The sequence below is a fragment of the Nitrosomonas communis genome (assembly GCF_024102715.1).
Classification (GTDB): domain Bacteria; phylum Pseudomonadota; class Gammaproteobacteria; order Burkholderiales; family Nitrosomonadaceae; genus Nitrosomonas; species Nitrosomonas communis_B.
In genome coordinates this window covers 1-46,805 of sequence record NZ_JAGFJM010000141.1, presented here as the reverse complement: position 1 = coordinate 46,805, position 46,805 = coordinate 1, and the positions used below count along the sequence as shown (strand labels likewise).

Below are 46,805 nucleotides of genomic sequence, written 5' to 3'. Positions count from 1 at the left end.
TCGGGGACGGCGTCAGAAACCAACAACTCGACGTCCAGGGTCTTTATACATTCGGTCAGCCACGTACTGGCAACAGAAGTTTTGTGACGGCTTTCGACCAGCAATTCAAAGAACGATCTTTCAGGTTCGTGAATAACAACGATATCGTGGCAGAAGTACCACCGATGGGTCTTCCACTGAGATATTGGCATATCGACCGCTTGATTTATATCGATGCGGACGAGAAACTGCAGGCAGGGTTTTCTTTATTTAGCCGCATACTTGACGGACTAAAGGGTCTACGCGGCAGTTCTGGAAAACTTGGCGTTGATACCTTGCAAGACCCCCTGAAGGATCACAATATGAATAAGTATGTGCAGGCTGTAAGGAAATATGTGGAAGACTTAAAGACAGGACAGCAAATACCTATTACTTGATTGTGGCAATACCGCCATTGCGGTTTGATATGGGCATTTCACGAAGAGGAAGCTAATGGATCATGCGCCAGTCATCGCTAACATAATGTTTCAGCAAAACATTGACCAAGACGCTGTTCGGCCTGAGTCTGTCGAAGGCCAATTTTGGGTCATTATTTTGACTAAACAGCTTCGTTTTTTGATTGTCTATTCCACCAGGAAAACCTAAATCATGAAAAGCCTTCCTTTGAACAAACTCGGTCCCAGGGAATCGGCTGCCGGCGTAGTCGATTTTGGCGTGTTGTTACCATGGGTTTCGGCACATGATGGCAACCGGCTGTTCGTAAAAATTATCCATGAACGCGATCAATTCATCCAGTCGATCCAACCACTGGCTTTCGAGTTGCAACACGGCATCGATGCCGACTATGGCGATTACTGGTCAGTGAGAGTCGATTTCAACGTTGTGCATGATTTGCAGCCAGGCTCGCATTTTAGCTCATCAGGCCGGCATGTCTATCGTTACGAACTGCATAACCCGAATGCTGGCATGCTGGACTGGATCATCGATCCTTTTGCGCGTGAGTATGCAGTCGGCAAGCTTTCTGCCTTTACGCTCGGCTATACTCCTTATCGTTGGAGTCCTGCGGAAGCGGTCTGGCAAACACCTGCGCTGCGCGACCTGATCCTGTATGAACTGAATCTCGCCGAATTCGGCGCCAGCTTGCAAGGTGCGATCGAGCGGCTCGATTACCTTGCCGACCTCGGCGTAAACGCGCTGTCGTTAATGCCAGTCAGTAATGTCGCGCTCGAAGTCGATTGGGGCTATCTGCCACTGGGCTATTTTGGAGTTGATGAACGTTTTGGCCGGCGCGACGACTTCCAGCGTTTTGTCGATGAGGCTCATCAACGCGGGCTAGCGGTGATCGTTGACGCAGTTTATGGCCATACTGCGGAGGATTTTCCTTACCACGATCTCTACCGCCGTCTTCGCTATCATGAAAATCCGTTTATGGGAACGTTCGCCAAGGACTACTTCGGTGTCAGTACCGACTTCAAACGTGCCCTTACCCGCGATTTTTTCTTTAGTGTCAACAAGCACTGGCTGGAGACCTATCATATCGACGGCTTCCGCTACGACTGCGTGCCGAATTACTGGGATGGCGCAATGGGCGATGGTTATGCCAATCTGGTCTTTCATACCTATCAGTATGTCAAAGGTGCGATTGCTCAGTTGACTCGCTTTGCTGCGCCGGAAGGTCCTCGCTTGATTCAAATCGCTGAACAACTGGAGGCACCGGAGCAGATTCTGGAACAAAGCTACAGCAATGCCACTTGGCAGAATGCCACCTTCGCAGCAGCCGGCGCCTGTGCTCACGGCGCAGCGGGAGCGATAGAGAATTTGGGGATGCGGCTTGGTGCGCTGGGTTATATTGATCAAGCCATCCAGCACGGTGAGGTATTCGCCAAGGCCCCGCTGCAATATATCGAGAATCACGATCACAGCCGTTTTCTCTGCAAATTTGGACTGCGGCAGCGCGACTGGAACCTGCTATTCGCAGAAGGTGATCGTGCACGCTGGTATAGACTGCAACCCTACCTGATCGCTTTGCTTGCATCAAAAGGTATTCCCATGCTCTGGCAGGGTCAGGAGTTCGGTGAAAACTATTTCCTGCCCGATGAAGGGCTTGGGCGAGTCATGCTCCTTCGGCCATTGCGGTGGGATTATTTCTATGACGAAATCGGCAAAAATCTTGTTCGCTTGACGCGCAAGTTGGTTAGCCTGCGCAAGCGCTGCGCAGAGTTTCGCCGTGGAGAGCATTATTTTTTCAACGATGACGCGCGTTATCTATCACGGGGGCTGCTGCTGTTCGTGCGCAAGACTGACGCGGCAACCAGCTTGATTGCGGTAAATTTTACCGATGCCGCGCAGAACGTGCCATTCACATTCGAGCGTGGCGGCAATTATCATGAACAGCTACATGAAATGGATAATTTTGTCATCGGGGACGGGCATGAGCGATTGCTGACTATTCCGTCTAATTACGGACGTATTTGGCGTAGTGCTTGACCGGTTATTCTGGTAAATAGAGTTCTACATTAAACCGCGTCACTGCGCGATTGCCTGTCGCCTCAGTAAAAACAACCCGCATTCACCTGCTGCAGATTAGGTGCGATATGATCAAATATTTTGCGTATGGGAAATAAGTATGCATGACGAGAGTAAGCACAATTTACCTGTTTTAGCCTGTTGCGCGGCTGATATCGCCAATGCTGTGTTATCGCACAAGCGGCGCATACTGTTGCATGGTCCGCCTGGCGCTGGCAAATCGACATTGGCGGTACAGTTGGCGCATGAATTGGATAAAGCCGGTCAGAGCTGTTACTGCCTGTGCGCCGATCCTGGCTCACCTCCCTTTGGCTTGCCAGGCACTGTTTCGCTTGGTAAATGGCAAGCGGATGGCTGGCAAATGAGCTCTTATGAAGCTATCTGTAGTCTCGATGCAGGCCGCTTCCGCCTGCCGCTGGTGCTAGCGGTTCAGCGTCTCATGCGATTACTGGATCACGAGGTGCTATTAATCGATAGCCCGGGGGTGACACGGGGTGTGGCTGGCAGTGAATTATTGCAGGGTTTATTCGAAGCGGTAGCGGCGGAGGCAGTGCTCGTCTTGACTGCGGCTGATCGCCCCCCGGCACTGCTTGCTGAACTGTGTGCCTTAACAACTGAGCGCTATGTGGTGCACACCAGTGCGGCGGCCAGACGGCCGGGCAAGCGCAGCCGTGCCCGCCAGCGCACTCAGCTGTGGAATAACTATCTTAAACATGGCATTGAGCACACGCTCGATCTCAATCAGCTGAATATCATCGGCACGCCGCCGCCATTGGGTGAAGCGAGTAGCTGGGTAGGAAGACAAGTCGCGCTACTGCATCGCAATCAGACACAAGTCATGGCCGAAGTGAAGCGCCTGCAAGGAAATCGGTTAACCGTCAGATTACCATCTCTACCGCAAACTTTTGATAGCTTATTGATCAGGGATGCGCAGCGCACACTCAATGGCTGGATGGAAACGGCTGTTCCGTTTGCGGCAGAACCGCTCGAATACCACTCACCCCCTGCTATGGCAGGGCCAGCCCAGCAAAATGGTGGCGTGCGTGTCATGGGTCAGATCGGCCAAATCGATTTCTGCCTGGTCAACGGCATTTTGGGTGATCCGCTACTACACGTGCGCTTGCGGCAGCAAAGGCGTAGCTTGTTGTTTGATCTGGGACAAGGCATACGTCTGCCTGCCCGCATTGCCCATCAAGTAACGGATGTCTTTATCAGTCATGCTCACATCGATCATATTGGTGGCTTCCTCATGTTATTGCGTTCCAGAATTGGCCAGTTTCCGCCCTGCCGCCTGTATGGTCCGCCAGGATTGGCCCAGCACATCGAAGGATTCCTGCAAGGGATACTGTGGGATCGGGTGGCTGAACGCGCACCTTGCTTTGAGGTAGCAGAGCTCCACACCGATCATCTGCTGCGTTTTCGCCTGCAGGCAGGCCAGAAAGCGCGTGTGCAGCTCGATGCAGTCAAATTGACAGCAGGCGTTATTCTGCAAGATGCGGCTTTCCGTATTCGCGCACAACTGCTGGATCATCACACGCCGGTGCTGGCGTATGCCTTCGAACCGGTCAAGGAGATCAATATCCGCAAGGATTACTTGCAAAGCCATGGCCTGAAGCCAGGACCCTGGCTGGCCATGCTGAAAAAGCACCTGCTGGCTGAAAATGACACCGCAGTCATCACCCTGCCTAATGGAACGGTGACGCAGGTAGCCGAGATCGCAGCCGAGTTGGCCCTGATCAAACCCGGCAAGAAACTGATTTATGCGACCGATCTTGCCGATACCCCGGACAATCGCCAGCATTTGCAGGCTTTGGCCCAATATGCCCACACCCTGTTCTGTGAAGCGCGTTTTATCGAAGCCGATGTGGAACAAGCTGTGCAGACTGGACATTTAACCGCACGCGCCTGCGGCGAGATTGCTATGGCTGCTGAAGTTGCCAGACTGATACCCTTCCATTTTTCGCAGCGCTATGCTGACAAGCTCCCGCAGGTATATGACGAAGTGCACGCCGCCTGCTCGCGAGTGGTCATGCCTCCATCCTGGCAACACGTTACAATTACAAGTACATACTGATTTTGGACAATTAACCTGTTCAACTATTCACGAATATAAATCGGCAGCCGTTGCCGCCATTGGCGCCAGCCGTTGCTCCCTTCAGGCAAGCGCTCATGTGCACCCAGTACCAGCACACCTCCTGCTGACAGCAGGTATTGCAATTTATACAGAAATTGCAGTTGTCTCTCCAGACTGAAATAGGTGAACACCAGATTGCGGCACAACACCAATTGATAAGATTGCTGCGTGCTTACCGCTTGCTCTACGTCACCGAGTAAGAAAGTGACCGGGCGCTGATAATCAGGATGCAGGCAATAGTGACTATTGCTTTGCGTAAATGCCATTTGCCGCCATTCAGCCGGCAAATTCTTCACACTGCTAAAGGGATAGCACGCCTTGCGGGCCTGCTGGATCATGATCGGCTCGATCTCCGTTGCCGTAATCGAGAGGGCAATTTGCGGATAGTGCTGTTGCAAGACAAAATACCACAACAATACCAGGCTATAGGCCTCTTCACCTCTGGCGCAACCTGCGCTCCAGCAATGCAGGCATTGTTCACCTTGCCGCTGACGCTCTTCACATAACCGTGGAATAAGTTCACTTACGAGTTGATTAAACACGATTTTATCGCGATAAAAACGCGAGATGGTGACATGGCACAATGCCGCCAGCGTTTGCCATTCAGGGGCTTGGCTACGCAGATAATCACGGTAAGCCGCTTCATCCGCCAAACCTAGCTGACTGATGCGCTGGCCAATGCGCTTACATACCTGTTTCCTGACCCGGCGAAAACCCTGCCAGCGTAACTGCATCTGTGGCAAGGCCCACTGCAAGAAATGAATACAGATTTCGTCTTTCATGGTTGTAATTCCATTTCCAAATCAAAAATGACGCGAAGGCGAGCCGCAGACAGTATAAATAATACGGCAAGGTGAAGCCGACAATGTCAGTTTTGATTTAGAAATGGAATAACATCTCCAGCCAGTTATCCACTTTCCAGCAGCGATGATCTCAAGCAAGCCACGTGCAGAGTACCTGAAAACTTTGCATGCGCTGATTGTATTACGGCCAGCTGGTCATTGAAGACTATGCAGCGTTCTTAAGTTTTATTTCAGAAAAATTACTTGTCCACAATTTCTGTGGATAAATATGTGGGTAATTTGTAAATACTAGCGCTAAGATGGCTATTTGTAATCATATTTATTGATTCGATTAAATTTTGAACACAAAAATTTACTTTTTTAATCAATTAGTTGAAATTTTGTGACACGCTGACGCCAACTTAGTCAAGTAGAATGGTTTTTTAACTAGGAAATGTGGACTATTTCATGATGTCAAGAAATTTTTAACTCCAATGAATGCGTTTCTATTTAACACACTGAGATTAAATGATTAGCGCGTATTCTCTAAATGAAAATATTTTTCATCTGGCAGAATATCCTTAGTCAAGTTATCATCTTGAAGCTTTAGGGATTCAAAATTCTTTGATAGAAGCACATCATATTTATTCTGCGTTAGGTTAGAGAGTATGTTTGAATCTCAAATGCCTGATTGAATGCTCGAACAGATCAGGCTTGCCGTCAATAAAGCATGGATGCTAGCTAATGAAAGATTTCAGCAACAGATTGAAGATTGATCACCAAGACCGGCCAAATCAAACCTGTATGGAAGCAAGAGACAATCTGAAGAAACCAAGGAAAGAAGGAGTAAAGTTTGCTCCGTTTGACTTGCTGCGTTATGGCCTGGTATGCGGCTTGCTCAGCACTGTTCTTCTTCTGGGTGGTTGTCAGTCGTTTTTGACCGAACCATCGGTGCTCCCCCCTCCAAGGGCCAAGCCGTTACCCATTCCAGTGGCCAGCCATGAGTTCAGCTATGACCCTGCCCGTGAGGATGTAATCGGCACACTGCAGGTTATCACCGCCAACAAAGAGGATACACTCTCCGATATCGCCCGACGCTTCAACCTAGGTTACGAAGAGATTGTGAGCGCCAACCCAGGCGTCGATCCCTGGCTGCCGGGGGCAGGCACCCAAATCGTGATTCCCACTCAGTTCGTGCTACCGGACGCACCGCGTAACGGCATTGTGGTCAATCTTGCAGCAATGCGACTGTTTTATTTTCCGAAGAGCAAGGCAGGCAAGCCAAAACAGGTCATCACCCATCCGCTCGGTATCGGCCGTGTAGAATGGAAAACACCGGAAGGCACTACCAAAATCGCCTCCAAAAAGGAAAACCCCGCTTGGATACCGACACCTTCCATCCGCAAAGAGCATGCGCAAAACGGTGATCCGCTGCCTGCCGTGGTACCTCCAGGGCCAGACAATCCAATGGGGACGCATGTACTGAAACTCGCTTGGCCAAACTATGCCATCCATGGCACCGACAAACCGCCGAGCATCGGCCTGCGCGGCAGTCATGGTTGTCTGCGCATGTATCCTGAGGACATTGTGCGCATTTACAGCGAGGTGCCGGTTGGCACGCCAGTGCGAGTAGTCAATCAGCCTCACCTGTTCGGCTGGCGCGGCCGTGAGCTGTATCTGCAGGCCTATCCTGTCCTGGAAGACGACAAACGCAATCATGGCAAACTGCTCAAGAAATCGTTGAGTACCGCCCGCTCAACGCCTAAGGCGAAGCTCAATGCGCGGTCTCAGGCCAAGATCAATCAGGCCCTGCTCAATGAAGTGATCCGTAACTCACGCGCCTTCGCCATCCCGGTCACGCGCCCGCATATGACCATGCAGACCTATCTCAAGCAGGCCACGCGCGTGCAGAACACCCTGCCATTCAACTCAACCTGGGATGGCGACATGAGCAGACAACTAACAGCGAACGAAGTACTGGAGATGGCGGATAATGAACCGTAGCTGCTTGACCAGATCAATTCAGCCGCATTGGATAATGGTGCGACAGGCCCGTCAAAACAGGCAAGCTCGAAACTATAGATGCGTAAAATGAAGCTGACCCCGCCCCTGCATACTGACAGCAACCAATAAAACCTCTGGCTGTCAGCTATCGCACAGGCTGCACTAACTCACACCGTTCACCTATCCATCTGCCGGTGGTATCAGCATGCGCGTAGAGTGGTGTCCCCTGGACGATGCTGTCGAACTGCGTTCGTCCCGAAAAGCTTTCCGGGGTCATAAATACACCCTCCGCATGGCCGTTTCCTTTGAATTGCCGGTTGTCACACATCAATTCCATTTGATAACGATTACCTGTGCGAGTGGCATTTGTGACCGTACAGCCCGACTGATTCTCGTAAAAATAAGCAGGCACATCCTGCCTGGCCATTTCCGGAGTAATGCAGACCTGGGAGGTAGCCGCGCCGTTGCGAACTTGTGGCATTTCTAACCCATACTGCTTTGCCAGTCTGGTAAGCTGCTGCATTTGTTCCGCTGGAATATGGGGTACCAGTGCCAGCAAGTCAGATTTGGTCGTCACCTCCCATAAGCCAGGACGAATAATGCTCTCGGCCCAACTCGATGGCAGCAAAGCTCCTGTCAGTAAGATGAATAAAGCGATCTTGCGCATCGTGATTCTCAAAACGATGAATACTACATGATTCACACCCTGAAATACCAGTGCTTGCAGCGCTTAATACTCATTGACGTATTTCTCTCTTCGATGAGTCACCAGTGATCACCATCATCACGAAATAATACTGGATCAATCGTAACCAGCAGATAATGTGTAATAAATGATTACGCAATAACATGCGATCGGAGAATTCACGATGTGGACCAGGCAGCACAGCCACTTTCAGTCCATGTTCACCAGCCTGCTAATCCAGCAGGCTGCTAAAACTTTAAAGTAGCCATAGTATAGCCATAATTGGTGCCAGCAGTACCAGGACTGTTCGGCACTTTTTCAAAGTAATCACCTTTGAATATATGGCTAAACCCTATATCAAAGCTCACGCGTTTTAAAAAGCTCCATTGAGGATCCCATCCTAAGCTGATATCCAGCATATTTCCGAGAAAGCTGCCCGATCTGCCAGTTGGGTCTTGCAGGCCGCTGCCTACATAGGGACCACGTTTATTGGCCAGCCAATATGCACGGTGCGACATCATGAGCCTGACATTAGGAACGGGTAAAAGTACCGCACGAAAGCCTACAGGCGAGAACAGATTAGAAGGGAAAAATGGTCCAAACATTCCGGTAGGACCATACTCCACGCGGCGTTTTGCATACAGAATATCAAAATTCTTCCTTGGATCCTGATCACCTGAGGCATAATCAAACAGGTAGACCAATCTGAAAGGCATTGCCGTTTCAAAGCTATAGCCTATTTCTCCGTGATGACGATGCGCGAAAATATCGATATCTTGTGTATCCCCAAACTGATATATGGATTCAATTTCATAATCGAAATTGCCTTTGACGGGTTTGGCAAACAACCTGAAACCGGGGGTAGATAAATTACGTTGCCTGAGCTTATTACCTTCATTTAGTTGAAACCAATAGACGTCTGTGTTAGCCCAGCGCAAATCACGGTTAGTAATCTGTGCGCCAGAAAAATAGCTTTCGGGAGTATTCCAGTCCAGCTCTGATACTTCTCGATTGACAGGCCGGGTGCCAAATACATGCAGGCCCCATTTCTCTTTATCGTTGCCCATTGAAAATCGTATCCCATCAAAAGTGGGTGTGAAGGTTCCCCACCGATGCCCTCCGACCAGGCGTGATTCTCCATATTCCAGTATCAGGCGTCCCACTTCAAATTTTGCACCATATCCGGTTCCCAAAAAGTCCCTGGATATCAAATCGAGGTGAAGTTGAGTGAAATCAAAATGATTGGCAAAGATCGGTGAATGCTCTTGTCCATGTTCCGCCAGAGGAGCACGGAAATCGGTCAGCTCAAGCGTAAAGCGGAAAGGATCGATAATATTTTGGATCTCGAACAAGAACCGTGTCCGTTGATGAATCTGCTCATTACCATCCGGGATAGCTCTGGTAAAGCCATGATCATACACGTCATAGCGCGTCCGGTGTTCAATGGCCAAGTTAAGCCAATCTGGCGCCATGGCAGCAAGTGGGGTTTTATCTGCCTCCATAAGTTTGGTTAATCTGTCAAAGTCAAACCGGAAACGTCCTGGAGTTTCCTCCACGCTGAATGGAGCGCCATTGGGGGCAGTATCGTTTCTGACAATAATTGATGATTTTTCCGCTTTCACCGCCTCCGTATTTTTCGCTTCCGCAGCAAGTGTGACGCTGCTGCCCATAAAACATCCCATCATAAATACAATCTGCTTACAGATTATTTGCATATTTTTTTGCATCATTGTCTTACACTCTCCTTCAAAATCGAGAAATCCAAAAAATATTTGTCACGGATTTCGGTACTTCTGAAATTGCAAGCAATAGTTAACGCATCCAGCCTAACCAATAAATGCCGGCTTATAAAAATTTGGCAAGATAGCGATGAGAAATGCTGATCTCTCATGAATATGGGTTCTACGCCTGCATACCATTATGTATTGCTGGAAACAGTGTAACTATGGGAGAGTGAAAAACTTGTGATGTTTTTACGAAAAGTACTGATGAATTCTTTCGTGGATTACGGTTAACCGAATATTGCGCACGATCCGTCTTGACATGAGATATCGTCATGCCATATTGCATTTGCATACATTGATTGAAATTGAGCATGCGTTCTCTACAAATAGCTTGACCGTGCCATGATTACTCGGTACGGTAGTAATAAGAAATATTTATGTTAATCATTCTTTCCAGCGTTTTATTTTCCTCATGGCTATCCTGAGCCGCAGGAAGGAAAATTCCTGGAAATTGAGCAATCACAACTTTCAGCGCTTGACGCAGTCAAACTCTGACAAAAAAGCTTTCCAATGAGCCACATTGTAGGCGTTGAAATGAATAAATCTCATTAATTGCTCAGACTGGTGTCAAGATGGTAACAAGCTGGGTAAAAGACCGCTATCTTGGCAAACTTTACTGCATCATAGCCATTCATTAGAGCGCTAGCGTTCTAATGCGTCAATTAACTGGTAAAAGGAAGGATCTATGAGTATTGCAGAGGATGTTCTCTGGTACAAAGATGCCATCATTTATCAATTACATGTGCGTGCTTACTGTGACAGCAATGGGGATGGCGTTGGCGATTTCGCCGGATTGACTACCAAGCTGGATTACTTGAAAGAGTTAGGAGTCAATACGCTTTGGTTACTGCCGTTTTACCCCTCACCTTTGCGCGATGACGGTTACGATATCTCGGATTACCGCGGTATTCATCCCAATTACGGCACCCTGGCTGACTTTCGTACTTTCCTGCATGAAGCGCACAAGCGTGATCTCAGAGTCATTACTGAACTGGTCATCAACCATACCTCGGACCAGCATCCGTGGTTCCAGGCTGCACGCGTGGCGCCGCCCGGTTCAGCCAAGCGTAATTATTATGTGTGGAGCAATACTGTCAAGAAATACGAAGAAACACGCATCATCTTTACTGACACTGAAAAATCCAACTGGGCTTGGGATGAAACAGCACAAGCATATTACTGGCATCGCTTCTTTTCGCATCAACCCGATCTCAATTTTGCCAACCCGCATGTCGTCAAGGCGGTGCTGCGTGCCATGCACTTCTGGTTTGATATGGGGGTCGATGGCATGCGGCTGGATGCCATTCCCTATCTGTGTGAACGCGATGGTACCAATAACGAGAATCTTCCCGAAACACACGCCATTATCAAACATTTGCGCGCAGAGCTGAATCAGCGCTATGTTGACCGCATCTTCCTCGCCGAAGCTAATCAATGGCCGGAGGATGTGCGCGAGTATTTCGGCGATGGCGATGAATGTCATATGGCTTTTCATTTTCCACTGATGCCGCGCATATTCATGGCGGTGGCCCAGGAAGATCGTCATCCCATCATCGAAATCCTGGCGCAAACCCCAGAGATTCCAGAAAATTGCCAATGGGCTGTGTTCTTGCGCAATCACGATGAATTGACGCTGGAAATGGTCACTGATCGCGAGCGTGATTACATGTACAACACTTACGCATCCGACCCGCGTGCACGGCTCAATTTGGGTATCCGCCGCCGGCTGGCACCACTGATGGAAGGCAGTCGTGCCAAGATTGAGCTGATGTATAGCCTATTACTATCCATGCCGGGCTCCCCCATTATTTATTATGGCGACGAAATCGGTATGGGTGACAACATTTACCTCGGTGACCGTAACGGAGTACGCACACCCATGCAATGGAGCCCCGACCGCAATGCAGGTTTTTCCCGGGCCGATCCACAACGACTATATCTGCCGCCCATCATGGATCCGCTTTATGGTTATGAAACAGTCAATGTCGAAGCGCAAAGCCGCACTGCCAGTTCGTTACTCAACTGGATGCAGCGCCTAATCATCACGCGCAAAGCTCGCAAGGCTTTTGGTCGTGGCACCATTACATTTTTGCGTCCGGGCAATCGCAAGATACTCGCCTATTTACGCGAATATCAGGAAGAAAGCATTTTATGCGTAGCCAATCTTGCCAACAGCGCTCAGCCAGTCGAATTGAATCTGGCCGCATACAAAGGCCGCGTTCCAGTAGAATTGCTCGGACATACCGCCTTCCCCGCCATCGGGGAACTACCTTATCTGCTGAGTTTACCGAGCTATAGTTTTTACTGGTTCCGGCTAGCTACCGATGTGGAAGCGCCTGTCTGGCACGTAGACAAACTTCCGCGCGAGTTATTGCCTGTATTAGTCTTGCCGGAAGGACTGCTGAGCGCATTGATGTCTAAGCCGGCAGGTGAAATCAGCGATGTGCTGGCACGTAAGACCCGCACGCAACTGCAAGCCGAAGTGCTGCCGCCGTTTCTTGCGTCGCAGCGCTGGTATGCAGGAGCTGGTCAAAACATCGCTCAGCTGGAATTAAACTTAAGCCAGACATGGAAAACTGCCGAAGGCAAGGGATGGCTGCCGCTGCTGGTCAGGCTCCAATTCGAGACCGGAATAACGCAGAGCTATTTTCTACCGTTGGGATTACTACTCGGAGAGGCCGCAGATCAGCACTATCACGCTTTGTCACCATGGATGCTGGCCAAGGCCAGACAACGTGCGCGTGAAGGCATACTCTATGATGCCCTGGGTGAAGATACTTTTTGCCGCTTCATGCTGGATGCCATCATGGCGCAAATGCGCCTTCCCTTTGCCGCGGGCGAAATGGTGTTTTCCAGAACAGCAGCATTCCCGGGACTACCAGAAACAATCGATATCAACCGGCCAGGAGTGGAGCAGAGCAATACCTCCATTGTTTATGGCGGCCAAGCCATACTCAAAGTCTACCGGCGCGTGCAGGAAGGCATCAATCCGGAGCTGGAAATGGGACGATTCCTGACCGAAATTTCGCCATGCGCGAGCGTGCCCCCTTTGGCTGGCAGCCTGGAATATCACGCCCATGGTACGGTTACCGCGATTGGGGTGCTGCACCGGTATGTGTCCAATCAAGGCAGCTTCTGGGACTGCACGCTGGATTATTTAGGCCGCTATTTCAAACTGTGCGTGGATGAACCCGATCGCGCTTCTGACGCCGGCGTGCATGCAGTGTATTTAACCCAGATGGAGACGCTGGGACGGCGTACGGCAGAATTGCATCAAGCATTGGCTAAGAGCACAGGCAACGCCGCATTTGATCCTGAGCTGCAGCCGGTCAGCGAAATCGCAGATCAGATGGCACAGTTACGGACGAAGTTAGTCACCGTTTTCGACAAACTGGAACAAGTGTTATTCCAGCTGCCCGAACAATCACGCGGGATTTGTCAGCGCCTACTCAGCCAGCGACTGCATCTGCTGGATCGCCTCACCTATTCACTGCTAGACGAACCCGCTTTATACAAAATCCGCATCCATGGCAATTATCACCTTGCCCAGATATTACTTACGCATAACGATTTCACTATCACCGACTTTGAAGGTGACCCTAGCCTATCTTTGGAAGTACGACGCGCCAAGCAATCACCCCTCAAAGACATTGCAGGCATGCGCTACTCACTCAGTAGCGCAGCGCTCCAAGCACTCAGTCGACATCTGATTGAACGCGCGGATCACCGTGACTTGCTGGAAAGCCGCGCGTGCGAGTGGGAACGTGCGGCTGTCAATGCTTTTCTAATTGGTTATCAAACAGCCATCACTGACTGTTGCGCCTACCCCACTGACGCGGCACAGCAACAAAAACTGCTCGAATCATTCCTAATGGAAAAAATACTGGATGAGCTGGGCAAAGCGTTAGCTGAGCGGTTCGCTGGGCTGGAACCTGTGATGTTGATTCTGCTCGACCTGATCGAGCAAACAGCACCATCTTGTGGAGGTGATGAACATGCCTAATCCGAAAATTCTAGCAATGGTGATGGCGGGAGGCGAAGGTAAACGCCTTTATCCGCTTACCTGCGAACGCTCCAAACCCTCGGTACCCTTTGGAGGGCGCTACCGTATTGTAGACTTCGTCTTATCCAACCTGGTGAACTCGCATATTTTTGCGATCTATCTACTGGTGCAGTACAAATCGCAGTCGCTGATCGAACATATCCGCCGCTCCTGGGGTCTGGCGCCGATTTTCCCCGAACAGTTTGTCACCATCGTGCCGCCGCAAATGCGCGAGGGGCCTGAGTGGTTTCAGGGGACAGCGGATGCAGTGTACCAGAATCTCAGTCTGATCCGGCAGCATGCACCAGATCTGGTGGCGGTGTTCGGGGCCGATCACATCTATCGCATGGATGTGCAACAGATGGCGCACTTTCATCTGGAAAACGATGCTGACGTCACTGTGGCAGCGCTGCCAGTGCCGCTGGCGCAGGCTAGCGCTTTCGGTGTAATCGAGAGTGCTGATGATGGACGTATCCGCCAGTTCTATGAGAAGCCGCAATACCCGCCTTCGATGCCGGGAGAACCTACCCGCGCTTATGCATCAATGGGCAATTATCTGTTCAGTACCGACACTTTGTATACCGCATTGGAGGAAGGTAAACGTCGCGGTGAAAAGGATTTCGGCAGCCATCTGCTACCTCGTTTATGCCAGAGCCACCGCGTGTTTGCTTATAACTTTGCAAATAATCTCATACCAGGCATTCGAGACTACGAAGAACAATCCTATTGGCGCGATGTCGGCACGATTAACGCCTATTTCCTGGCACATCAAGACCTGCTGGGACTTGAACCAAAATTCAATCTGTTTAATCCACGCTGGCGCTTCGCTTCCAGTGAATATCAGGGACCCTCGGCAAAATTTATCCATGCTGAGATCGAGAACAGCATTATCGGTGACGGTAGCTTCATAAAAGGTGCCAGGATTCACAACTCCGTTATTCGTCGAGAGGTGTTAATCGAAGAAGACGTTGAAATCGATGAATCCATCATCATGGATTACGCTATCATACGCCGGGGCTCACGGCTCAAACGTGCTATCGTAGACCGGTATAACCTGATCTGTGCCGACAGCCGCATCGGTTATGACCGGCAAACCGACGCTGAGCGTTATACCGTTACTGATTCAGGAATCGTGGTCGTACCAAAAGGAAAATATAGATATGATGGCACTATCGGCCATTATTGGTAAAGAGATAGCGGCATGAAACGACAACACTGCATGCCCTTTGGCGCTGAGTTTACCCAACAGGGCAAGGTGCGTTTCCGTCTATGGGCACCAGCCGCCCATCAGGTCACCCTGCTTGTCGATAAGGAAAATCCCGTACCAATGCAAGCGATCGGTGCAGGCTGGTATGAAGGGATAAGTGAACAGGCGCGCGCGGGTAGCCGGTATCGCTACCAGATTGACAATGGACTATGCGTGCCTGATCCTGCTTCGCGCTATAACCCGGATGATGTGCATGGCGCAAGCCAGGTAGTCAACCCTGCTGCATTTGACTGGCAAGATGATGATTGGCATGGCCGCCCCTGGGAAGAAGCGGTGATCTATGAAATCCACGTTGGCACTTTCACGCCTGCAGGCACCTTTGCAGCAATCGAGCAAAAGCTGGATTATCTGATTGACTTGGGCGTGACCGCTATCGAACTCATGCCGGTGGCCGATTTTCCTGGCAGGTGCAACTGGGGCTACGACGGTACTTTACTGTTTGCGCCGGATAGTGTTTACGGCACACCAGATGATCTCAAGCGGCTGGTACAGAGTGCGCATCGCCGCGGACTGATAATGCTGCTCGATGTCGTCTACAATCACTTCGGGCCGGAGGGCAATTATCTGCATGTGTATGCCCCGCAATTTTTCACTGAACGGCATCATACCCCATGGGGAGCGGCGATCAATTTCGATGGTGAAAATTCGCGGATCGTGCGCGATTTCTACCTGCATAACGCGCTCTATTGGCTGGAAGAGTATCACTTCGATGGTCTGCGGCTGGATGCTGTGCATGCGATTCTCGATGACAGCCAACCCGATATCCTCGAGGAACTGGCGCAAACAGTGCGCGCCACATTGGGCACAGAACGTGCTGTTCACCTCATTTTGGAAAATGATCATAATGCAGCGCGTTATCTGACGCGCGCTCCGAACAGCCAGTCTCTCGATTACAATGCGCAGTGGAACGACGATGCGCATCATGCCTACCATGTACTGTTGACGGATGAGTGCGATGGCTATTATGCAGATTATGCTATTGATCCTATCCGCCATTTGGGACGCTGCCTGACCGAAGGGTTTGCCTATCAGGGTGAGACTTCCACTTACCGCCAGGGCATGGCACGCGGTGAGCCGAGCACCCATTTGCCACCTACAGCTTTTGTCGACTTTCTGCAAAATCATGATCAGATCGGCAACCGTGCATTCGGTGAGCGCCTAACGGTATTGGCCGCACCCGAAGCGTTGCGTGTTGCCACCATTCTGCTCCTGTTGTCGCCCTCGATACCCCTGTTGTTTATGGGCGAAGAGTGGAGCGCACGCGAGCCGTTTCCTTTTTTTTGCGCCTTCAGCGGCGAACTGGCTGAGGTGGTAACGGCAGGGCGGCGCAAAGAATTTGCCCGTTTTGAGCGTTTCCGTGACCCGGCTGCGCGCGCAGTCATTCCCGATCCGTGCGCAGCCCATACCTTTGAGCTGGCCAAGCTGGACTGGCGGGCACTCACCCGTTCCCCTCACCAGGAATGGCTCAGGCTATACCAAGAACTATTGGCTGTGCGGCAGCAGATAATCGTGCCGCGTTTATCTGCCATCCAAGACAGCCATTTTGAGGCGCTGACAACGCATGCGCTGCATGCCCGTTGGCTTTGCGCTGATGCTGGACAACTGGCCGTCTACGCCAATTTAGGCGCAACGTCCGCCAACTTGCCCGCTACGCCGCAAGGTAAAATATTCTATCGCAGTAGCATGGATACTGATCCGCAGCTTGCAGCGGGTATCCTGCCTGCTTTCACCGTCGTTTGGTATCTGGCAGAAACCTAAGCACGTAAACCCGATGGATAGATGTTTAGTCCTGCGGCGTGCCGGGCAAGGTAATCATCAGCCGGAATGGAAATAAATCCTCCCGGCTGCTTAGCGGGGCAGCAGTATTCTCGATCGGTTGAGATACGATCGTAGCAATGTCTGCGGCCATGAACCTGGTGGCGAGCGCTTCCGCGCTGAGCGCTATCTCCTCCAATCCTGTAACAAAGACTGGCTTCTCCTGCTCTTCCATAGCGGCTTCTTCTCTTGCTATTTCTTCTGCTATATTGCCAGGAAGCGCCGCAGGGGAGTAACCGCGGACGATTTCGCCCAAGTCTTGGTGGCCTGCCAAAAAGAATTCTTTCTGCGTTCCCTTCTTATCGTCTTCCTTCTCCTCTTCACCTTCTGGAACAGCGCTGGGGGGAATTGGTACAGCAGGAATGGGTATTGGACAACACGGCGAATAGCGGCTAACTGTTTGTGTATACAATCTCCTGGTGTTCTCGATTCCAAGTAAGGAAAACTCGATTGTCAGGCTCCATTTAATGATAAAGTCCTGCTGCACTTGTTTGCCGGATTTGGAACGCTCTTTCGGAGGTTTAGGAAATTCAGGGCGGGCGGGCAATTCAACCTTCTCCCCCTTTGCTTTCTTACCCACAGCCTCTTGAAATTCCTGCATGGCTTCAAGGGCTTCTTTTGATTTACGCCGGAAATCCAATTCCTCTTCGGTGATACAGGAGTTAATCACTTTCACCGGCGCTGTAGTCACGACTGCATCTAATCTCAAGAAAAGGGAAACATCGATAACAGGAATTGTCGTTCCTCCCCTTTTCGATCCATGGAGCTCTTGTGATTGCTGCCCAATCTGGATCGAATCAAAATACTCGCAACTGCCGGTACAGGTAAAATCTATCACGACTTTAGGGCTGACTGTGTCAACGGCAGCCTGGACCTGTTCCTTTGTAATTTTTGCCTCTCCAAGTGGAAGTTTTAAAAATTTGGGAAGTTTTGGAAGTTGCGGGTTGATGTTTTCTTCGACAAAATTAAAAATCGTATCGACGAGGCCTGCCTTGGCGAAGCCAAACGTGGCATCCATCTCCAACTCGCCAAACGCCATGATCTTCTCGTCCGGACTACGTTTTAGCTCTTCATCCGGACTGTTTTTTTTCAGCAAAAGGGTCTGCCTTATTTGCCGTAACACGGGAAGATTAAAGGCAAGCAAAGATAGATTAGAAAAAGCGGGCTCGCGAAATCCCGGCGTCATGTGCGCGACGCCAGTCATATCAAGTGTCAGGTCGGGCAGGTAAAACACATTAACGCCGTCGGGCGGCGCTGGCACTTCAGGCCCGGACAAAAAAGCTGATGGTGCCGGCATCTCGAGCGGCGGAACGAAAATTCGCGACTGCTCAATCGAGACTTCATTTGTGCTAAAGGAGTTTGGAGATTCTTCCACCAGAGCGGGAAAGCTTAGCATTTCCAAATTCGGCATTTCTTCTCGCACTACTGCTGTGAATTCGGCCGGAAACGGCACATTCTTCAGGAATGGGAAGCGAAGTCCCGGCGTTAGATGCACAACTCTGCTCAGATCAAGCAGCAAGTCAGTCAGATAAAATGGCGTTCGCATTTCCTGTTTCTCGTCGCATCCCTCAACGCAGCTCACGTATCCAGCCGCCAAGATGGTCAGATACTCGAGCACCGTAAAGACGTGATTCTGGTTGTACTGGTACGGCTGGAAAGCCGTAAATCGATCGATGAATAGCATGGCGCGCTCCTGGTTAACGCCACTGGGGCAATGATCATCCCAGAATCGCGGTGCTAACTTCTTGACCTGATTGGTCTTGATGAACTTGTCGACGCACTTCGTATTGTACGGAATGACAAACTTCGGAGGCACTCCCGGTTCACCGACTTGCTCGAAAACTTTATCGAGAATCTTCACTCCTTTTTTTGGGGGATTGACGACCCGCCTCAAGCCATGGGCCAACTCGTGCACCAACAGCAAGGAGCTTGCTCGGTCGTATCGATCTAACCCAATCAGCGGAAAGTTCCGGTGGTTGGCGCTGATACGATCGCTGCGAATACCTTCGCCAGGAAGAGGCGGATACCATTCGTCCAGGAACAGCACCACGAGCGGGCTTTTCTCCCCCTTGGCCTTTTTCTTCTGCTGCTCGATCTTTGTCTTTTCACGCTCTATTATGAGGCTATGAATATCCTCGACCGTTTCCTGGATTGCTTTAAGCTGGTCCTCAATACCGGATTGGGTCTTTCCCTTTGGGATCTGGCTAGCCTGGATTTCGTACTTCTTAAAAAGATCATCGAGCTCCTTTTTCTTTTCATCATGCTTTGGAAGGGTGGGATCGAGCGCGAATTCCTTGAACGCCAGGTCAATACAATACTTCTTGAACCATGTCTTCGCAGCCGTGATCTGCTGATTCACCTCGGCCTCAGTCCATTCTTTTGGCAAGCGCAACCAAATTATCTCTGCAGAACAGGCGCACTCCACTACGAAATCTTTGATATTCCGGTTGTTGTCGATGGCGTCATCTATAAAAGGTGATCTCATAGCGTACGTTTCCTACTTCATTGTGCCCTGCTGCGTCTCCTCTTGAAAACGCACCTGCTCTAATGGGAACCGCTGGAAGTGGATGGTTACATCCCTTAACTGCGGTTATCTCGCTGAAGAAACTGGCATTGGTTCTGCCACAGAACTTCTGATTCCACGCCGCCATTCAGCGTACCAACATTCTTCTGTCTACTACCCCCGCGGAATAGTCGCATTCTTAATAACTGAAAGGGCGCATGCGCTGCCCAGCGCAATTCCTACCGGCATCATCATGTGGTATACCAGCGTGGAAGCATCTGCCAGAATGGTAGAGCGGGTAATAATGCTTTGTGCTTTTTCCGGCATGATGCCATGCAGATTTCCCTGACCCAACACAAAAAACCAGATGTTGGTTGCAACCGGCAAGTCAAATCCATCCAGATTGAGGGCTTTGGGCGGTGGAATTAGTTTCCCCGGCTTACTGCCGTCACATGCATAGATCTGGTTAAGGTCGTTGATATAAACAGGCGCACCATCAAACTTGAGCACTTGCTGCATTTTGCTGCTGCCATCGGGGCTGGGAAAGGCCATTTCTTCATACTCTGGCGCCACTCCCCGGTTCCAGTAAGCTGCATGAATCGCACGCTTGCCAATAGTGCTGGTAAAAATCACGATGCACCGTCCATCGTTCGTCCGTACCATTTCCTTGGCTCTGTCCATATCTTCCAACGTCAGCTCACGCCCTTCCAGATCAACTACTTTCGAGGGGTCCACTAGCTTCAGCAGTCCATCGAATTCATCCGGGTTGGTCGCAGAATCACCACCCTCAAAGAGCATCCAGAACTTGTACAGCAATTCCCGCACCGCCAGCGCCATCTGCACGGCAGCCTGGTCATTTACATTTGAGGAAAAGATGTCTTGCGCCTTGTAGCAAACGCGGAACTGCGTGGCGATTTCTGCGAAGCGGTAAATCCGGTTGGTGTCATGAGGTTGCTTGGTGTCCGCGGCGATGGAGTCGCACTGATTGATGGTCACGCCTGGCGTCAGTGGGCCGGTCGTCGCGTACCGCAGCGCGTCACCTGCGATCGGAAGAAAGGGGAAAGCCGTTGAAAGCTGGATACGAAATGGAAAATCTTCCAGCAACCACTTTGCCAGAACGTCATTTGAAAGCAAGCGAGCGTTATTACCTATGGGTTGCATCATTTTTTCTCCCCCATCATCCATTTAACTGACATTCAAATAAATTCTTCTCTCTTATCGCTAATAAGTTAATCCTCAACAAGAAGCAAGTAAATACGTGCAAACACGTAAAGGTTAATCCTCATAGTACACATTGTTAATTTCTTGTTCTCATCCACTCCTGTTACACCAGAATTTAGAGTTTGAAGGCCGTAGACTGCATGAACAATATGGCAAAGGGGAAACCGGCGAAGTAAGTTTTGATTTAAAATTAAAATAAGATAGTAATTGCCGCCTTCACATCATTTATTTGGTTAGCGCTTATAGCTTTTACTGGAAGGTTATGAACGGCTCGGCTACCTATTTAGTGTGAAAGGGTTACAGAGCGTGCAACATCTGCAGTTTAGTGAGCACTGAAAAGGCGAGCACAGTGCAACCAAGCAACATACCACAACGATCACATAGTCAGACCTTCTCTCAAGGAGAACCATGAGCGAATTCAAGTTATTAGCACGTCTAAGCGAACTGGCAGGCATTTTGCCAACCTACAGTGATAACTGGCAGCAACAGCACATCACCTCACCTGCAACACAACGTCTGCTCCTGACTGCCATGGGGTTCGATGTCTCCACCCCAGAAAAAATCGCAACCGTCATTGAGGAGCGGGAACTACGCCCTTGGCGGAGAATACTTGAGCCGGTATCGGTAGTGCGAACACGTACACCTTGGGTACGTTTCGTTGTGCAGGATGCCGTTGCTGCCGAGGAATGGGAATGGCGCCTGGACCTGGAGGATGGTAGCAGTCAGCACGGTCAATTCCGCCCGCAAGCGCTACCGAAAATTGAAAGCAAGAAAATCGAAGGGGTGGCGCACACTGCCTGGCGATTGGCGTTACCGGAACAGCCGGTACCGGGTTATCATCGCCTGACACTGCTACGGGCAGGCGAATCATTTGCAGTGCAGGCATTCATTGTTGCCCCTGCTAGCTGCTATCAGCCTGAGGCCGTTGCCCATTCTGGCCGCATCTGGGGGCCAGCCGTACAACTATACTCAGTCAGATCTGAGCGTAATTGGGGGATAGGCGATTTTACCGATCTGCGGTTACTGCTGGAGCAATGGGCGGCACAAGGCGCAGATGTCATCGGCATCAATCCGCTCCATGCCCTGTTTCCGCACAATCCGGAGCATGCGAGCCCCTACAGCCCTTCCAGCCGCCTGTTTTTCAATATCCTTTATCTCGATGTAGAAGCCATTACTGATTTTCACGAATGCGAAGCCGCGCGTGCACTATTACGCACACCAGAATTCCAGATGCGGCTGGAAGGATTGCGCGCAACCGACCTGGTCGATTACGCAGGCGTCGCTGCGCTCAAATTACCCATGCTGGAAATGCTGTACCGCTTTTTTTGTGAGCGGCATCTTGCAGCAGGTAGTGAACGTGCCACTGCATTTCGTGCCTTCCAAGCACGTGAGGGTGAGCGATTATATCGCCATACCCTGTTCGAGGCCTTGCAAGAACACTTCCATAACCAGGACCCTAATATATGGGGCTGGCCTGCCTGGCCGGAACCCTACCGTCATCCCGAATCGACTGAAGTACGTGAGTTTGAAACGCAATATCGGGATCGCATCGAGTTTTTTGCTTACTTGCAATGGCAAGCCGATTTACAGCTAGCCGCTGCCGGCTGGCGCTCGCTGGAACTTGGACTCGGTGTAGGGCTGTATCTCGATCTGGCGATCTCGGTAGATGGCGGTGGCGCTGAAGCATGGGCCAATCAGGCGCTTTATGCCATTGGCGTGGGAGTAGGTGCGCCGCCGGAGCTCAACAATCAGCTTGGCCAAGATTGGGGGTTACCACCATTTGTACCAGATCGCCTGCGCGAGACAGCCTACGCACCTTTCATTGCCACCTTGCGACATAACATGCGGCACGCCGGCGCATTGCGCCTTGATCATGTCATGGGACTGATGCGTCAATACTGGGTGCCTGCTGGCATGTCTCCCACCGATGGGGCCTACGTACGTTATCCTTTTGACGATCTGCTCGGTATTCTGGCGCTGGAAAGTCAGCGTAATCGGTGCCTGGTAATTGGCGAAGATCTGGGAACCGTACCGGAAGAAGTGCGGACTGCTTTACCGCCATTGGGCATCCTTTCGTATCGATTGTTAATCACAGAAAAAGAAGCAACAGGTAGCTTCATAGCGCCAACGAACTATCCTGCACAAGCGCTGGCGGCAGTTACCACACACGACTTACCGACGCTGCCAGGCTACTGGCAAGGACGTGATATCGTGCAGCGCACGGAATTGCAATTATTCAGCTCTGACGAAGCACGCTGGACCCAGGTTGTTACGCGCGCGCAAGAGCGTGCTTATCTGTTACTGATGCTGGAGCAGGCCGGATTGTTACCGGAAGGCATGACAGTCAACCCAGTATCTTTGCCTGCCGCTCTACCAGAATTTATCCTGGCAGTCTATACTTATCTGGCCCGCAGTCCGACCAAGATACTGATGGTACAACTCGAGGACATCCTGGGCGTGCCAGATCAAGTCAATATCCCTTCCACCACCACGCAGCATCCCAATTGGCGGCGGAAGCTCCCGATCCATCTCGAAGCCTGTACAGCTGACCGTCGAATACTTGCGCTGGCTGCAGCCATGCGGCAGGAACGTCCGCATATTCATGCTGCTCCCATGCTGAAGCAGCGTTTACGCATTCCCCTTGCCACCTACCGCCTGCAGCTTAACCGTAGCTTCACCTTTGCCCAGGCGGCACAAGTGGTACCTTATCTAGCAAGGCTGGGCATCAGTCATGTCTATTGTTCACCCTACCTCAAAGCACGTCCCGGCAGCAGTCATGGCTACGACATCGTCGATCACAACGCATTAAACCCGGAAATTGGCACAAAAGAAGAATTCGAAGCTTTTTGTACCGTATTGCATGCGCATGGCATGGGACAAATCCTTGATCTGGTGCCCAATCACATGGGCGTGATGGGCGCAGACAATCAATGGTGGCTGGATGTGCTGGAAAGCGGCCACACTTCAGTCTACGCTTCTTTCTTTGATATCGACTGGCAGCCTCTCAAAGAAGAACTGCGCGGCAAGGTGCTGCTACCCATTCTGGGGCGATCCTATGGCGATACGCTGGAAGACGGTGAATTAAAGCTCAGCTTTGACGAAGAATGTGGCAGCTTCAGTGTGTGGTATTATCACCACCGCTTACCCATCGCTCCACGCGAGTATCCACGGTTATTGCGACATCGTTTGTCCTTGCTGGAAGCGCAGCTGCGGCCAGATAGCCAGGATTTGCAGGAGCTCACCAGTCTCATTACCGCATTCGACCATTTGCCGCCACAAGAGGATACTTCAACAGATAAAATTCTGGAACGGCACCGCGATCAGGAACTCCTCAAGCGACGCCTGGCAGCATTAACCGGTATCTCCTTGCCTGTCAAGCAGATGGTGCTGGATACTGTCAACGATTATAACGGCAATCAAGGCGATCCCAACTCTTTTACCTTATTGCATGAGCTGCTCGAAACCCAGTCATGGCGCATCGCCAACTGGCGCGTGGCTTCTGATGAAATCAACTACCGCCGCTTTTTTGATATCAATGATCTCGCCGGCTTACGCATGGAAGATAATCATGTGTTCGAAGCCACCCATCAACTAGCATTGGAACTGGTTGCCGAAGGTAAGGTGGATGGCTTGCGCATTGATCATCCTGATGGCTTATATGATCCACTGCAGTATTTTCAGCGACTGCAGGATCGCGCGGCCCTGCGCTCGCCGCCGACGGAAGGAGAAAAAGCCGTTTATATCGTGGCAGAAAAAATTCTCGCCAGCCATGAATCATTGCGCGAGGATTGGGCGATCCATGGCACCACCGGTTATGACTTTTGCAATCTGGTCAATGGTCTGTTCGTTGATCCTCGCGCAAGAACAACGCTGGAGCGTACTTACCGTTCGTTTACTCATATTCGGCCCGACTTTGAAGAATTGGTTTATCGCAGCAAGCATCAGATCATGAAACATGCCATGGCCAGTGAATTGAATGTCATGGCGGGACAATTGAGCCGTATTTGTGAATTGCGACCGCATACGCGTGACTTTACCACCAATAATCTGCGCCTCGCGCTTGCCGAGGTCATTGCGCGCCTGCCTGTCTACCGTACCTATGTGCGCGACAACCAGGTTTCGGTACTGGATCGCCGCTATGTGGAATGGGCCATCGCCCAAGCCAAGAAATTCACGCAGGTACTGGATGTCAGCATCTTTGATTTTCTCAGCTCCGTACTGCTGCTGGATGCTGCGAGCGACAAAGATTCACCCTATGCAGCAGCTATTACTGCATTTGCCATGAAATTCCAGCAGCTTTCCAGTCCAGTGATGGCCAAAGGCTACGAAGATACCGCATTCTATCTGTATCACCGGTTGATTTCCCTGAATGAGGTCGGCGGTGACCCACGCCTTGTCGGCATCTCGGTGAAAGCCTTTCATGCCGAGAATACCAAGCGGCTGGAACGCTGGCCTTATTCCATGCTCAATACCTCAACACATGACAACAAGCGCAGCGAGGATACGCGCATGCGCATCAACGTCTTGTCCGAGATGCCCAGTCATTGGCATAAACAAGCACTTCGGTGGCGGCGACTTAACCGAAGCAAAAAACTGCTGGTCGACCGCGAGGAAATTCCAAGCGCTAACGACGAATACCTGATTTACCAAACACTGATCGGCATCTGGCCATTTACAGAGCTTACTACGACTGAGCATGAAACCTTGCTCGCACGTATCGAGGCCTATATGCTCAAGGCAGTGCGTGAAGCAAAACATCACACCAGCTGGATCAATCCCAGCATCTCCTATGAAGATGGCTTGACACTTTTTATCAGGAAGATATTAAACCCTTCTGACAAAAATGCCTTCTTGGCAGATTTTCTTTCCTTCCAGCAACGGGTAGCTTACAGCGGCATGTTTAACTCACTCGCGCAAACTCTGCTCAAATTAACCGCACCTGGCGTGCCGGATATCTACCAGGGCAATGAGCTATGGGACTTCAGCCTGGTAGATCCAGACAACCGCCGCCCTGTGAATTATGCCCTGCGCCAGCAGCAGTTGAATGAAATTGAAGCGCTTGTTGCCGTTCCGCAAGAAGCGCTGGCCCAGCAAGTGCGACAGCTGCTCGATTACATGCCAGACGGCCGCGCCAAGTTGTATCTGACATGGCGCCTGCTGCACAGCCGCAAGCAATGGCCGCACGTTTTCCAGCAGGGCGCTTATCTGCCGCTCACAACCACGGGTCCACGTAAGGATCATCTGTGCGCCTTTGCCCGCCAGGCGGATGACATTGCCTTGATTATCATCGCGCCGCGCTGGTTTTCCCGGTTGATACCCGCAGCATCAGGGCAATTGCCTTTGGGTGATACCGTATGGGTTGATACAACCATCGAAGTGCCCAGCCTCGCTGCGGGAATGCGGGGAGTGAATATCTTGACAGGAGAAATCGTGGCAGTTACTCAGACGAATGATGTTCCTGAACTCACTGCTTCAGCGTTATTCGCTTCATTTCCGGTGGCGCTATTACAATTTCGGCTTCCAGAAAATTGAATTCCGGGGTGACCTATCGCAAAGCTTTCAGGTGGCAACCTCCACAAATTGTAAAGCCCAAGCAATTAGGAACTTTCACTTTTTATCAGATATCTATTAATAAAGTATTCCCGATAGCGAAATGCACGCATAGCGTACAAAGCAATCACACATGGCCGGCCTCAATGGAACATAATTCGTGGATAAAGTCACTATGATCATACGCCCTTATAAGCAGATCGAGACGGAAACAGTGGCAGGACGAGCTGGAAGGAGTTTCTGGATGCGCTTCAATCGCACAACAAGGCCATTGTCATTATGCCAAACGTTCTAATCACTGGCAGTAACCGCGGTCTCGGCCTGGAGTGGTGCCGGCAATACGCACAGGCAGGATGGCGTGTTTTTGCTACCTGCCGATTTCCTGCGCAAGCAGACGAACTGCAGCAACTGGAAAGTGATAGCAGCGCCTTAACCAGACATCGTCTCGACGTGACCGATCCCGCTCAGATCGATGCCTTGGCAGCAGAGCTTGCGAATACCCCCATCGATCTCTTGATCAATAACGCGGGAGTCTATTTCGAAAAATATGTTCGACCGGATCAAGCCACCGATTATGAAGTCTGGGCCCACACTTTCCGCGTTAATACGATCGGTGCATTGCGTGTAAGCCGCGCGTTCCTTGCCCATTTACGGCGCAGCCAAAAGCGTTTGATCGTCGCCATCACCAGTCACATGGGTTCCATTGCCGAGATCGAAAGCCCTGGCAGCTATTATTATCGCTCCAGCAAAGCAGCATTGAATGCCGCCATGAAAGGATTCTCACTGGAATTAAAACCGCAGCAAATTGGGATATTACTGTTGCATCCGGGGTGGGTGCGAACGCGCATGGGCGGCCCGGACGGACCGCTGTCGCCCCAACAGAGTGTCGAAGGTATGCGCACCTTAGTCGACGCTTTTACCCTGGCGGATAGTGGCCGTTTCTTACGCTATGATGGCAGCGAAATTCCCTGGTGATAAAACCAAGCCATAAATTAGGGCATACCTGTATTCTTAGCTTGCTAGAAATCATCCTTTGTTGATCATCTGATAGAATCTAAAAACTTATTGTATGCTTTGTGAATTCATTATAAATAAAAAAGTTTTTTATACATGAGGTGACAGTGATGGGCAGAGTGCTGGAGCTGTTTGATTCACGCCTGAGCACCCTTCGCTTCCAGAATGAAACAGCGGAGCTACATTTTTCCTACACCTGTATTTATTTGGAGCATAAGCCGGATGTCGTCTGGAGTCAGGAGGTAATAGTGCTTATGGCGCATGTCCGGTTTGAGAAACCATTACCCACACTGCCAAATACTGTGGTCGAGGGTTATTTGGAGCTGGACGGAAAACGTTATGAGCCGATCCCGCTACCACTGCCACAGAAGCGGCATGGCCGATTATATTTACAGTTTGCCAATGAAAGCGTGCTGGCATTACATGGTGAACAGCCGGAAATCAGATTGGTGGGAGAAAAGATATTTTTGAGCAACCGATCATCGAATCATCGTTAGCAATTATTGAAATTACCCATTAAGAGTAAGCAAGCACTCTTTTTTCTTGACGCATTAATACGACCGGTCATATTATAAGCACATGCCTAAAGTGACAAAAAAAGAACTCAAACGAGAAAGTCTGTTGAATCAGGGGGTAACCATGCTCATGGGGCAAGGCTATCATGGCACGGGACTACAGGAAATCCTCAATGCAGCAAATATTCCAAAAGGTTCTTTTTATAATTACTTTGGCAGTAAAGAGAATTTTGGTGCAGAAGTCATCCAGCACTATATTGATCCTTTTATCACGCAATTAGCGGCACATCTGCAACAATCCGAGACCGATGCACTGAGCGCGATACGGCGTTATTTCGGCGAACTGATCGTAGAACTTGAAAAAAATGAGTTTAAAGGCGGTTGCCTGCTGGGCAATCTGATGGGGGAAATAGGCGATAGCAGTGAAATTTGCCGGAAATCTCTTCAATTCGCTGTTGGACGTTATCGGGATTTATTGCAATCTGGGCTGGCTAAGGCGCAGCAGCAGGGCACGGTAAGATCGGATAAAACGACTGAAGAGATGGCGGATTTACTTATAAATACCTGGCAGGGGGCTTTACTGCGAATGAAAATAGAAAAATCATCTGTCCCGGCTAAGCAATGCTGCAAGAATCTGCTGGAAGATTTTTTTAAGCCTTAATTTTTTACATTAATATAAGACGACCGGTCATATATTTAACCTTAACCCTGGAGGAGATAAAAAATGCCGAAATATATCATTGAACGTAGCATTCCTGGCGCTGGCACTCTTACGCCACAGGATCTTCAGGCTATCTCACAGAAATCCTGCAGTATTCTGAACAAGATGGGCCCACAAATTCAATGGCTGGAAAGCTATGTAACGGACGATAAGGTCTATTGCATCTACATCGCACCCGACGAAGCTACCATCAGAGCACATGCTGACCAGGGCGAGTTTCCGGCCAATCGCATCTCTCGAATCAAAGCTGTGATTGATCCGACCACTGCTGACAATTAATTCCAAAGAGCACCGAAAAAAATACTCATTAAGGAGATCACGTTCATGCAACTCCATCTCATCAATCTAATAATTGTTAGTGTGACCTTAGCCGCTGCCGGTGTCTCTGGCGCATGCGCAGAAACTGGCGAAGCAGCTTTGGCCAGAAATCGCGCCGCTGCCGCAGAATCTGGCGCTGCTCACAAGCATGATATGCAATCCGGCATGATGGCTAAGTCAGGCCCGGAAGGTCAGCCTGCACCAAGCTTGCTGAACCTGGGTTCTCACACATTCCTGGTCAGCACCCGCAACAAATTAGCGCAACGCTACATCGATCAGGGACTCAATCTCGCCTATGGATTCAACCATGCAGAAGCACGCCGTGCATTCCAGGAAGCAGCACGGCTTGATCCCATGCTTGCCATGGCTTATTGGGGTCAGGCGCTGGTGCTGGGCCCCAATATCAATGCGCCGATGGATCCGAAAGATGAAGTACCAGCGTTGGAACTTGTCCAAAAAGCTGTAGCAAGCAAGGCAACAGCATCAGCGCGGGAGCAGGCGCTCATCGATGCGCTTGAGAAGCGTTATACCGGAAAGTCTGAACAACGGGCGGCAAATGACAAAGCCTATGCGGATGCGATGCGGGAAGTGCACCAGCGTTTTCCGGACGATGATGATATTGCCACGCTTTACATCGAATCGATGATGAACATCCATCCTTGGGATTATTGGATGCGTGATGGCTATTCACAAAAAGGAACGACTGAAATCGTCGCACTTACTGAGGAAGTGATACGGCGCAATCCGCAGCATCCGGGCGCGCTGCATATGTATATCCACCTCGTCGAGCCGACCAGTACGCCGGAACGGGCAGAAAAGGCGGCCGATACGCTGCTGACGCTGATGCCTGCCGCGGGGCACATGATACATATGTCTTCGCACATCTACCTGCGTGTGGGCCGCTATGCCGATGCGATGAAAAGCAATCAACTTGCCATTGCTGCGGATGAGAATTACATCGCGCAGAGCCGCGCGCAGGGAATTTATCCGATGGTCTATTATCCGCATAACATCCATTTCCTGTCGTTTGCTGCAACGATGGATGGGCAAAGCAGAATTGCGATTGAATCGGCCCGGGAGGCAGCCAGCAGAATAGACGATGCCATGCTAAAAGATTTGCCGCTGACTGCACTCTTCCGGATGCAGCCATACTGGGCATTGGCAAGATTCGGGCGCTGGCAGGAGATCCTAGCCGAGCCTGCGCCGCCACCCACCAACGCATTTTTGCGAGGAAGCTGGCATTATGTACGCGGTCTCGCATGTGTCGCCACAGGGCAATTGCAACAAGCTGGGCAAGAGCTGGAGACGCTGCGCGAGATCATGCATGATCCATCACTGGACCACCCACTGCTATCGAAAAATACCCCGCGTACCGTCTTGCGCGCTGCACCCGAAGTGCTTGCGGGTGAAATCGCTGCTGCGCACGGTCAATTCGATCAAGCCATTGCACACCTTGAACGGGCAGTTCGCCTTGAAGATGCCCTGGTGTACACGGAACCATTGGAATTTCACTTTCCGCCACGGCTAGCGCTGGGTGCTATTCTGCTGGAATCAGGACGTCCGGACGAAGCAGAAACAGTGTATTGGGATGACCTGAGGAAAAATCGCAACAATGGCTGGGCGCTTTACGGGTTGATGCAGGCACTGCGCGCCCAGAAAAAAGACGAGCAGGCGGCGCTTATTGAAGCACGCTTCCAAAAGGCTTGGGCACGTGCCGATGTGGAGCTCGGCGCATCCCGCTTCGGACGTCAGGCAGTAACAAGATAAAACTTATGCATATTTTCTATGCTTTTACTGAGTAACATCCCTTTCTGGGCAGCTAGCTAATTTTGCCTTCATCAGACCTGGCCAGATCATCTCTAAGACTGATGTTGAGCGCTACGTTTCGCTACTGCCACAGCAAACTCGTCACCCTTTTGCCCATAACCTCCTGGTTAAATACCACTTGGGCAATTGGGGTGTCAGCACAGGCGATGCCGTAGCAAACGTGTAACGGCAATAGATGTTCTTCTCTTGGGTGACAGAAGCGGGCCGATGGCACTTTTTCCCATTCAATTAATCGCCGCTCACGCTCTTCAGGTGAAATGGCCGGGCTGGTACACACTTCGATCAACCAGTCGTCAAATTCAGCATTCTCTTTATTACCGTCAATATCTCGCGAGAAGAAGGTCTTTAGGTTATGAAACGACATACCTGACCCGATAATCAGTACCGCTTTTTTTCGGAGAGAGGCAATCGCTTTTCCCAGCGCGATATGTTTACCGGGATCTAAATTGTTGAGTAACGATAATTGAATGCAGGGAATCCGTGCCTGCGGATACATCAATTTGAGTGGCACAAACATGCCGTGATCAAAATCCCGCCGTTCGTCAAGTCTTGCCGGCATGCCGCTGGCCACGATCAGCTCATGCACTTCTGTTGCAAGCTGTGGATGACCGGGCGCAGCATACTTAATTTGATAAGCTTCGGCCGGGAATCCATAATAATCGTAGAGCATGCCAGGATGACTGCCACTCGTAATTGTCGCCTGGTCTTCTTCCCAGTGAGCACTGATGACTAAAATCGCTGATGGCTCGCCCAGTTTGCTCACGATTTCTTTCAGGAAAGCAACCATTTTCTCATGTCTGTTATCGCCCAGAATGGGCAATGGTCCGCCACCATGAGGTAGATATAACACAGGTGAAAGCGTTTCAGATATTTGTCTGATCATCTACAACCCCTACTGTAGGAAGCGTTTATATTCTGTTAAGAGGAATACATCCATGGTTATATTCCTCTCACTCATCAGATAATTAGCTTGATAATTTTTTGGCTATTTTTGCGACATGTACGCCCTGAAAGCGTGCGATTGTTATTTCATTATCTGATGGTTGGCGACTGCCATCGCTACCTGCCAACGTGCTCGCTCCATAAGGCGAACCACCGGTGATCTCATTCATGTTCATGATTTCCTGGCAGGAATAGGGCACTCCCACGATAATCATGCCATGATGCAGCAGGGTGGTATGAAACGAAGTAATGGTGGTTTCCTGCCCACCGTGCTGCGTTCCTGTCGACGTGAATACGCTGCCTACCTTGCCGATCAAACCGCCGCTCAACCATAATCGTCCAGTCTGATCAAGGAAATTACGCATCTGGGCGCACATGTTGCCGAAACGCGTAGGTGTGCCAAAAATGATGGCATCATAGTTCGGCAACTCATCCACCGTTGCAATCGGCGCTACCTGATCGAGCTTGGCGCCAACCTTCCGGGCCATATCTTCCGGCATAAGCTCGGGCACGCGTTTAATGATGACCTCGACGCCATCGACACTGCGCACACCTTCAGCCACTGCGCTTGCCATTGTTTCAATATGGCCATACATACTGTAATAAAGTACAAGAATTTTTGCCATGCTTACCTCCTGATGTCGTGTAATCGTAGAACAGGCTTAACTTAAACCAAACCTTTGCAATGACGTAATTTACTACATCAAAAGAAAAGGCCTCTTACAGCAATACTCACGATATCTCTTTTGCCTTAAGGCAATTAGTCAACTTGATTTTCATCATATCAGGCTCCGTCAGATTTACAAATAGGATGAATAACTCGTAATTTCTGACCAAACCAGAATTATCCCCAAGCTCACCATGGTTATGTCATTTAATTATGCATATTAACAGGATTAATAACTCTAAATTTCCTAACAAATCATTATTATCCATGATATCACTATGGTTATATGATTTAATTTTATGCAAATAAATTATGCCGTTGGTTTCATTTTATACGTGTTTATACGTATTCAATTTTCTTCTATTTCTAATTAAATTATTAATGAATGTGGCCATTAGTATCATGTAGCAAGACCACATTTTTTGTTCGCCTAATAATAATCGAGTTGTTTTGCTAAAAAGGAGGCAAAGATGGAACCTATAAAACCACTTAGCAGCAGTTGCAGAAAAAAAATATGGGTTATAGGCAGTAGATCTAATAACGGGTACAAGGAGCAATCTTGCTCCTCTCCTACTGCTGCTTCAATTTATTGCAAAAGTGGCAGAGAAACAATGGGTATTCTTTCAATCGTATTCGTCCTGATAATGGCTTTCGTCATTCCAGGATCCATCCCGGCAAGCTGGGCAACGCAGGACACTGGAATCTCTGATGATGCTGCACAGAAACATCGCGAGGGACAAGAGATTTTTCGCTTCGACACTTTCGGTGACGAGCAGTTGTGGAGCGGTGTGTTGCGGATGCACGAAGCTATTGCAACGGTCAATCCGGCAACTGCGTTAGCCGTTGGTCTCAAGGTTGATGTTGAAGCCTTGCCGCAGGAAGTCATCACAGCGCTTCAGGCCGGTCAGGTTGATCTGACGAACCCCGCGGTAACGCTGGAACTGCTGCGCCTAAATGCAGTGGTCGGCGTGAAGGGCAGCTTCGACGAAGCAGGCCAACTCGCCAAAATTGGCGTGACATGTGCGCTGTGTCATTCATCTGTGGACAATTCATTTGCACCAAGTATTGGCAAGCGACTCGACGGATGGGCCAATACCGACTTGAACGTAGGCGCTATCGTGGCGCTATCACCGGTACTGGATGATGCCACCAAGAAGGAATTCAGTAATTGGGGGCCGGGTAAGTATGCTCCACGGCACCACTTCTTTGACGGAGCCAACATCACTCCGCTCAACAGCCCGTCTCAACCGATCGTTATTCCACCAATCTATGGGTTAAAGGGTGCCGGCTTCGAAACATACACCGCAGATGGACCCATCTCCTATTGGAACAGCTATGTTGGCGTGGGACAAATGGGCGGCCATGGAAACTTCAGCGATCCGCGTATTGGCATCACCATCGAACAGACGCCAGACCTGGTCACTTCGAAGCTGCCGGCCCTGCTTGACTACCAATTGAGCTTGCAGGCGCCAAAAGCGCCTAAAGGGAGCTTCGATCGAGCAGCTGCTCAGCGAGGCAAGCGTCTGTTCCGTAATGAAGCTGGCTGCGCTACTTGCCATCGACCGCCACACTTCACTGACGTACTGCGCGGCCCGGATCGGAGCGTGCCATTCCTGCATGACCCTTCGGAAATTGGCAGAGAGTCGGTGTACGTCGCGAGATCTGCCACAAAAAAATACCGAACGACGCCGCTGCGAGGGCTTCTGCAGCATCCGCCATATTTTCATGATGGAAGCGCACCAGACCTCCCTGCCGTGGTCAACCACTATGACAACCACTTCAGGCTGAATCTGACAGCAGCACAAAAAGCGGATCTGGTCGAATACCTCAAGTCGCTCTGATAGCGCACCGGATCACACAAAAGCGCTCGAAGGACGCTCGAATCAAGCAGCTATTCAGCGAGTAGAAGCCACAATGAAGCCAGAGACGGTTTTCTTAATGAATGAGTTAGCTATCACGTTTGAGTACCTTCGCAACCCGGGCGCGAAGGACTGGAATAAGCTCCACCTCAAACCACGGATTGCGCTTGAGCCACAGGTTGTTGCGCGGACTCGGATGCGGAAGGGGGACAGTGTGTGGCCAGTGCTTCTGCCATGCTTGCACGGCGCCAGTCACTGAGACACCTTTCCCTTTATCTTCTTGGGGAAGGTGATAGGCCTGTGCGTACTGTCCTAATAGCAGGGTAAGCCTGAGATTCGGCAAGTGTGACAACAATGCTTCCCGCCATGCTGGCGCGCATTCAGGTCGCGGCGGTAGATCGCCGGACTTGCCTGCTCCGGGAAAGCAGAACCCCATAGGCAGAATGGCTATTTGCTCTGCGTCATAGAATATTTCGCGCGAGATGCCTAGCCACGCGCGCAACCTGTCACCACTTGGGTCATTAAAGGGAATGCCCGTTTCGTGAACCGTCCTGCCAGGCGCTTGTCCTGCAATCAGAATGCAGGCCGACTCATGTATCTGGAAGACCGGACGCGGCTCAAGCGGCAAGTGCATAGCGCAGCGGCTGCAAGCACGTACCTCATTGATCAGCGATGCGAGGGAAGCCATATCATTTATGTAAATACTTTCACTGTTAATGCCAGCGATAGCACTGGCGTGTTTAGTAACTGCGGCGGTCTTTGCGTCCAGTTACTGGCATTCCAAGATTTTTGCACTAAATCACCTCGTTTCCGTCAATCCCGATAACCCCATTGTCATTAAATATACAAGCATAACGCATCTATTTACTGATGGCTTTGCCTGCCACCTCCAGATTACTGTCGTTATGGCTGATGGTAAGGCCGAAAAGTTTCCACTTACAAAGGCGATCTACTTTTGATTAGACTTTGTCAATTCCCAATGCGGCAGCTGCTGCCATCAGAATAGGCTCCTTTAGTCCGGTTTTCTGCCGCCAGAACCTTGTTTAATCGAAGAAACGTCAGATGGCATAGAAGTTGGCAAATTATGCTCAAGGTGTTCTAACAATTCCTTCAAGAATGGCCGCTGGCCTGGTAAGAGCTTCTGCATTGCTGACCGGATATTAAACCATTCGTCCTTATCGATCTCCGGGAACTGCCGTGTAATACCAGAAGCAGGAGGCCACTCCATAGAAAACAAATTGCTGCTAATAGCAGTGACGTTGAGATCGCCTTTCACCGCCCAGGCATAAACTACTTTGCCACTGGGCTGCTTCAGCGGCGACAGCGAGAAAAACTCCCCGCTAATGGGCAATCCCGTTTCCTCGATAAATTCACGCTTCGCCGTTTCAAAGAGATCATCTCCCTCTTCCAGCTCTCCCTTGGGAATTGACTATACACCATTATCTTTTTTCGCCCAATATGGTCCCCCTGGATGAACAAGGAAAACTTCAAGTTTATTTTGTCTTTCCCGATACAAGAGTATGCCGGCACTCAGCCTTTTAGCCATAATATTACTCCAATAAACATCAGAAAGGCTTGCTCCCGCCAGTCATTCGATTGCATGCGATGAAATCAAGGATTCATCCCAATTTTTCGCAAGGTCGATAGTAAACCCCAGCTTTGTACAATGATAATGAGTCTTTAAAATCATTTTCTAAGTGTTTATACGTATTGTGGTCATGATAGAAATAGGAAACAATAATAAACAGATCACCATGAATCAATGCAATTTAACCCCCACTGAATTTGCATAGATTCTGCGAGATCTACTTTGTTGTTATGTATTTTTTTCTAATAGGAGACTGCAAAAATGAAACTTTTACTCATATTAGCTGCACTCTTAATAGCACCGTCGCTAACTGCCTGCATGGAACCAAAACCTGGTCAGTATCCGCCAAGCGCGCTGATGGAACGTGAATCCATGCCGGACAAAGAAGATTCAAAAAGCAAGGGTTAAAATATATGACTCAAAATTATAACCGCCCTCTTGGGCGGTTTTTTTGTACCCACAAATGCATCATGCATGGAAAAATAATGCGTACCGCCAGTTCTTTGTTTCAATCTGCGCTCACTACCAGAAACATTTTTACGTGTTTGCACGTATTTTTTTGACTGGCATATTCTGATAATCTACGAAAACAAATGTAAGAATGAAAAAGTGGGAATTATTCACTTATCTAAAAATATTTCCCTCAAGATCACATTGATTTTCAATCTAGATCTGATAGTTATCATCTATTAGATCAAATATTCTGGAGATAAGAAGATGACCAAAGATGAACTGCTCTCTAAAATTCAAGCCACCATTGATGAACAGCAAACAAAATTGACAGAACTTAAAAATAAGGCAATAAACGAATCGAATGAAGCCATCAGTGATATTCATGCGGCAATTGATGAATTGGAATCCAGAGTTGAGCAAGCCAAAGCCAAAGCGCTGGAAATTGCCGACACTGCAGATGATAAATGGGACGAAGTGAAGGATTCCTTGGAAGCAGGCTGGAATGACATTTCCGCCAAAATAGAAAAAAGCTGGGATAATTTTACGGCTTCCGTAAAGTCTCTTTTTTCTTGATTCTCCTTGAAATCATGACTTCGAATTGATTCACGCTAGCCATTACCATCCCAACATTGCCAATTACTTCATCAGCTCCTGCATAAGTTTGTTCACATTTACGGGAGTACCGATGCGGCGGGCAAATTCTATAATTCGTTTAGGGTTAAGTTTCTCGTACCGGGTGCATGCATTCGAGTTTGCGTAGATGCTGTTTTCACAGTATGCAGGCCTTGCACCCGAACAGGCGGGCACATCGGCATAGTTCGAACTACTGCAATATGCTGGGTGTGATGCAAAGCATGCACCAAAATTGGCATTACGATCGCTCTCACAATAGGTTGCGTTGGCAAGGAAGCAGGCCCCGGCGTTGGCGTAGGTTGAACTACTGCAATACGTTGGGTGTGACGTGAAGCACGCGCCAGTATTGGCGTTACGATCGCTTTCGCAGTAGGAAACATTGGCGAGGAAACAGGCTCCCGAATTGGCATAACTCGTGCTTTCACAATAGGCGGGATGCGAGGCAAAACAGGCGCTGGCATCCGCATTGCTAGTACTTTTGCAATACTCTGGCTGTTCGCTAAACAGGGTAAAGCCGCTGAGCAGATTTATCAGCAAAAGCAGCAGAGTAATGCGCCAAGCCCTTATCATCACATACCTCGTGTGCTCAGGATTTTGGGTAAACGGCTAAATCAGCTTGCCTCTTTGTTCAGCTGAACCAGGATCACATGAGAATCTGCCTGGGAACCGCTTAATGATTCAGCAGGTATCCGAGAAAAGCGAAACAAGCCATGCGCTGCCATCCCTCCTCTTTGGCAATATTGTTGGACAGTTGGTCATTTAGCAGCAAACTCCCTGGCATGGCCGCATTGACAAGGCGCTCCGTTTTACTCCAATCAAGCTGCTAGATCAAACATCCGTGTTGTGCGGTGTATCGATACTCTGGGTAGGCGACAACCCAGTTCGGTCTGCTGTGACCCGGCAGTGCGGCTTATCATTCGCAATATCGAAATCATTATTCCAGTGAAATGGCTGCAGGCTTTCCGCAGAATCTGGGCTACCCGGTTTAACATTTACCATCTTCCAGCCATATTCTGACTTTGCATTATTATATTGCCGCCTGTTTATCCAAGCACCGCATTGGTCCATACGCCATTCGGAGGTATCTCTCTCCAGCATCCCTCTTCCTTTTTCCCAGACTGCTTGTATCAGATTTTCATCAATAGTCATGAGTCTTCTCCTGCAAAAAAGGTTTACTAATATTTCCTATTCGTCGGAACGACTGTTTCCAGCGATGCCATGATTGAAATTTATCAATGATAAATTCAACTTACTATCTACTTTACTATAGCAATTGGTAAACAGGATAAGCAACAGTAAATTCCGTGCTACCCTGTTGCCAGGTAATCGAGCATACCTTCGGCTGGTTTAATCATTCGCGCCAACTTAGCAAAAGCTACGAACGTCTCACTTGTCCAGACGAAACTTGAATTTATATCGCCATGATCCCTATTATGTTGAGGCGATTACTAGAGCAGGAGAGTTTCCAAACTGCTTCTAAAACCATCAGCTCGATGGCGTGGGCAATGTTGATCACAGCGATGGTCAAAACTAATCTTGCTGACTAATTCAGCAACTGAGGTTGAACCAGTTTTTTGAGCGTGATATCAAACAGAGATTAAAGATTTAAGTGAAGACTCATCACAAGGAGGTTATATGAATTCACAGAATGGCCACCATGAGCACAAGTCAGTTGAAAAGACGATGCAAGCCATCCCGCTTGCTAGTAGCGAAGTGATCTACACCTGTCCGATGCATCCGGAAATCCGGCAAAAAGGTCCGGGAAACTGTCCCATCTGCGGTATGGCACTGGAACCAGCCACGATGACAGGAGAAGAAGGTGAAAACCCGGAACTGACCGATATGCGTAAAAGGCTCTGGATTGGTCTGATCTTAACTCTGCCCGTTTTCATCTTGGAAATGAGTACACATTTTATCGATCGGCATCATTACTTCAGCGGTGCTCTATCTCACTGGATACAACTGGCGCTGGCGACACCCGTGGTACTTTGGGCCGGAAAACCCTTCTTCGCGCGCGGCTGGACTTCATTGCAAACACGCAAACTGAATATGTTTACCCTCATTGCCATGGGCACAGGGGTGGCCTGGCTCTACAGTATGGTGGCGGCATTAGCGCCCGGTATTTTCCCCGATGCATTCCGGCAGGCGGACGGAACTGTGGCTGTCTATTTCGAAGCCGCTGCAGTGATTACGGTGCTAGTCCTGCTGGGGCAGGTGCTAGAACTCAAAGCACGCGAGCAGACAGGTGGCGCAATCCGTGCGCTGCTTGATCTGGCGCCCAAAACAGCCCGGCGGATTAACGCAAATGAAGAAGAAGATGTACCGCTGGAACATATCCATGTGGATGATCTGCTGCGTGTCCGGCCTGGTGAAAAAGTCCCTTTGGACGGCATTGTCGTTGAGGGACGCAGTGCAGTGGATGAATCGATGGTAACAGGCGAATCGATGCCAGTAAAAAAAGAACTGAACAGCAAGGTGATCGGCGGTACGATGAATCAGACCGGCAGTTTTGTCATGCGTGCCGAGCACGTAGGCAAGGATACGATGCTCGCGCAAATTGTTCAGATGGTGGCCGAAGCACAGCGCAGCCGCGCTCCGATCCAACGGCTGGCCGATGTTGTTTCTTCCTGGTTTGTACCTGCGGTGATACTCATTGCTTTGCTGGCCTTCATCGCCTGGGCGGTATACGGGCCTGCACCTACCTTTAGTTATGCACTCATTGCCGCAGTCAGTGTGCTGATTATCGCCTGCCCCTGCGCGCTGGGATTGGCCACGCCCATGTCGATTATGGTCGGCGTCGGCAAGGGCGCCCAGGCAGGCGTGCTTATTAAAAATGCCGAAGCGCTAGAGCGGATGGAAAAAGTCGATACGCTGGTCATTGATAAAACTGGCACGCTTACCGAAGGCAAACCGGCAGTGACCAGGATAGTCGCGGCAGAAGGGTTTGCCGAAGATGTGCTGCTGGCGCTGGCCGCGTCGCTGGAACAGGGCAGCGAGCACCCGCTGGCGCATGCCATTATCACAGCAGCAAAAGAAAAAGCGCTCACGCTATCTTCAGCGGATGAATTTGACTCGCTGAGCGGCAAAGGTGTGATCGGAAAAATAAGAAGTCAGCAGGTTGTTCTTGGCAATATCATGTTGATGGAACAATACGCCATCAATATGTCGTCACTCACGATAGAGGCCGATGCCTTGCGCGCGGAGGGAGCAACTGTCATCTTTATCGCAGTGGACAGCAAACCTGCCGGGCTTCTGGCGATAGTCGATCCCGTCAAGGCGACCACAGCGGCGGCGATTCAGGTACTGCAGCAACAGGGCATCCATATCTTGATGCTGACTGGCGATAACCGCCGTACCGCCGAGGCTGTGGCCAAAAAGCTAGCAATCACAGCAGTTGAATCGGAGGTGCTGCCTGAAGACAAAGGCAAAATTGTCAAAAAACTGCGTGAAGCAGGACACATTGTCGCTATGGCAGGCGACGGCACTAATGATGCGCCTGCGCTGGCAGCGGCTGACGTGGGCATTGCCATGGGAACCGGTACCGATGTTGCCATGGAAAGTGCGGGCATCACACTGCTCAAAGGCGATCTGACCGGTATCGTGCGCGCCCGCAAGCTATCCATGGCCACCATGCGCAATATCCGGCAAAACTTGTTTTTCGCGTTTGTTTACAACGCTGCTGGGGTACCTGTGGCGGCAGGTATGCTCTACCCCTTTTTCGGCATACTGCTCTCACCGGTTATCGCAGCAACTGCCATGTCGCTCTCGTCGCTCAGTGTCATTGCGAATGCTTTGAGATTGCGGTTTATTGTGCTGAAGTGATCAGCTGATCATCCTGAGCATCCCGCCCCTCGATGATTATGCCATGGCAATCCTAAAAGAACATATCTGGTAAAGCTGGCTGAAAGCACCGCATGCAGTACTTGCGGCGCTGGCCTGCTGAGTTATTGCCACTGGTTGAGCAAGCTGCAGACAGTATGAACAATGCGGCCAAGGAGAAGCCGACAAAGTAAGTTTTGATTTAGAATTGGAATAAGGAAGCAAGCCGACAACAGTCAGAGTTTTACTCTCGATGTCATTCCGCTCATTTATTCTTGGAGAAAAGCATGATAGCAAGCCGATTTTCCCGGATGCCAAGAGACATCTCGATGATTTTTCTGCTGTTACTGGTAATACTTTCTTCAGGTTGCGTCAGCTTTGCTAAAGGAGTCACCGAGGCAGTCATAAGTGGACAAGGCAAGAAAGAGAATACCCGCAAGTGCTACGTCCGTGGCCGTCCTTTCGAGGGATTGGAAGCGAAGTTAAAGAGGCAGGAACAAGTAGCTCGTGCCAACGAAAGTGATCATCCTGTGCTCAAGGTGCTGGTAGTCCATGGTATCGGCTCTCATCAACCGGGTTACTCCACCCGCCTGGCAGAAAACCTGGCGCAGACACTTTCTCTCAACCGTGTCCAGGAGACAGTCAAGGAGATTGCTATTACCCACCCCCAGTACCCAAATCAGGAATTGGGATTGCTCCGTCTGACACATTATATGAATGCTGATGAAAACAGAGAGGTTACTTTTGCCGAACTGACCTGGGATCCCATCATCGCAAAAGAAAAACAAACCATTAACTTTGATAACTCAGGTGAGTATTCCTTCCGGCGCGCACCCATCAATAATACCTTGAAGGTATTTGTCAATGACACTATTCCGGATGTGATGATGTTCAATGGCACTTCACGACGGCTGATCCAGATTTCTGTCGGCCAATCCCTCTGCTGGCTCATGAGCGAAAGCTGGGCGTCGCTTAAGACCAGGACTGCGCAATTCTGCGACGCAAGCGCTCCCACAAGTCTCAGTCGGCTTGATGATGAGTTCGTTTTTATCTCTCACAGTCTTGGCAGCCGGATTACCGTTGATGCGCTGCAATGGATAGCAGGCGCTATGAGCGATCTCACCAAGGCAACGACTACTGCGGATCCTTTGCAAACGCCACGAAATGCCATGGTGCCACCGCTCTCAGCAAAAACATGGAACAATATCATGGAACAAAAACATCGCCTCCAGCAAAAGGAATTCACCATCTTTATGCTTTCCAACCAGTTGCCTCTGTTGCAATTGGGACAGCCCAAGCCGGAAGTTACCGGCCGGATCGCTGATATCTGTGACCTGACGGCAGTCCATGAAACAGAAAAGATCTTCCGCAAAACCCACCTCATTGCCTTCAGCGATCCCAATGACTTATTCAGCTATGCGCTCCCTCCCAGCTTTATTGACGAGTACGTTGATTCACGTCTTTGTCCAATTCTGACCAATGCCATCCTTAACGTATCTGATATAGCGGATATCTTTGTAGGAAAATTTGCCAATCCCCTGTCCGCTCATACCGAGTATGACAATGATCCGAGGGTCATTGGCCTGATCGCCAGAGGAATTGGCCATGATGGCGTAGATCCTGAGGTAGTCAAGCAATGTACTTGGCTGGAGTCGGTGCCGAATGGGCAATAAGGGACGACCCAGCTTATGAAAGGTAACAGCCCAGCCCGAATCGCTGGTGTTTCGTGCTTCCTCGAAGCAAATACAGCAACTGGCCAAGTAATCAGATGGAAGTGGTTATGCCGCTTAATTGGCTGTTGAGCGAAGATTCTTCAAAGAAGCCTGACCATTATTGTGTAATCGTTAATGATCTCGAATGCCATCGTAGCCTTTTCGGTAGCCATTGCCAAATTTAATCATCAATCAAGATGTGCCCAAAAAAGCAAAAATTCCGATCGCAATACCCGTGACAAATTGTGCATGCACCACATAGGAAAATTTCTTTAGTTCAGCAGAACTATACCGACATAGACATGCGTGCAGTTTAGAAATCCAAGCAACTGATTTAGCAAGGGAGAATCAAGCGGGGGCGTATAATCAGGCAGTAATCGTTGTACCAGTTTTCCCTTGCCCAGCACCAATTTCAAGAAGGGACGAAAGTAAATAAAGGCCAGGGCAGCCAAGCCGATGTTACCAAAACCCTCGCCGATTTCACTCAGAAAGGTTTCCTTTTCTTCAATAGCCGGATAAACCGAATAGGCATACAGAAAGTACGCCAATGAAGCTGTGACCATCACAGCTGTGTAAATCAGGATACCTTTAATCGGTTTCAAGGACTGACGCATAAAAAGCTGACGGGGCGCTATATATTTTCTAAATTATTTGTCATTATACAGAGGGCACGGTGCATCCTTATGCACCTATATTCTTCAATCCGGAATTATAAAAATGACAGCGCGTAGCATGCCAATCAATGTTACCGACCACACCAGCAGTGCAAACCAGCCCCAGTATTGGGGAATCATCGCAAACAATCCGAAATTCGTCACTTTCGCCAGGGAAAGGGTGCAGGCTGTGTACATTCCCATGGGAAAAACTCTGCTCCATGCAGGCGGATCATAGGCATGATATTGCCTGCCAAATGCCAGCCTCAACCACGGAAAAGTTTTTATCCAAAGGGGCGCCGAGGCTGCAATCCCAACGCGGGTGAATTTTCGGATATCCATGATCAATAGATAGGGCGTCCACAATGTTCCCATGCTCCATGCAACAACAGTCATGCATAAAATAATTCCCGCGATGCCTTCCCATCCCGGTAGGACGAACATATGCATGACGAGCTCGGTGCCAGCGAGAACAATGATTGCCGCTGCGCCCATGCAGATCCAGTAAGGCGCCTCCCACTCTCCAAGTTCAAATTGCCTGAAAAACAGGCGATAGATCAATATCGTTACAATCAACAGATATAGAACGCAACCCAGAGCCCAGAAACTCCCTGCAATCAAATAAGCATAACCGGTATAAATTTCCGCGTCAGCCAGAAGTCGGACTGCCAGCAGGGATATTGAGACAGTGCTGACCACAATCAGCAAGGTCGCGCCGTTCACGATTTCGTGCAGAGGCTTCCCCCGCATGGCGATAAAATCGAGCGCGATGAAATAGAGGCATCCGAGCCAGCCAGCCAGAGCAACCAGCCATAACAAAATGGCCTCTACCGTCGACTGCTGGAAGATGACAAACTGCATACCAATGGTATTGGTACCAACCACGAATGTCAGAAAAAGCACGGCACGCTGCAGGGTTCGCAAGTCCGCCATTAAATCTGGCTGGAAAAATATTATGCGCACAGCCAGAATGGTGCACAAAGTCAGGTAAAAAATTAGATTCAGTATGAAAAGCGCCTTTGCTATGCCAGGGAAAGCCATGGCTTCAAATGCAATCGACATGATACCGGTAGCCATTACCATGGCAAAATAGGCCGGATGAAATCCCTTGATACCGTTGAGGATGACGCTGCACCGTTTCATGATTGCGTCAATATAATGAATATCTTTTCGCCAGCAATTATGCTGACAATCTTACTGACTTGATTTTTTACTTTTTTCTTTTGTAATCGGATTTTGTAGGGTATAGCCATTCTCTTTCATTTTATACCCCCCATAAGCGCCCGCCCCTGCCGCAACCAATGTCCAGCAACCGGATAACAAGGGTAGTATCATCAGGCAAGCAGTCACGCGCAATATCTTTCTGTTTTTCATTAGTGAATTCCTGTAGTACATGATATTCCAGTCAAGTTACTGAAAACTTTTTTACGGCATCATTATACAAAATCATTAAAAGATTACAGATTATGCTGTGGATCGGAGATCCCATCGATGCATTTGTCCTTGGCATACTTGAAATACTTGAGGGTTTGATTTCGTTGATTCATTGAGGATGTTTGACAACACCGGGGAATCCCCGGTACATTGCTGCTAGCTGGAAAAGGATATTTATATTCCTGTACTCCCAAACAACCAGGCTAAGGGTGACGCGCTATTCAAACGTATCCGCACCGACCTGACAGGAGTCAATATCAAGGCTTCCGCTAGCCACACGCTGCGTGATGCCGTGGCGGAACTTGAGGTGACTGAAAAACGGCCATCAACGCTGTACCACAAAAAGCGTCGTGTGTTGTCTTGAGTACTTTGCGCGCGAGTCACAGATTAATCTTTTTCTGAATAAACCTACCCTAAATATGCGTTTCCAATGGAGTCATACTAATACTTATGTCCAGACAGCAAATCATTACACTAGCAGTCACTGTGAAAAATCTATTATGCGACACTCGAACCTTCACCAATCTATCCGATATATCTCGCATTCCATACGCCATGCGCCTTGACTTCCGCCCACTGACCATGCTTTTCCGAAGTGTACTCTTGCTGTTTTGGCTGATCGGCGCTGATGCACTTGCCCAGGGAGTGCGCAATATAGAGGGATGCAGTATCCGGCGCGGCACGTTTTGCGTGGATATGAATCTATATGGCGCCGACCTGCAAAGTGCGAATCTGGCAAATTCCCAGTTCACGCGCTCGGTACTTTCCAAAGCGAATCTGACCGCAGCCAATCTGAATGAAGCGAATCTATCAAGTACCCAACTGCGCGAAGCCAATTTGAGCCAGGCTTCGCTGGTGAAAACCAATGCCCGCGGTGCGCGCTTTAATGATGCGCTGCTTGTTGACGCAAATCTGCAAAGCGCCATTTTGCAAAATGCTGATCTCAGTGGTGCTAATTTGACGAGAGCCGTGCTGACCAGTGCGGATCTCACCAATGCCAGGCTCGACGGCGCTATCCTCGATCATGCCAACATCCAGCGCGCCAACATGCGTGCCGCCAATTTGCGTGGAGCCTCTCTGATTGACACCAATTTGCAGGGGGTAAATTTCACCGGCGCCAATCTGACCGACGCAGATCTAACTGGGGCTAACCTCGATCAGACTATTTTCAACATGACGCACACTAATGGATGCAAGGGCTGCCCCTAGACCATGCACGGCTCCTTCGCTGGTATGGCCCCGCGTAGACGAAATCAATGTGAATCAGAGCACGCCACTACCAATGCAACATCGAGCCGCTCTCTACCCTTTTCCAACAAATCCGGCAGCAGCATTTCCACCTTATCGCGCCACAAGTCAATGAGACGGTTCTGAGTCACGTTCAGATTGGCCAATAGTGCTCATGACTGCCCGTCTGCCGTCTTTACGATTGCTAAATTCTATCGCGATTGTTCAAACACGTCCTCGGTATCCATACCCAGCCTTCAGATAGCGGTATATCGCTAGCCGGTGCGGCAAGCAACTGCCGCTGCACCGCATAGAGATAAGCAATTAGAGCGCAGGTCAGCGCATCCTCTTTGTCTTTCTTCATGGCCCAAAGCATCATATTAACCACGTAGTCTGGTGATCGTGGCAGAGCGTTGGCAACCCCGGAGGGATAGGCTTCCAGCACAGTCAGCACGGCCATCTGTCCAGACGCCACAGCTTGCGATCTGGCGGGAAAATCTGGCCAGCACATGCATCCCTTTGCTCGCTTGACTGCCTATCATGTCCTTGACGGGCGATAATGGAGCCAATCCTTGCCCGAACAACAGGCGCTCCGTCCTCGCACAGACCCAGCGTGCACTACTAATGCACTGAGCTCCTACCTCAGGTTCTGGCGGCAAAGCGTTCGAAGGGTAAGTCATGAAGTGTCCCAATTGGTGGAGCAAAGCGTCTCCACAATCGTCCAAACCGCTCCCACGTCATGCTTTGGCGCTGACTTCTTCATCTTAGTGTGCGAATCCCAGGCTACACGATTGAAAAAGCATTTTAAACTAACGCCATTTCCTGGAACCACATCACGATGTGGCTACACTAAACCGGACACACAATTTAAAATAATCCGAAAAGAGTGTGATCCTAATATGAAGCGAGAAAGAACCAAAACTTATACAGCCGAATTTAGAGCGTCAGCAGTTAAGCTGGCCAACGAATCAAGTAAACCTGTTGCACAAACGGCCAGAGATCCAGGCGTAAACGAAAATACCCTGCATACCTGGATTAACAAATACAGTCGACCACTGGATCAGGACAAAGCAGTACGTACTGACGATCATTTATATGAAGAGTTAAAGCGCCTGAAGAAAGAAAATGCTC

General features: G+C 49.9%; 38 protein-coding genes and 1 pseudogene. 21 read left to right on the top strand and 18 right to left on the bottom strand.

Features of this window, described 5'->3' with window-relative positions:
- From J5I83_RS14015 to J5I83_RS14005, 3 genes are all read left to right on the top strand, one after another.
- Window positions 1-416, top strand: a 416-nt coding sequence (locus J5I83_RS14015) for a hypothetical protein (RefSeq protein WP_304057247.1), incomplete at its 5' end; no start/stop codon positions are given.
- 211 nt (window positions 417-627) lie between these two features.
- Window positions 628-2,466: an alpha-amylase family glycosyl hydrolase gene (locus J5I83_RS14010; protein WP_304057244.1), complete on the top strand. Its 1,839-nt coding sequence runs from the start codon at window positions 628-630 to the stop codon at window positions 2,464-2,466.
- Window positions 2,467-2,605: 139 nt separating this feature from the next.
- Window positions 2,606-4,579 carry an MBL fold metallo-hydrolase gene (locus J5I83_RS14005; RefSeq protein WP_304057241.1) on the top strand — a complete coding sequence of 658 codons (1,974 nt, stop codon included), beginning with the start codon at window positions 2,606-2,608 and terminating at the stop codon, window positions 4,577-4,579.
- 23 nt (window positions 4,580-4,602) lie between these two features.
- Here J5I83_RS14005 and J5I83_RS14000 read toward each other — a convergent pair whose 3' ends face one another.
- The gene (locus tag J5I83_RS14000) at window positions 4,603-5,421 is read right to left on the bottom strand and encodes a protein-glutamate O-methyltransferase CheR (protein WP_304057239.1); all 819 of its coding nucleotides are present in this window, start codon (window positions 5,419-5,421) and stop codon (window positions 4,603-4,605) included.
- A 744-nt stretch (window positions 5,422-6,165) separates the two neighbouring features.
- Here J5I83_RS14000 and J5I83_RS13995 point away from each other — a divergent pair.
- On the top strand, window positions 6,166-7,425 hold the full coding sequence (locus J5I83_RS13995) for a L,D-transpeptidase family protein (protein ID WP_304057236.1): 1,260 nt from the start codon (window positions 6,166-6,168) through the stop codon (window positions 7,423-7,425).
- A 145-nt stretch (window positions 7,426-7,570) separates the two neighbouring features.
- Here J5I83_RS13995 and J5I83_RS13990 read toward each other — a convergent pair whose 3' ends face one another.
- From J5I83_RS13990 to J5I83_RS13980, 3 genes are all read right to left on the bottom strand, one after another.
- A complete protein-coding gene (locus J5I83_RS13990) occupies window positions 7,571-8,092 on the bottom strand; it encodes a DUF3617 domain-containing protein (protein ID WP_304057234.1) in 522 nt (173 codons plus the stop codon).
- A 70-nt stretch (window positions 8,093-8,162) separates the two neighbouring features.
- Complete coding sequence (locus J5I83_RS13985) at window positions 8,163-8,318, bottom strand: hypothetical protein (protein ID WP_304057233.1); 156 nt, start codon at window positions 8,316-8,318, stop codon at window positions 8,163-8,165.
- 40 nt (window positions 8,319-8,358) lie between these two features.
- On the bottom strand, window positions 8,359-9,840 hold the full coding sequence (locus tag J5I83_RS13980) for an alginate export family protein (protein WP_304057231.1): 1,482 nt from the start codon (window positions 9,838-9,840) through the stop codon (window positions 8,359-8,361).
- 739 nt (window positions 9,841-10,579) lie between these two features.
- Between J5I83_RS13980 and treS the strand changes: the two genes are divergently transcribed.
- The 3 genes from treS to treZ are packed head-to-tail and all read left to right on the top strand — an operon-like array spanning window position 10,580 to window position 16,961.
- Window positions 10,580-13,897, top strand: coding sequence for a maltose alpha-D-glucosyltransferase (gene treS / locus J5I83_RS13975; RefSeq protein ID WP_304057228.1), 3,318 nt, complete (start codon window positions 10,580-10,582; stop codon window positions 13,895-13,897).
- Window positions 13,890-15,125: a glucose-1-phosphate adenylyltransferase gene (locus J5I83_RS13970; protein WP_304057226.1), complete on the top strand. Its 1,236-nt coding sequence runs from the start codon at window positions 13,890-13,892 to the stop codon at window positions 15,123-15,125. Before treS ends, J5I83_RS13970 begins: the two co-directional genes overlap by 8 nt.
- 12 nt (window positions 15,126-15,137) lie before the next feature.
- Window positions 15,138-16,961: a malto-oligosyltrehalose trehalohydrolase gene (treZ, locus tag J5I83_RS13965; RefSeq protein WP_304057224.1), complete on the top strand. Its 1,824-nt coding sequence runs from the start codon at window positions 15,138-15,140 to the stop codon at window positions 16,959-16,961.
- Between the two features lie 25 nt (window positions 16,962-16,986).
- Here the strand turns inward: treZ and J5I83_RS13960 are convergent, their stop codons facing one another.
- Window positions 16,987-19,503, bottom strand: coding sequence for a hypothetical protein (locus tag J5I83_RS13960; protein WP_304057221.1), 2,517 nt, complete (start codon window positions 19,501-19,503; stop codon window positions 16,987-16,989).
- A 192-nt stretch (window positions 19,504-19,695) separates the two neighbouring features.
- The gene (locus J5I83_RS13955; protein WP_304057218.1) at window positions 19,696-20,685 is read right to left on the bottom strand and encodes a hypothetical protein; all 990 of its coding nucleotides are present in this window, start codon (window positions 20,683-20,685) and stop codon (window positions 19,696-19,698) included.
- A gap of 465 nt (window positions 20,686-21,150) precedes the next feature.
- Here J5I83_RS13955 and J5I83_RS13950 point away from each other — a divergent pair, with 465 nt between their 5' ends.
- The 6 genes from J5I83_RS13950 to J5I83_RS13925 all read left to right on the top strand — a co-directional run bounded on the left by J5I83_RS13950 (window position 21,151) and on the right by J5I83_RS13925 (window position 30,627).
- Window positions 21,151-26,274, top strand: a complete 5,124-nt coding sequence (locus J5I83_RS13950; protein WP_304057215.1) for a malto-oligosyltrehalose synthase — start codon at window positions 21,151-21,153, stop codon at window positions 26,272-26,274.
- Between the two features lie 297 nt (window positions 26,275-26,571).
- Window positions 26,572-27,267: an SDR family oxidoreductase gene (locus tag J5I83_RS13945; protein WP_304057213.1), complete on the top strand. Its 696-nt coding sequence runs from the start codon at window positions 26,572-26,574 to the stop codon at window positions 27,265-27,267.
- 149 nt (window positions 27,268-27,416) lie between these two features.
- Window positions 27,417-27,803, top strand: a complete 387-nt coding sequence (locus J5I83_RS13940; RefSeq protein WP_304057211.1) for a hypothetical protein — start codon at window positions 27,417-27,419, stop codon at window positions 27,801-27,803.
- Window positions 27,804-27,885: 82 nt separating this feature from the next.
- Window positions 27,886-28,482, top strand: a complete 597-nt coding sequence (locus J5I83_RS13935) for a TetR family transcriptional regulator C-terminal domain-containing protein (RefSeq protein WP_304057208.1) — start codon at window positions 27,886-27,888, stop codon at window positions 28,480-28,482.
- 63 nt (window positions 28,483-28,545) lie between these two features.
- A complete protein-coding gene (locus tag J5I83_RS13930; RefSeq protein ID WP_304057205.1) occupies window positions 28,546-28,821 on the top strand; it encodes a DUF4242 domain-containing protein in 276 nt (91 codons plus the stop codon).
- 45 nt (window positions 28,822-28,866) lie between these two features.
- On the top strand, window positions 28,867-30,627 hold the full coding sequence (locus J5I83_RS13925; RefSeq protein ID WP_304057202.1) for a hypothetical protein: 1,761 nt from the start codon (window positions 28,867-28,869) through the stop codon (window positions 30,625-30,627).
- A gap of 121 nt (window positions 30,628-30,748) precedes the next feature.
- On the opposite strand, the gene J5I83_RS13920 is transcribed toward J5I83_RS13925, so the two are convergent.
- The gene (locus J5I83_RS13920) at window positions 30,749-31,570 is read right to left on the bottom strand and encodes a class III extradiol ring-cleavage dioxygenase (RefSeq protein WP_304057200.1); all 822 of its coding nucleotides are present in this window, start codon (window positions 31,568-31,570) and stop codon (window positions 30,749-30,751) included.
- Between the two features lie 82 nt (window positions 31,571-31,652).
- On the bottom strand, window positions 31,653-32,255 hold the full coding sequence (gene wrbA / locus J5I83_RS13915; RefSeq protein WP_304057198.1) for an NAD(P)H:quinone oxidoreductase: 603 nt from the start codon (window positions 32,253-32,255) through the stop codon (window positions 31,653-31,655).
- Between the two features lie 511 nt (window positions 32,256-32,766).
- Here wrbA and J5I83_RS13910 point away from each other — a divergent pair.
- Window positions 32,767-34,137: a c-type cytochrome gene (locus tag J5I83_RS13910; protein ID WP_304057196.1), complete on the top strand. Its 1,371-nt coding sequence runs from the start codon at window positions 32,767-32,769 to the stop codon at window positions 34,135-34,137.
- A gap of 106 nt (window positions 34,138-34,243) precedes the next feature.
- Here the strand turns inward: J5I83_RS13910 and J5I83_RS13905 are convergent, their stop codons facing one another.
- Both J5I83_RS13905 and J5I83_RS13900 read right to left on the bottom strand, forming a co-directional pair.
- Entirely contained in the window at window positions 34,244-34,843 is a 600-nt protein-coding gene (locus J5I83_RS13905; RefSeq protein ID WP_304057194.1) for a uracil-DNA glycosylase family protein, read from the bottom strand.
- A 324-nt stretch (window positions 34,844-35,167) separates the two neighbouring features.
- Window positions 35,168-35,581 (bottom strand): NUDIX domain-containing protein, encoded by a 414-nt coding sequence (locus J5I83_RS13900; RefSeq protein ID WP_304057250.1) that lies wholly within the window; start codon window positions 35,579-35,581, stop codon window positions 35,168-35,170.
- Between the two features lie 423 nt (window positions 35,582-36,004).
- On the opposite strand from J5I83_RS13900, the gene J5I83_RS13895 reads away from it, so the two are divergent.
- Both J5I83_RS13895 and J5I83_RS13890 read left to right on the top strand, forming a co-directional pair.
- Window positions 36,005-36,151 carry a hypothetical protein gene (locus tag J5I83_RS13895; RefSeq protein ID WP_304057192.1) on the top strand — a complete coding sequence of 49 codons (147 nt, stop codon included), beginning with the start codon at window positions 36,005-36,007 and terminating at the stop codon, window positions 36,149-36,151.
- 309 nt (window positions 36,152-36,460) lie between these two features.
- Window positions 36,461-36,769 carry a hypothetical protein gene (locus tag J5I83_RS13890; RefSeq protein ID WP_304057189.1) on the top strand — a complete coding sequence of 103 codons (309 nt, stop codon included), beginning with the start codon at window positions 36,461-36,463 and terminating at the stop codon, window positions 36,767-36,769.
- 128 nt (window positions 36,770-36,897) lie between these two features.
- Here J5I83_RS13890 and J5I83_RS13885 read toward each other — a convergent pair whose 3' ends face one another.
- Window positions 36,898-37,290 carry a hypothetical protein gene (locus J5I83_RS13885; protein WP_304057187.1) on the bottom strand — a complete coding sequence of 131 codons (393 nt, stop codon included), beginning with the start codon at window positions 37,288-37,290 and terminating at the stop codon, window positions 36,898-36,900.
- Window positions 37,291-37,657: 367 nt separating this feature from the next.
- Entirely contained in the window at window positions 37,658-37,978 is a 321-nt protein-coding gene (locus tag J5I83_RS13880) for a hypothetical protein (protein ID WP_304057185.1), read from the bottom strand.
- 173 nt (window positions 37,979-38,151) lie between these two features.
- Between J5I83_RS13880 and J5I83_RS13875 the strand changes: the two are divergent.
- From J5I83_RS13875 to J5I83_RS13865, 3 genes and pseudogenes are all read left to right on the top strand, one after another.
- A pseudogene (locus J5I83_RS13875) lies at window positions 38,152-38,238 on the top strand (IS5/IS1182 family transposase); the annotation flags it as partial.
- Window positions 38,239-38,464: 226 nt separating this feature from the next.
- Entirely contained in the window at window positions 38,465-40,651 is a 2,187-nt protein-coding gene (locus tag J5I83_RS13870; protein ID WP_304057182.1) for a copper-translocating P-type ATPase, read from the top strand.
- A 284-nt stretch (window positions 40,652-40,935) separates the two neighbouring features.
- The gene (locus tag J5I83_RS13865; protein WP_304057180.1) at window positions 40,936-42,321 is read left to right on the top strand and encodes a hypothetical protein; all 1,386 of its coding nucleotides are present in this window, start codon (window positions 40,936-40,938) and stop codon (window positions 42,319-42,321) included.
- Between the two features lie 311 nt (window positions 42,322-42,632).
- Here the strand turns inward: J5I83_RS13865 and J5I83_RS13860 are convergent, their stop codons facing one another.
- The 3 genes from J5I83_RS13860 to J5I83_RS13850 form a co-directional block, all read right to left on the bottom strand.
- On the bottom strand, window positions 42,633-42,974 hold the full coding sequence (locus J5I83_RS13860) for a hypothetical protein (protein WP_304057179.1): 342 nt from the start codon (window positions 42,972-42,974) through the stop codon (window positions 42,633-42,635).
- 84 nt (window positions 42,975-43,058) lie between these two features.
- The gene (locus J5I83_RS13855; protein ID WP_304057178.1) at window positions 43,059-44,156 is read right to left on the bottom strand and encodes a tellurite resistance/C4-dicarboxylate transporter family protein; all 1,098 of its coding nucleotides are present in this window, start codon (window positions 44,154-44,156) and stop codon (window positions 43,059-43,061) included.
- Window positions 44,157-44,207: 51 nt separating this feature from the next.
- Window positions 44,208-44,387 (bottom strand): hypothetical protein, encoded by a 180-nt coding sequence (locus tag J5I83_RS13850; protein WP_304057177.1) that lies wholly within the window; start codon window positions 44,385-44,387, stop codon window positions 44,208-44,210.
- 510 nt (window positions 44,388-44,897) lie between these two features.
- On the opposite strand from J5I83_RS13850, the gene J5I83_RS13845 reads away from it, so the two are divergent.
- Complete coding sequence (locus J5I83_RS13845; RefSeq protein ID WP_304057175.1) at window positions 44,898-45,656, top strand: pentapeptide repeat-containing protein; 759 nt, start codon at window positions 44,898-44,900, stop codon at window positions 45,654-45,656.
- A gap of 44 nt (window positions 45,657-45,700) precedes the next feature.
- On the opposite strand, the gene J5I83_RS13840 is transcribed toward J5I83_RS13845, so the two are convergent.
- Genes J5I83_RS13840 through J5I83_RS13830 form a run of 3 tightly spaced genes read right to left on the bottom strand, consistent with a single transcriptional unit; the run spans window position 45,701 to window position 46,354 of the window.
- Window positions 45,701-45,841, bottom strand: coding sequence for a hypothetical protein (locus J5I83_RS13840; protein WP_304057173.1), 141 nt, complete (start codon window positions 45,839-45,841; stop codon window positions 45,701-45,703).
- 38 nt (window positions 45,842-45,879) lie between these two features.
- On the bottom strand, window positions 45,880-46,038 hold the full coding sequence (locus tag J5I83_RS13835; protein WP_304057171.1) for a hypothetical protein: 159 nt from the start codon (window positions 46,036-46,038) through the stop codon (window positions 45,880-45,882).
- Between the two features lie 16 nt (window positions 46,039-46,054).
- Complete coding sequence (locus tag J5I83_RS13830) at window positions 46,055-46,354, bottom strand: hypothetical protein (protein WP_304057169.1); 300 nt, start codon at window positions 46,352-46,354, stop codon at window positions 46,055-46,057.
- A gap of 219 nt (window positions 46,355-46,573) precedes the next feature.
- On the opposite strand from J5I83_RS13830, the gene J5I83_RS13825 reads away from it, so the two are divergent.
- Window positions 46,574-46,805, top strand: a 232-nt coding sequence (locus J5I83_RS13825) for a transposase (RefSeq protein ID WP_304057166.1), incomplete at its 3' end; no start/stop codon positions are given.

Coding starts and splice junctions, on each gene's coding strand:
- J5I83_RS13920 (WP_304057200.1), bottom strand. CDS start 31,570: ATGATCAGACAAATATCTGAAACGCTTTCACCTGTGTTATATCTACCT.
- J5I83_RS13880 (WP_304057185.1), bottom strand. CDS start 37,978: ATGACTATTGATGAAAATCTGATACAAGCAGTCTGGGAAAAAGGAAGA.
- J5I83_RS13860 (WP_304057179.1), bottom strand. CDS start 42,974: ATGCGTCAGTCCTTGAAACCGATTAAAGGTATCCTGATTTACACAGCT.
- J5I83_RS13990 (WP_304057234.1), bottom strand. CDS start 8,092: ATGCGCAAGATCGCTTTATTCATCTTACTGACAGGAGCTTTGCTGCCA.
- J5I83_RS13850 (WP_304057177.1), bottom strand. CDS start 44,387: ATGAAAAACAGAAAGATATTGCGCGTGACTGCTTGCCTGATGATACTA.
- J5I83_RS13845 (WP_304057175.1), top strand. CDS start 44,898: ATGTCCAGACAGCAAATCATTACACTAGCAGTCACTGTGAAAAATCTA.
- J5I83_RS13950 (WP_304057215.1), top strand. CDS start 21,151: ATGAGCGAATTCAAGTTATTAGCACGTCTAAGCGAACTGGCAGGCATT.
- J5I83_RS14005 (WP_304057241.1), top strand. CDS start 2,606: ATGCATGACGAGAGTAAGCACAATTTACCTGTTTTAGCCTGTTGCGCG.
- J5I83_RS13955 (WP_304057218.1), bottom strand. CDS start 20,685: ATGATGCAACCCATAGGTAATAACGCTCGCTTGCTTTCAAATGACGTT.
- J5I83_RS13980 (WP_304057231.1), bottom strand. CDS start 9,840: ATGATGCAAAAAAATATGCAAATAATCTGTAAGCAGATTGTATTTATG.
- J5I83_RS13935 (WP_304057208.1), top strand. CDS start 27,886: ATGCCTAAAGTGACAAAAAAAGAACTCAAACGAGAAAGTCTGTTGAAT.
- J5I83_RS13905 (WP_304057194.1), bottom strand. CDS start 34,843: ATGGCTTCCCTCGCATCGCTGATCAATGAGGTACGTGCTTGCAGCCGC.
- J5I83_RS13855 (WP_304057178.1), bottom strand. CDS start 44,156: ATGAAACGGTGCAGCGTCATCCTCAACGGTATCAAGGGATTTCATCCG.
- J5I83_RS14010 (WP_304057244.1), top strand. CDS start 628: ATGAAAAGCCTTCCTTTGAACAAACTCGGTCCCAGGGAATCGGCTGCC.
- treS (WP_304057228.1), top strand. CDS start 10,580: ATGAGTATTGCAGAGGATGTTCTCTGGTACAAAGATGCCATCATTTAT.
- J5I83_RS13895 (WP_304057192.1), top strand. CDS start 36,005: ATGAAACTTTTACTCATATTAGCTGCACTCTTAATAGCACCGTCGCTA.
- J5I83_RS13960 (WP_304057221.1), bottom strand. CDS start 19,503: ATGAGATCACCTTTTATAGATGACGCCATCGACAACAACCGGAATATC.
- wrbA (WP_304057198.1), bottom strand. CDS start 32,255: ATGGCAAAAATTCTTGTACTTTATTACAGTATGTATGGCCATATTGAA.
- J5I83_RS13870 (WP_304057182.1), top strand. CDS start 38,465: ATGAATTCACAGAATGGCCACCATGAGCACAAGTCAGTTGAAAAGACG.
- J5I83_RS13865 (WP_304057180.1), top strand. CDS start 40,936: ATGATAGCAAGCCGATTTTCCCGGATGCCAAGAGACATCTCGATGATT.
- J5I83_RS13890 (WP_304057189.1), top strand. CDS start 36,461: ATGACCAAAGATGAACTGCTCTCTAAAATTCAAGCCACCATTGATGAA.
- J5I83_RS13835 (WP_304057171.1), bottom strand. CDS start 46,038: ATGAAGAAAGACAAAGAGGATGCGCTGACCTGCGCTCTAATTGCTTAT.
- J5I83_RS13970 (WP_304057226.1), top strand. CDS start 13,890: ATGCCTAATCCGAAAATTCTAGCAATGGTGATGGCGGGAGGCGAAGGT.
- J5I83_RS14000 (WP_304057239.1), bottom strand. CDS start 5,421: ATGAAAGACGAAATCTGTATTCATTTCTTGCAGTGGGCCTTGCCACAG.
- treZ (WP_304057224.1), top strand. CDS start 15,138: ATGAAACGACAACACTGCATGCCCTTTGGCGCTGAGTTTACCCAACAG.
- J5I83_RS13830 (WP_304057169.1), bottom strand. CDS start 46,354: ATGACTTACCCTTCGAACGCTTTGCCGCCAGAACCTGAGGTAGGAGCT.
- J5I83_RS13930 (WP_304057205.1), top strand. CDS start 28,546: ATGCCGAAATATATCATTGAACGTAGCATTCCTGGCGCTGGCACTCTT.
- J5I83_RS13940 (WP_304057211.1), top strand. CDS start 27,417: ATGGGCAGAGTGCTGGAGCTGTTTGATTCACGCCTGAGCACCCTTCGC.
- J5I83_RS13995 (WP_304057236.1), top strand. CDS start 6,166: ATGAAAGATTTCAGCAACAGATTGAAGATTGATCACCAAGACCGGCCA.
- J5I83_RS13910 (WP_304057196.1), top strand. CDS start 32,767: ATGGAACCTATAAAACCACTTAGCAGCAGTTGCAGAAAAAAAATATGG.
- J5I83_RS13925 (WP_304057202.1), top strand. CDS start 28,867: ATGCAACTCCATCTCATCAATCTAATAATTGTTAGTGTGACCTTAGCC.
- J5I83_RS13945 (WP_304057213.1), top strand. CDS start 26,572: ATGCCAAACGTTCTAATCACTGGCAGTAACCGCGGTCTCGGCCTGGAG.
- J5I83_RS13885 (WP_304057187.1), bottom strand. CDS start 37,290: ATGCCAGCGCCTGTTTTGCCTCGCATCCCGCCTATTGTGAAAGCACGA.